This is a genomic window from Melioribacteraceae bacterium (genome assembly GCA_030584085.1).
Taxonomy (GTDB): domain Bacteria; phylum Bacteroidota; class Ignavibacteria; order Ignavibacteriales; family Melioribacteraceae; genus SURF-28.
Genome location: CP129490.1, coordinates 3,633,297 through 3,690,967, shown reverse-complemented (window position 1 = coordinate 3,690,967; position 57,671 = coordinate 3,633,297). Strand labels below are relative to the sequence as shown.

General features: G+C 35.7%; 55 protein-coding genes (2 of these 55 cut by a window edge). 18 read left to right on the top strand and 37 right to left on the bottom strand.

From position 1 onward, the window contains the following. The 3 genes in view from QY331_16605 to QY331_16595 are tightly spaced (at most 16 nt apart) and all read right to left on the bottom strand, a layout consistent with a single transcriptional unit that may run on beyond the window. Window positions 1-1,001: the 5' portion of a T9SS type A sorting domain-containing protein gene (locus tag QY331_16605; protein WKZ69585.1), read on the bottom strand. It extends 937 nt beyond the left edge of the window; only the first 1,001 of its 1,938 coding nucleotides appear in the window; its start codon is at window positions 999-1,001; its stop codon lies off the left edge, out of view. 16 nt (window positions 1,002-1,017) lie between these two features. After that, entirely contained in the window at window positions 1,018-1,422 is a 405-nt protein-coding gene (locus QY331_16600; GenBank protein WKZ69584.1) for a hypothetical protein, read from the bottom strand. A 13-nt stretch (window positions 1,423-1,435) separates the two neighbouring features. Continuing rightward, window positions 1,436-2,296 (bottom strand): T9SS type A sorting domain-containing protein, encoded by an 861-nt coding sequence (locus QY331_16595; protein WKZ69583.1) that lies wholly within the window; start codon window positions 2,294-2,296, stop codon window positions 1,436-1,438. Window positions 2,297-2,659: 363 nt separating this feature from the next. On the opposite strand from QY331_16595, the gene glgA reads away from it, so the two are divergent. From glgA to QY331_16570, 5 genes are all read left to right on the top strand, one after another. Then, a complete protein-coding gene (glgA, locus tag QY331_16590) occupies window positions 2,660-4,123 on the top strand; it encodes a glycogen synthase GlgA (GenBank protein ID WKZ69582.1) in 1,464 nt (487 codons plus the stop codon). A gap of 126 nt (window positions 4,124-4,249) precedes the next feature. Beyond that, window positions 4,250-5,329: a T9SS type A sorting domain-containing protein gene (locus QY331_16585; GenBank protein ID WKZ69581.1), complete on the top strand. Its 1,080-nt coding sequence runs from the start codon at window positions 4,250-4,252 to the stop codon at window positions 5,327-5,329. Window positions 5,330-5,563: 234 nt separating this feature from the next. Beyond that, window positions 5,564-6,655: a T9SS type A sorting domain-containing protein gene (locus QY331_16580; protein WKZ69580.1), complete on the top strand. Its 1,092-nt coding sequence runs from the start codon at window positions 5,564-5,566 to the stop codon at window positions 6,653-6,655. Window positions 6,656-6,762: 107 nt separating this feature from the next. Beyond that, entirely contained in the window at window positions 6,763-7,461 is a 699-nt protein-coding gene (locus QY331_16575; protein WKZ69579.1) for a phosphatase PAP2 family protein, read from the top strand. A gap of 49 nt (window positions 7,462-7,510) precedes the next feature. Beyond that, window positions 7,511-8,668: a metallophosphoesterase gene (locus QY331_16570; GenBank protein WKZ69578.1), complete on the top strand. Its 1,158-nt coding sequence runs from the start codon at window positions 7,511-7,513 to the stop codon at window positions 8,666-8,668. A gap of 42 nt (window positions 8,669-8,710) precedes the next feature. Here the strand turns inward: QY331_16570 and QY331_16565 are convergent, their stop codons facing one another. The 9 genes from QY331_16565 to dnaA form a co-directional block, all read right to left on the bottom strand. Continuing rightward, complete coding sequence (locus QY331_16565; protein WKZ69577.1) at window positions 8,711-11,578, bottom strand: S8 family serine peptidase; 2,868 nt, start codon at window positions 11,576-11,578, stop codon at window positions 8,711-8,713. A gap of 65 nt (window positions 11,579-11,643) precedes the next feature. Next, window positions 11,644-13,440, bottom strand: a complete 1,797-nt coding sequence (locus QY331_16560; GenBank protein ID WKZ69576.1) for a M1 family metallopeptidase — start codon at window positions 13,438-13,440, stop codon at window positions 11,644-11,646. 148 nt (window positions 13,441-13,588) lie between these two features. Beyond that, window positions 13,589-14,797: an aminotransferase class I/II-fold pyridoxal phosphate-dependent enzyme gene (locus tag QY331_16555; protein ID WKZ69575.1), complete on the bottom strand. Its 1,209-nt coding sequence runs from the start codon at window positions 14,795-14,797 to the stop codon at window positions 13,589-13,591. 65 nt (window positions 14,798-14,862) lie between these two features. Then, the gene (gene gyrA / locus QY331_16550) at window positions 14,863-17,310 is read right to left on the bottom strand and encodes a DNA gyrase subunit A (GenBank protein ID WKZ69574.1); all 2,448 of its coding nucleotides are present in this window, start codon (window positions 17,308-17,310) and stop codon (window positions 14,863-14,865) included. 30 nt (window positions 17,311-17,340) lie between these two features. Next, window positions 17,341-19,308, bottom strand: coding sequence for a DNA topoisomerase (ATP-hydrolyzing) subunit B (gyrB, locus tag QY331_16545; protein ID WKZ69573.1), 1,968 nt, complete (start codon window positions 19,306-19,308; stop codon window positions 17,341-17,343). A gap of 23 nt (window positions 19,309-19,331) precedes the next feature. Beyond that, the gene (locus QY331_16540) at window positions 19,332-19,613 is read right to left on the bottom strand and encodes a DUF721 domain-containing protein (GenBank protein WKZ69572.1); all 282 of its coding nucleotides are present in this window, start codon (window positions 19,611-19,613) and stop codon (window positions 19,332-19,334) included. Then, entirely contained in the window at window positions 19,600-20,721 is a 1,122-nt protein-coding gene (recF, locus tag QY331_16535) for a DNA replication and repair protein RecF (GenBank protein ID WKZ69571.1), read from the bottom strand. The genes QY331_16540 and recF overlap by 14 nt, the downstream gene beginning before the upstream one ends. A gap of 2 nt (window positions 20,722-20,723) precedes the next feature. Further along, window positions 20,724-21,851 (bottom strand): DNA polymerase III subunit beta, encoded by a 1,128-nt coding sequence (gene dnaN / locus QY331_16530; GenBank protein ID WKZ69570.1) that lies wholly within the window; start codon window positions 21,849-21,851, stop codon window positions 20,724-20,726. Between the two features lie 344 nt (window positions 21,852-22,195). Beyond that, the gene (gene dnaA, locus QY331_16525; GenBank protein ID WKZ69569.1) at window positions 22,196-23,623 is read right to left on the bottom strand and encodes a chromosomal replication initiator protein DnaA; all 1,428 of its coding nucleotides are present in this window, start codon (window positions 23,621-23,623) and stop codon (window positions 22,196-22,198) included. Between the two features lie 426 nt (window positions 23,624-24,049). On the opposite strand from dnaA, the gene QY331_16520 reads away from it, so the two are divergent. From QY331_16520 to QY331_16510, 3 genes are all read left to right on the top strand, one after another. After that, a complete protein-coding gene (locus QY331_16520) occupies window positions 24,050-25,024 on the top strand; it encodes an asparaginase (GenBank protein WKZ69568.1) in 975 nt (324 codons plus the stop codon). Window position 25,025: 1 nt separating this feature from the next. Then, on the top strand, window positions 25,026-25,538 hold the full coding sequence (locus tag QY331_16515; GenBank protein ID WKZ69567.1) for a hypothetical protein: 513 nt from the start codon (window positions 25,026-25,028) through the stop codon (window positions 25,536-25,538). Between the two features lie 84 nt (window positions 25,539-25,622). After that, entirely contained in the window at window positions 25,623-25,988 is a 366-nt protein-coding gene (locus QY331_16510; GenBank protein WKZ69566.1) for a VOC family protein, read from the top strand. Window positions 25,989-26,033: 45 nt separating this feature from the next. On the opposite strand, the gene QY331_16505 is transcribed toward QY331_16510, so the two are convergent. Then, the gene (locus QY331_16505) at window positions 26,034-27,482 is read right to left on the bottom strand and encodes a hypothetical protein (GenBank protein ID WKZ69565.1); all 1,449 of its coding nucleotides are present in this window, start codon (window positions 27,480-27,482) and stop codon (window positions 26,034-26,036) included. A 151-nt stretch (window positions 27,483-27,633) separates the two neighbouring features. On the opposite strand from QY331_16505, the gene QY331_16500 reads away from it, so the two are divergent. The 5 genes from QY331_16500 (at window position 27,634) to QY331_16480 (ending at window position 33,496) form a co-directional block, all read left to right on the top strand. Beyond that, a complete protein-coding gene (locus QY331_16500) occupies window positions 27,634-28,362 on the top strand; it encodes a DapH/DapD/GlmU-related protein (protein ID WKZ69564.1) in 729 nt (242 codons plus the stop codon). Window positions 28,363-28,488: 126 nt separating this feature from the next. Then, a complete protein-coding gene (locus QY331_16495; GenBank protein WKZ69563.1) occupies window positions 28,489-30,297 on the top strand; it encodes a tetratricopeptide repeat protein in 1,809 nt (602 codons plus the stop codon). 349 nt (window positions 30,298-30,646) lie between these two features. Continuing rightward, window positions 30,647-31,474 (top strand): GNAT family N-acetyltransferase, encoded by an 828-nt coding sequence (locus QY331_16490; GenBank protein WKZ69562.1) that lies wholly within the window; start codon window positions 30,647-30,649, stop codon window positions 31,472-31,474. A gap of 11 nt (window positions 31,475-31,485) precedes the next feature. Beyond that, the gene (locus QY331_16485) at window positions 31,486-32,379 is read left to right on the top strand and encodes an alpha/beta hydrolase (GenBank protein ID WKZ69561.1); all 894 of its coding nucleotides are present in this window, start codon (window positions 31,486-31,488) and stop codon (window positions 32,377-32,379) included. Window positions 32,380-32,413: 34 nt separating this feature from the next. Then, window positions 32,414-33,496, top strand: a complete 1,083-nt coding sequence (locus QY331_16480) for a class I SAM-dependent methyltransferase (protein ID WKZ69560.1) — start codon at window positions 32,414-32,416, stop codon at window positions 33,494-33,496. 269 nt (window positions 33,497-33,765) lie between these two features. On the opposite strand, the gene QY331_16475 is transcribed toward QY331_16480, so the two are convergent. The 6 genes from QY331_16475 to QY331_16450 form a co-directional block, all read right to left on the bottom strand. After that, on the bottom strand, window positions 33,766-35,679 hold the full coding sequence (locus tag QY331_16475) for an AMP-binding protein (protein WKZ69559.1): 1,914 nt from the start codon (window positions 35,677-35,679) through the stop codon (window positions 33,766-33,768). A gap of 14 nt (window positions 35,680-35,693) precedes the next feature. Then, on the bottom strand, window positions 35,694-36,512 hold the full coding sequence (locus QY331_16470; protein WKZ69558.1) for a hypothetical protein: 819 nt from the start codon (window positions 36,510-36,512) through the stop codon (window positions 35,694-35,696). Window positions 36,513-36,514: 2 nt separating this feature from the next. Beyond that, window positions 36,515-37,687 (bottom strand): DUF362 domain-containing protein, encoded by a 1,173-nt coding sequence (locus tag QY331_16465; GenBank protein ID WKZ69557.1) that lies wholly within the window; start codon window positions 37,685-37,687, stop codon window positions 36,515-36,517. A 153-nt stretch (window positions 37,688-37,840) separates the two neighbouring features. Next, window positions 37,841-38,674, bottom strand: coding sequence for a helix-turn-helix domain-containing protein (locus tag QY331_16460; GenBank protein ID WKZ69556.1), 834 nt, complete (start codon window positions 38,672-38,674; stop codon window positions 37,841-37,843). Between the two features lie 146 nt (window positions 38,675-38,820). Next, window positions 38,821-39,243 (bottom strand): cupin domain-containing protein, encoded by a 423-nt coding sequence (locus QY331_16455; GenBank protein WKZ69555.1) that lies wholly within the window; start codon window positions 39,241-39,243, stop codon window positions 38,821-38,823. A gap of 30 nt (window positions 39,244-39,273) precedes the next feature. Further along, on the bottom strand, window positions 39,274-39,747 hold the full coding sequence (locus QY331_16450; GenBank protein WKZ69554.1) for a DUF3237 family protein: 474 nt from the start codon (window positions 39,745-39,747) through the stop codon (window positions 39,274-39,276). A 165-nt stretch (window positions 39,748-39,912) separates the two neighbouring features. Between QY331_16450 and QY331_16445 the strand changes: the two genes are divergently transcribed. Further along, complete coding sequence (locus tag QY331_16445) at window positions 39,913-40,272, top strand: nuclear transport factor 2 family protein (GenBank protein WKZ69553.1); 360 nt, start codon at window positions 39,913-39,915, stop codon at window positions 40,270-40,272. Between the two features lie 10 nt (window positions 40,273-40,282). Here QY331_16445 and QY331_16440 read toward each other — a convergent pair whose 3' ends face one another. Next, a complete protein-coding gene (locus tag QY331_16440; GenBank protein ID WKZ69552.1) occupies window positions 40,283-40,729 on the bottom strand; it encodes a heme-binding domain-containing protein in 447 nt (148 codons plus the stop codon). A gap of 144 nt (window positions 40,730-40,873) precedes the next feature. On the opposite strand from QY331_16440, the gene QY331_16435 reads away from it, so the two are divergent. Next, the gene (locus tag QY331_16435; protein ID WKZ69551.1) at window positions 40,874-41,650 is read left to right on the top strand and encodes a carboxypeptidase-like regulatory domain-containing protein; all 777 of its coding nucleotides are present in this window, start codon (window positions 40,874-40,876) and stop codon (window positions 41,648-41,650) included. Here the strand turns inward: QY331_16435 and QY331_16430 are convergent, their stop codons facing one another. After that, window positions 41,651-42,160, bottom strand: coding sequence for a DUF4136 domain-containing protein (locus QY331_16430; protein WKZ69550.1), 510 nt, complete (start codon window positions 42,158-42,160; stop codon window positions 41,651-41,653). Window positions 42,161-42,326: 166 nt separating this feature from the next. Between QY331_16430 and QY331_16425 the strand changes: the two genes are divergently transcribed. After that, complete coding sequence (locus QY331_16425) at window positions 42,327-42,977, top strand: carbonic anhydrase (GenBank protein ID WKZ69549.1); 651 nt, start codon at window positions 42,327-42,329, stop codon at window positions 42,975-42,977. A 12-nt stretch (window positions 42,978-42,989) separates the two neighbouring features. On the opposite strand, the gene QY331_16420 is transcribed toward QY331_16425, so the two are convergent. The 11 genes from QY331_16420 to QY331_16370 form a co-directional block, all read right to left on the bottom strand. After that, window positions 42,990-44,120, bottom strand: coding sequence for an ABC transporter permease (locus QY331_16420; protein ID WKZ69548.1), 1,131 nt, complete (start codon window positions 44,118-44,120; stop codon window positions 42,990-42,992). A 56-nt stretch (window positions 44,121-44,176) separates the two neighbouring features. Next, a complete protein-coding gene (locus QY331_16415; GenBank protein WKZ69547.1) occupies window positions 44,177-44,551 on the bottom strand; it encodes a four helix bundle protein in 375 nt (124 codons plus the stop codon). A gap of 17 nt (window positions 44,552-44,568) precedes the next feature. Continuing rightward, the gene (locus tag QY331_16410; protein WKZ69546.1) at window positions 44,569-45,711 is read right to left on the bottom strand and encodes an ABC transporter permease; all 1,143 of its coding nucleotides are present in this window, start codon (window positions 45,709-45,711) and stop codon (window positions 44,569-44,571) included. Continuing rightward, a complete protein-coding gene (locus QY331_16405) occupies window positions 45,708-46,643 on the bottom strand; it encodes an ABC transporter ATP-binding protein (GenBank protein ID WKZ69545.1) in 936 nt (311 codons plus the stop codon). The genes QY331_16410 and QY331_16405 overlap by 4 nt, the downstream gene beginning before the upstream one ends. A gap of 24 nt (window positions 46,644-46,667) precedes the next feature. After that, on the bottom strand, window positions 46,668-46,955 hold the full coding sequence (locus QY331_16400) for a four helix bundle protein (protein WKZ71309.1): 288 nt from the start codon (window positions 46,953-46,955) through the stop codon (window positions 46,668-46,670). Further along, entirely contained in the window at window positions 46,916-47,029 is a 114-nt protein-coding gene (locus QY331_16395; protein ID WKZ69544.1) for a four helix bundle protein, read from the bottom strand. The genes QY331_16400 and QY331_16395 overlap by 40 nt, the downstream gene beginning before the upstream one ends. A gap of 47 nt (window positions 47,030-47,076) precedes the next feature. Further along, entirely contained in the window at window positions 47,077-48,390 is a 1,314-nt protein-coding gene (locus tag QY331_16390; GenBank protein ID WKZ69543.1) for a TolC family protein, read from the bottom strand. 12 nt (window positions 48,391-48,402) lie between these two features. Next, window positions 48,403-49,311, bottom strand: coding sequence for an ABC transporter ATP-binding protein (locus QY331_16385; protein WKZ69542.1), 909 nt, complete (start codon window positions 49,309-49,311; stop codon window positions 48,403-48,405). 108 nt (window positions 49,312-49,419) lie between these two features. Then, window positions 49,420-50,379: an efflux RND transporter periplasmic adaptor subunit gene (locus tag QY331_16380; protein ID WKZ69541.1), complete on the bottom strand. Its 960-nt coding sequence runs from the start codon at window positions 50,377-50,379 to the stop codon at window positions 49,420-49,422. Between the two features lies 1 nt (window position 50,380). Continuing rightward, window positions 50,381-50,992, bottom strand: coding sequence for a TetR/AcrR family transcriptional regulator (locus tag QY331_16375; GenBank protein ID WKZ69540.1), 612 nt, complete (start codon window positions 50,990-50,992; stop codon window positions 50,381-50,383). 102 nt (window positions 50,993-51,094) lie between these two features. After that, complete coding sequence (locus QY331_16370; protein ID WKZ69539.1) at window positions 51,095-51,691, bottom strand: class I SAM-dependent methyltransferase; 597 nt, start codon at window positions 51,689-51,691, stop codon at window positions 51,095-51,097. Between the two features lie 169 nt (window positions 51,692-51,860). Between QY331_16370 and QY331_16365 the strand changes: the two genes are divergently transcribed. Beyond that, on the top strand, window positions 51,861-52,286 hold the full coding sequence (locus QY331_16365) for an OsmC family protein (protein WKZ69538.1): 426 nt from the start codon (window positions 51,861-51,863) through the stop codon (window positions 52,284-52,286). Window positions 52,287-52,459: 173 nt separating this feature from the next. After that, a complete protein-coding gene (locus QY331_16360; GenBank protein WKZ69537.1) occupies window positions 52,460-52,729 on the top strand; it encodes a zf-TFIIB domain-containing protein in 270 nt (89 codons plus the stop codon). A gap of 61 nt (window positions 52,730-52,790) precedes the next feature. Here QY331_16360 and QY331_16355 read toward each other — a convergent pair whose 3' ends face one another. From QY331_16355 to QY331_16335, 5 genes are all read right to left on the bottom strand, one after another. After that, window positions 52,791-54,257 carry a M64 family metallopeptidase gene (locus tag QY331_16355; GenBank protein ID WKZ69536.1) on the bottom strand — a complete coding sequence of 489 codons (1,467 nt, stop codon included), beginning with the start codon at window positions 54,255-54,257 and terminating at the stop codon, window positions 52,791-52,793. A 59-nt stretch (window positions 54,258-54,316) separates the two neighbouring features. After that, the gene (gene rlmD, locus QY331_16350; GenBank protein ID WKZ69535.1) at window positions 54,317-55,741 is read right to left on the bottom strand and encodes a 23S rRNA (uracil(1939)-C(5))-methyltransferase RlmD; all 1,425 of its coding nucleotides are present in this window, start codon (window positions 55,739-55,741) and stop codon (window positions 54,317-54,319) included. Window position 55,742: 1 nt separating this feature from the next. Then, window positions 55,743-56,459: a methyltransferase domain-containing protein gene (locus tag QY331_16345; protein WKZ69534.1), complete on the bottom strand. Its 717-nt coding sequence runs from the start codon at window positions 56,457-56,459 to the stop codon at window positions 55,743-55,745. A gap of 51 nt (window positions 56,460-56,510) precedes the next feature. Then, window positions 56,511-57,554: a transporter substrate-binding domain-containing protein gene (locus tag QY331_16340; protein WKZ69533.1), complete on the bottom strand. Its 1,044-nt coding sequence runs from the start codon at window positions 57,552-57,554 to the stop codon at window positions 56,511-56,513. A 75-nt stretch (window positions 57,555-57,629) separates the two neighbouring features. Then, window positions 57,630-57,671: the 3' portion of a Na(+)/H(+) antiporter subunit D gene (locus QY331_16335; GenBank protein ID WKZ69532.1), read on the bottom strand. It continues 1,683 nt past the right edge of the window; only the last 42 of its 1,725 coding nucleotides appear in the window; the start codon falls outside the window, past its right edge; it ends in the stop codon at window positions 57,630-57,632.

The following is a 57,671-nucleotide window of genomic DNA, read 5'->3' as shown; positions in this document are numbered from 1 at the left end:
TTATTATAATGCAGCTGAATTTTGTAAACGCCCAAACCATTTTTATTCTCTAATATTTCAACAGTAAACGGGTGGTTAACGCCGTTTGTTGAAGGCGGATTGCTGGTTGGTGAAAAAACATTGTTATATTTTTCGTCAAATGCATCATTGTAATCACCCCAAGCGGCATCTTTAATATATCCTCCCTCAATAAAACAGCCGTATATTTCTTGTTCACCATCACCATCGCTATCAAACTTGATTTGATAGTCCATTTCATCATTCCCAAAAAACGGATCAGGATGAAGCTTTGTCACTTTTAAAGTGGTTTCGTCAAAGTGCCATTTAAAATTACCATCGGCACATTCAACGTCCATATATTCTGGTAACATTTGATCACCACCTTTTACGTGATAGCTATAAATTCCTTGAGCACCGGCTAAATCGTAATCTTTAACTATTTTTTGTCTGTTTTCTAGAATGAAATATTCTATATCTGTATTTGGAAGTTTTATTTTAACAGCCTCATCTTCATTAAAATAATCTTGAAGTTCAAAAATCTCATCGTCTTCCTTAACTATATAATCGATCCATCCAAGTTTTTCTCTTTCCCACGCACACATTCCTCTTGAACTGTTCCAGACAGGGCTGTCACCCATTAAACTCAAATTTGCGAGTCCGAATTTTATATGGCCGGTGGTTCCGAATAATTTATGTCCAAATTCATGAGCCGCTTGAAATACCGAATAATCAAGGCCATTATGTGCGCCCCGCATTTGAACACCGGAACCGTATCCAAAGCCCCCGATTATTTTCTTTTGATCAACTACAGAATAATATCCGCCGGCCGGCAACCAAATAGAGCTATACCCCGTCCACTTCGATCCAAAAATTAATGAATTGGGAAAATCTCTATAAACAATAATCACTAAATCAACAATGTCGTCTGATCCGGGGGAGGTTCGAGTCCAGGTGTCAAATGGAGTAAAACTAAAGTTCGGATTTAAATCTAGTTTTTCCAAAACCTCATAGTTAATTTCATGTAAATATGTATAGTCGGCTGTCTTGTTGTTTGTAATTCACCAACTCAGGATAAATGGTGGCGTCTAGCACTAAACGCCCTCCCGACATTTCTTCAAAATATTGTGTTAGCCCTTTCCCCGGTCCGGCAAAATCATGCGCCCACTGGGGCAATGACATTATTTTATCATCTATATTGGTTGGCCAGCCCTCCGTGGAATTCCAATCATCTCTTAATTGCACAAAAATAACCAAGGTATTAATAGTGCCTTCCGAGGGTGCGTAAACACCGCCTCTATCATCAACACTTCTATAGAGTATCGGCCCCTCATCTTCACAAATAAAATCAATTCTTTGTGAAAAAGAGGATTGTGCTATTATTAATAAAACAATGAAGCTACGGATAATGTTATGCTTTTTCATTGTTCACCTCCGGTTATTTAAGTAGAATCATCTTTTTAATATCTCTATGTTTATCTGTTTCAAGAACATAGAAATATACTCCGCTTGATAAATTTTCTGCATTGAACTCAACCCTATAAACTCCCGGGTGTTTATATTGCTCAACTAGGGTTGTTACATATTCACCCAAGAAATTGTAAATCTTAAGATTTATATAAGTACTCTCGTCAATTGAAAAAGAAATAGTTGTTGTTGGGTTAAACGGGTTTGGGTAATTTTGAAATAGCACAAACTCGTTAAGAAGTTCACCCTCATCATTAATTGATGTAACGACTCCGTATTCTTCTCCATAAATTCTTGCCCCCGTTAATGTTTGTATATAAAAATCTCCGGTTATTTTGACCACCCCATATTTATCAGAAACATACTCGGTAATAGAGAGATCTAAATATTCTACTTCTCGAACAAGCACAGTATCTCCGAATACAGAATACCACTCAGGTTTTCTAACTTTGACGGTTGTCGGACCAAACCACACAATATTTTTCCAACCTTTATATGCAAATCGAAAAGAAGTATATTCATAAAACTCATCGGGCACCTCCAAGCTGTCCAACAACAGCTCTTCATGCACTATTGAATTTTCGTTCATGTCATCCAAGTCAAGCATATAACTTGCGTAACTTCCCCAATCAATTCTTTCCCAAAGAAAAAATTTTTCGTTTTCAAACCCGACATAATCCACTTTCTTGTAATAGGTCTTTCCGTTAACAACAGTATCTTTTTCTACATAACGAACATCTACTTCGTCACTATTTCCATCCAAAGTATACTGCCAAAGATTTCCCACCCAAAGCGGGTTCCAGTCAGGATCGGTTTGAAGATAATTTTCCATGAATTTCTCCGGTACCCCGTCAATTTTAATCAGAGTCTGAGAAAATATAGCTAGACTCATTACGAAAATTATACTGATGATTTTCATTTATATTTATACCTCTATGCGATAACAAGAATATAAATTTACGTTAGAATAAATAGGAGAATTGGAAGGAAACTGTTATATGGTGTATAATCTTTTCATGATAGATAGAAATTGTACCTCTCTAAAAGTATTAATATGACAAAATATTTATTAAAGTCAATCTATTTATTTGGAATGCTCGTTATATAAGTCAAGCCCGGAAATTATTACTGAGGTTAAGTGAAGTAACAAATTTTGTATATTTGTTTGAAATGAATCAAAAGTAAATGGGTGATTATGAAAATAGCTTTCGCGGCAAGTGAAGTGGTTCCTTTTGCAAAAACCGGTGGATTAGCCGATGTCTCAGGTGCTCTGCCGGTCGAGCTTGAAAAACTTGGTCATGATGTGAAGGTTTTTATGCCGAAGTATTATTCGGTTGACGAACACAAGTTTCATTTGGAATATCAATCCTGGGCAAGTCCTATGCCCATACGTGTTGCGGGAATTGTTCACGAGGTCCATCTCCATAAAAGCTATTTACCCGATTCAAAAGTCGAAATATATTTTATTGATTGTCCGTATTTTTTTCATCGGCATAATCTTTACACAAACGATCATGATGAGGATCAACGTTTTATTTGTTTTTCGAAAAGTGTAATTGAGGCATTACAAAGATTGCATTGGTCACCGGATATAGTTCACTGCAATGATTGGCAAACCGGATTGATTCCGCTTTATATAAAAGACAATTACAGTTGGGATAAAATGTTTGCAAACACGGCAACTGTGTTTACCGTTCATAACATTGGTTATCAAGGTAAGTTTCCTCAAAAGACTTTGTTCAATGCAGAAATAAAAGAAGATTTATTTTATCATGGCGGAAGAATTGAACACGACGGTCTCGTTAATTTTCTAAAAACCGGTTTATCCTTTGCCGATGTTATAAACACAGTAAGTGAAACCTATGCAAAAGAACTAATGACGCCCGAGTATTCCGCGGGAATGCATCATTTACTCCAATACAGAGAAAAAGATTTTTACGGAATTATTAATGGAATTGACTACTCAGTCTGGAATCCCGAAACTGATACGCTGATTCCCTTCCATTATTCAAAAGATGATCTTTCAGGTAAAGAGAAAAACAAGGAGGCTTTATTAAAAAAATTTAATATGCCTTACCAGGAAGGGATTCCGCTTATCGGAATCGTTTCTCGTTTGGCGATTCAAAAAGGATTTGATTTAATAGAAAAATCTCTTGCTGAATTAATGAGCTTCAATGCACAATGGATAATACTGGGAAGCGGCGAACAAAAATATGAAAATATGTTTCAAGCTCTTCATCAACAAATGCCGAATAAAGTCGGAGTTTACGTCGGTTATAATAATGACCTTGCTCATTTAATTGAAGCCGGCGCCGATATATTTTTAATGCCTTCGCATTATGAACCTTGTGGACTCAATCAAATTTATTCTCTTAAATACGGAACCGTCCCCGTCGTCAGAAAAACCGGCGGACTTGCCGATACAGTTCAAGATTGGAATGAGTATAATACTTACGGACTTGATACCGGAAATGGATTTTCATTCGACGATTATAAACCAGCAGCGATGGTACACGCCATCCAAAGAGCCTTGGGAGATTATCACAACAAACCCATCTGGAAAAAAATCCAGCAAAACGGAATGAACAAAGATTATTCATGGAGACATTCCGCAATCCAATACGAAGAACTCTATAAGAAGGCGCGTTCAAAACGTTAACTATTTCGCGATTAACAACCTCTTTGGACCAATCAAAAAAGATATTCGGGCGTAGTATCCTTTACATTCCTTCATAAAATTACTATCATTAATAAAAGAGACATTATTAACAAATAGAGGAGATTCATGAAGAAGGTAGTAATTTCGTTCACTTTTTTGCTTTTTTCTTTAACTATTCAGTCTCAAATCGTAGTTACGCAAACCGATATAGAAAACCACTTACAAATCGGTAACGGAATTTTAAATTATTCTGATACGATCGGAATAGACGTTGATATTGGAACACCCGGTGAAAATTCTTGGGATTTTGAAAATCACCCTTTCCATCTAGAGTTTGATGTAGATGTTGTTGATCCGGGGTCTACTCCGAAGGCTGATTTATTTTCGTCTGCAACACATGCGTTAATTACCAATTATGATGTTGGACAAAATGAGGCTACATCATATACCTACCTGATCATCGAAGATGGTAACTATGGTGAAGATGGTCTTTATTTCATAGCCGGGGTGTCCAGTTCTACGTCAGAAGTTACAATTGAAAATGATCCTCCTGGTAATATTTTACAGTTTCCGGTTAATTATCAAGATTCTTGGACGACCTCCCACACAAAAATCACCACCACAGAACTAAACGGTGTTCCGATTTCAAATACAGAGGCAGAAGAAACCTCGTCAAAATTGGTGGATGGTTATGGCACAATCGTGCTGCCGGACGGAACCACCGAAGAAACCCTGAGAATAAAGATTGAGGGAGAAAGAACCGTTAATGGTGATACCGAGGAAATCCTTTCGTTTATGTTTATTACACGCTCAGGCGCAAGTTTAACAGCGGTTGCCGACGATCCAAACGGATCGGATAACGGTGTAATTCAAACAGAACAAGTAAATTGGAATTATGGTAACGGTTCACCTTCTTCTGTTGATAAAATTGAAGAGCTTGCAAATGATTTTGTATTATCACAAAACTATCCGAATCCATTCAATCCAACAACAAATATTCAATACTCTATTCCAAAAGCTTCTCATGTTTCGCTAAAAGTATATGATGTTTTGGGCAACGAGGTTGCCACATTAGTAAATGAAAAACTTTCTTCGGGTGTTTATAACAGTAAGTTTGATGCATCAACTCTATCAAGCGGAATTTATTTTTATACTTTGGAAGCCGGAAACTTTGTTACCACAAAAAAGCTCTCTTTAATTAAGTAAATCACCCCATTCGTGCGAAGTGAACATTAACGGCACTGACATTTAAACACAGTGTCACTTCGCACAGCTTGATTTATCAGTTCTGTTTAGAGCAGTACTTAATGTCGGAATTTGTGCCCAATATCATTGAGGTATTCTCAAAAGAGATAATTAGATAAAATATCCTTTACATTTTGATTGAGATTACTTAAAATTGCTCATTCACTAATAATTAATCAAAAACGGAGGGCAACCGTGAAGAAATTTACATTTCTAATGTTTCTTATAGTTCTATTTCTTTCAACTCAAGCACAAGTCACAATTACTCAAGCTGATGTAGCCTCAACTCTTACTCTTGGCAAAACCGTTAAGACATATGCCGATACATTAAATACCAATGTAAATATCGGTGCAACCGGTCAAAGCAGCTGGGATTTCAGCGGGCATCCGCACCAATTAGAATTTGATGCCGAAAGCGTTAATCCGGGCTCATCTCCGGTCTCAGGAACATTTGGCTCAGCAAATTATGTAACTTATTCTCAGCCGACATTTGCGGGAGTTACATCAAACACCTGGGTACACCTTGGTCTAAGTGGAAACGCATACTCAGATTTGGGAACCTACACAGAGGCGGCTGCGGCTGGATTTACAACTAAAACGACCATTCAAATGAATCCTGCGGAAGTAATAATGCAGTTGCCATTAACTTTTGGAGCAAGTTGGTCACACACCGGGACAAGAGATGTTGATGTTGAGATTGTCGGGATTCCTTTCCCTCAGTCTTATACAGTTGATGTTTCAGTTACCAGAACCGTTGACGCATGGGGTACATTAATTATGCCCGATGGCAGATCGGTTAATGTTCTCAGAATTAAAATAGTAACCGAGCTAACGTCGAACGCAGGTGGCGTTCCGTCTTCTTCAACTGACCTGTCTTTTACATTTATTTCTCCTGACGGAAGCTCGCTGCACGTAAACGCTGTTGATGCAAATCAAGCTGATAACGGTGTTATATCTGTTAATCAAGTAGCATGGAATTACGGTAGTGGCGCAACAAGTGTTGAACAGCTAGAAGAGCTTGCAAATGATTTTTCATTAGCACAAAATTATCCGAATCCATTCAATCCAACAACAAACATTCAATACTCTATTCCAAAAGGTTCTCATGTTTCGTTAAAGGTATATGATGTTTTGGGCAACGAGGTTGCAACTTTAGTAAACGAAGATCTTTCATCGGGTGTTTATAATAGCAAGTTCGATGCATCAACTCTATCAAGCGGAATTTATTTCTATACCTTAAAGGCGGATAATTTTACCGCAACGAAAAAATTAATGCTGGTTAAATAGTCTTCTGAATTTTTTAGAGAATCCATCTTTCTTAAAGATGGATTCTCTTAATTCGATACATCTCTCAAAAACCTTTCTTATTTTTATCCGAATAATTTGAACAAAATATGAACCTTCTGAACAAAACAAAAACTCTTATAAAAAAATACTATCCGGGTGAAATTTCTTTTTTATTTATTCTTTTCGGAATGCTTCTCTCTCTTTTTTTATTTATTCAAATTGCTGATGCTGTTCATGATAAAGAAACACTTTCGATCGATAATAAAATTTTATTAATGTTCCGAGATTCGGATGATATTGCCAAACCAATTGGCCACGAAAGGGTTCAATATGTTGTTCGTGATATTACAGCTCTCGGAAGTTCAACTCTACTAACAATTATTACATTGATCGTTGTTATTTATCTTGGATTAAAGAGAGAAATACGCTCTATCATCTATGTGCTTTCTGCGGCAATTGGCGGCGGAATACTTGTGCAAATTTTGAAAGTTCTTTTCGCTCGTCCACGCCCGGAAATAGTGGGGCAACTTGTTACTGAGATCACGATGAGTTTTCCAAGCGGACATTCCGCAATGTCTGCTGTTGTTTATCTTTCTATTGCTGTATTAATTTCACGAATTGAGTCGTCATACAAGACCCGTGTTTTTATCATTACAACCGCGCTTACAATTTCTTTTATTGTCGGGCTAAGCAGAATCTATCTCGGAGTTCATTATCCAACAGATGTGCTTGCCGGATGGATGATCGGTTTGTTTTGGGCATTGCTGTGCTGGTTTGTTGCGACAATTATAGAAAAAAGAAATTGAATTTATTGTCGGCATATTATGTTACAATAATGACACAAAAAGGAAGGTTATGAAATTGCTGAATTTTCTAATTTTTATTTCGATTGTTCTCTTGGTTTATGTTTCTGTTAACTACTATATTTTTTCGCGCGGTTTGCAAGCTATTCCAAAAGATTCTCAGTTAAGAACATACTATATAATTCTGTTTATCCTTACTGCACTTACTTTTTGGGCAGGAAGAATACTTGAAAACTTTATGCTAAACTGGTTTACCGAGACTTTGGTTTGGATCGGCTCTTTCTGGCTTGCATTTATACTTTACTATTTTCTGTTTGCAGCTCTATTTGACCTATTGCGTTTACTAAATCATTTTATCGGAATTTTCCCTTCCGTTATTGTTCAAAATTATGAAAAAGTAAAACTGTTTAGTTTGCTTGGAGTAATAATAATTGCTTCAATCACAATTGTGTATGGGCATATAAACTTTCTTAACCCCGGCATTAGAAAATTTGAAATAACTCTTCCGAAAAAAGATGCGAAAATAAATTCATTGAATATCGTAATGGCTTCCGATATTCATCTCGGGACAATCGTTGGGAAAAAACAACTTGATAAGTTTGTTGAAATGGCAAATTCACTAAACCCTGATATAATTCTATTACCCGGCGATATTTTTGATGAAGATATTGGACCAATTATTAAAAACAATTTAGGCGATGATCTCAAAAGATTAAAAGCTAAGTACGGAGTTTATGCGGCAACCGGAAACCACGAATATATCGGTGGTGTTGAAGTTGCGGTTAAATACATGCAAGATCATGGCATAGATGTTATCAGAGATACCGCTGTTTTTATAGACAACAGCTTCTATATAGTTGGTAGGGAGGACAGAGACATAACTAGGTTTGCCGAAAAAAACAGAAAAGATTTGCTTGAAATTACAAACGGGCTCGATAAAAATTATCCGACAATCCTTTTAGAGCATCAACCCCGAGAGCTTATCGAATCACAAGAAAACGGAATTGACTTACAGCTTTCGGGACACACCCATCACGGGCAGCTTTGGCCGTTAAACTATATCACATCAATGATTTATGAGATAAGTTGGGGATATAAAAAGATTGGCAATACTCATTATTATGTCTCGAGTGGTTTTGCCGGATGGGGTCCGCCGGTTAGAACGGGAAGCAACACTGAACTAGTAAATATTTTAGTGCGCTTTGAATAGATAAAAACCTTCGGGATTTTAACAATCCCGAAGGTTAATAAATTATCGGAGAATCATCATTTTTTTTGTTTCTACAAAATTGCCCGAAGTCAATTTATAAAAGTAAACACCGCTGCTTAATTCGTTAGCATTAAAATCTATTTCGTAAGCTCCGCTTGAAAGCTCTTCGTTTAAAAGAGTTGTTATCTGTCTACCAAGTATATCATAAACTATTAATGTTGTGTTTGACGTTTCACGTTTCACGTTTGACGGTAATGAAAATTTGATTTTTGTCGTGGGGTTGAATGGATTCGGATAATTTTGCGATAGCGAAAATTCTAAAGGCAATTCCTCTTCCAGCTTTTCAACCGATGTTGGGATTAAACCGTAAGCAATACGACTATTTTTAATCGCTGTTCTTATTTCCTCCAGTGAATAGCCGCCTGCTATTGCAAAGGCAACGTTAACTCTTTCTCCTGATTGCAATGTATAAGGTCCACCAGAAACCGAGAAAGCAATATCGCCCGGTCCAAACTCAATTATAGTTGTTGCGCTTGCAATTGCCAGCCACTTCTCATCTTTGTCAAAGCCGTTAATAATATTTATACCACCGAAATTTCCTTCGTTTGACATAGCTCTATAGCCGTATTTTCCATCTGAAATTAAGGCGACACCAATGTGATCGTTAACTTTTCCGCTAGTCGGGTCTTGATCTAATGCATAACCAAAGTGATCTTCGAAATCCCATGCTGTATAATCATCGTCGAAGTCGTGTAAATCCAGATCGAGAAATAATCCTGCGTGAAATGTTCTAATTGTAGTATCTGAATTGTTTGTAAACCTGTATCGCAGAATTATAAACTTACTATATTCTTCCTGTGAAAAGCTGTAAGTAAAAAGTTCTGTTTGTATTCCTAAATTATCAGGAGCTGCGTTGTCATCGTTAAAGGTTGTGAATCCTTCATAATCCGCATGTTCACCCGGAATTGTAATACTGAATGGAATTACAGAATTAAAATCCCGACTCTTGTTTTGAAGATAAGTTGTATGAGCTGCGTCCATTACCATTTCGGGTGAACTTCCGTAAATTAAGGCTCCTTCAAACAATAGATTTGAACCGTTGTTAAATATTAGTCCGTCACCTTCCGTCGGCTGTTGACCGTAATCATTAAATCCAATATTTCCTTCACTCGCAATTGTTAATGAAATATCATTGCCTGCTTGGGTTAGATACGTTGTGTTAAATTTTGTTCTGATTAATTGGAAATCATTATAATCGCTACCATTGCTGTATTTTATAATAAGTTCGACATCTTGGTTGACCGGAATATTTTCTGAGACAAGAAAAGTAAATGGCGCGGTGAAGTTATTAGTTTCACCCAGCATTTCAAGTCCTGTTATGGTATAGGTGCCATGATTAACTAAAACAAAATCGCTTCTGCTTTCAAGTGTAACTTGAATATTAATAGCGGCATTAAGATAATTCTTAAATTTTAATCCAAGAGAAAAAGCTTCACCCGGTTCAGTTATTCCATTTCCGTTTGAAAGATCGGTATAAACAAATTCTTCGGCTCTTATCGAAATTGAGTTTGTGTTGCTAAGTGCTTTGAAAGCATTTATTCTTCCTGTTCCAAGATAATATTGATATGCCGGATTTAGATCATCTATATTGTCTGTGTTTACTCTTATTTGTTCCGCTATTTGAAGAGGAGTATAATTTGGAAACCTATGAATTAATAATCCGGCCAATCCAGCTGCTATCGGCGACGCAAGAGAAGTCCCGCTGGCATTTGCAGTATAAGTATCATTCTGCCAAGTTGAATACATTCCAAGTCCGGATGATCCTCCGGTTGCCGGGGCAACAACATCCACTGTTGAGCCATAATTCGAAGCCGAATATCTAATGTCGTTTGGATCCGTACCGCCAACAGAAAGAACGCCATCGTATGCGGAAGGATAGGACGGTTCTATTTTATTATCATTGTCTGAAGAAGAAACAATAAGGGAGCCAAGTGACGTAGCATATGTAATTGCATCCTGTAATGCTTGTGAATATGGACTTCCGCCCCAGCTACAATTTATTACATGCGCACCGTTGTTTGCCGCGTAAATAATCCCTTCTCGTCCATAAGCAATTATTCCGTTCCCTATACTTTCTTGCGATGTCTTTACCGGCATAATTTTGCAATTATAACCGATAGCCGCAATTCCAACTCCATTGTTTGTTACTGCGCTTGCAAAGCCTGCGACAAAGGTTCCATGTGTTGGTGCATCTTCCATCGGGTTGTTATCCGGCGTTCCGTTATTTCCGCCGAAGTCCCAACCTCGCACATCATCAATATAACCGTTATTATCATCATCTATTTCATTATCGGGAATTTCACCTGCATTAGTCCAAATACGTGCAGCGAGATCAGGATGATCCCAATCTACTCCTGTGTCATTAATTGCAATTACAATCTCTTGACTGCCTGTGCTTATATCCCAAGCTTGTGGTGCGGAAATTTTATTTAAATACCATTGTGTTCCGTCTAAAAATTTTGGATCGTTTGGTTCAAAACTGATTTCATAAACATACCACGGTTCGGCCCACTCAACTTCTGAAGAATTTGACAATTTTTTTGCGAGAGCTAAAGGATCGTATGGCGAAGAATACTCGATTATAAAAGTTCTGTTTAAATCAGAGTAATTTACGGCTTCTTCTTTAAGGTTAGCAGAAATTTTCTTCACTTCCACGGCGCTAATATTTTCAAGGTGTTTGATGCTCTTAGCGGGAAGCATAGAGTTTTTAAAAAACGTACTCTCACTGCTTTCTTTATATTTAACGATTATTTTATTAGCGAGATAAAGAACATCACCCTTTTGAATAACTTGATCTTGTGCGAAGATACATCCTATTACAAAAAGAAGAATTGCAATATATTTTTTCATGAATTCATCCGCTTAAATTTATAATGTGATATCACAAAAATGCTCTAATTATGCAAGAGTAAAAACTATTCACTTCTGAAAATTTCTCTTGTATTATATTCTATGTCGGGAATCAATTCGTCTCCCAACTCAACTTCAACTATTTCTTTTTCGGAATTAATTTCGACTGTAGCTATTTCATCACCGTTTTGCCAAACACGGGGAGAAACTTTTATTGTTTCATCGGAATTATCCTCATAATAAACTTTTAAAACTATTGAGAGCGGAAGTCCTCCGCTGTTTTTTACTTTAACATATTTATTGTCTTTTTCATTTACCAATTCTACTAAATCTAAATCCGGAGTAAGAAACTCAAAATACCATGCTTTCCAAAACCAAGTTAAATCTTCACCGGTTACTCTATTAAATGTAAAAAAGAAATCATACGGCGTTGGATGTTTTTCTTTCCATTCGTTCATGAAGGTTTGCATAGCGTTTAAAAACAACTCTTCTCCCAACAAATCTTGCAAAGCAGTTAATGAAGCTCCTGATCTAGTGTATGAAGCAACCCTATAATGTGAGCCTTTTAATAAGAACGATGGTGTCATTGGAGGAACTTCTACAATTTGTTCAAGCTGCCGCTGTTGTGTGGCATATCTTCTTCTTGCCGGTTCTTCATCACCAAGTCTTTTTTGTAGTTCTATAGGTGAAAACACCGCCCATCCTTCATCCATAAAGGCGTATCTTCTTTCATTAATTCCCATATAAAACGGCAAATATGTGTGAGCAAGTTCGTGAAGCGTTAAACCTACAGTTGCGGCATGTGTTCCGGCTTCTCCGTCGTTTATCATCATTGGAAACTCCATTCCGCCGCTTCCATTAAAAACTGATACGGCGGGATATGGAAACATAATTCCGGGCATTTCGAGAGAGTGGAATTTTACTCCCTCTCTTAAAATGTTTGTAACCTCCCGAAAATTTTTTGATTCCTTTTTATATCCAGCATCAACAAATATCTGTCTGTCTTTTATTTTAACTGTCGATGCATCCCACAAATAATTTTTACCAAGCGCAAATGCAAAATCCGGTGACGATTCTGCTTTATACTTCCAAGTGGAGAAATCTTCTTTTGTTACATCTTTATGCAAATCTTCTTCACTAACTATATTTACTATCTCTTCAGTATTTTTCGCTTTGTTATATCTTTCTAAATATTTTTCATTCAAAACGTCTTCGGGATTTTCGAGTATTCCGGTCGCCCAAACGAGATAATTTTTAGGCGCTGTAATTTCAACATCAAAACTTGCAACACCGCTGTACATTTCTGCTGTTCCGGAATATGTTATTTCATCCCATCCATGAATATCATCATATACGGCTATTTTAGGATACCAATACGCAATAAACATTGAAGTGTCCGAATAAGCGCCTGTTCTAATTGGTCTTATTGTGGGAATGGTGAAACTCCAATTAGTTTGAATTAACAACTCATCTCTGGGATTGAGCGGTTCTTCTAATTTAATTTTCATGTTTGTTGTTGATCTATTAATGCTTGCGCTTGTATCCGAAACGTCCAAGTCTTTTTCATTAACGGATAAAGATTTTATTGTTACTCCGTCATTAACAGCTTCTTTATTAAGCGGCCAATCTCTTATAGTTCCCTCTTTAAAAATATCCGGATATAAATGCATTACAATTTCTTTTAATGTATCCGGGCTATTGTTAACATATTTAACAGCTAGTTCTCCATTCAAAAGTTTTGTTTCAGGATCAACCGTTGTTTTTATTTTATACTTAGAATAATTGACCCAATAATTTTCTCCTGGCGACCCGTCAAATGATCTTGTGTTTTTTTCATACGCTTTTTGAATCGGCTGTGACATATAGAGCTTTTCAGATTGGGCGAAAAGCAGAGAGGATATAAGGAAAAAGAGAAATATTTTTTTCATAATTCCCGTTTAATTTTGTTTTTAAATAAAGGAAACCCCAAAGCGAAAATATAAAGAAAATCGTTTTGGGGTGTCGTTATTTTTATAAAGCCGGTTCGGCTGTTTTGATTTTTATTTTTTCAAAAGCTTGCTCTAAGTCTTCAATAATATCGTTCACGTTTTCAATACCGACCGATAGTCTTACTAATCCATCGGTTATTCCGGCTGCTTCACGCGCTTCTTTTCCCATTGAAAAGTGTGTCATACTTGCCGGATGTTGAATTAAGGATTCTACACCACCAAGACTTACCGCAAGCTGACAAAATTTAACATTATTCATTGCTGTTTCGCCTGCTTCCAGACCACCTTTTAATTCAAAGGTTATCATTCCTCCCGGAAGTTTATGTTGTTTTAAACCTATTTCATATTGTGGATGCGATTTAAGTCCGGGATATCTAACCCACTTAACTTTTGGGTGAGCTTCTAGAAACTCAGCAATCTTCATTGCGTTTTCTGTATGACGCTCCATTCTAATGGAAAGAGTTTTTAGACCACGATGAACTAGAAAAGAATTAAACGGATCTATTACGCCGCCAAGTTGATTCAATATTTTTCTAAAGTGAAGATATGTTTCTTCGTCTTTAACTATAATAATACCCCCAACAACGTCTGCGTGTCCGTTTAAAAATTTTGTTAAACTATGAACCACAACATCCGCTCCAAGAGTTAATGGTTTCTGTAATGCCGGACTCATGAACGTATTATCAACTACGACTTTTGCGCCATTTGCATGTGCAATTTTTGATACTTCTTCAATGTCAGAAATTTCCAAAGTTGGGTTGCCGGGGGTTTCAAGGTAAACAACTTTTGTATTTGGCTTAATCGAGTTTTTAATTTGTTCAAGATCAGCGCCTGAAACATACGTTGTTGTTATATCAAATCGACTTAAAACAGTGCTTAATAAAGTAACGGTTGGGCCGTAAACAGATTTTGAACATACCACGTGATCGCCAGCTCTTAACAAAGCCGCTAACGTTGTATGAATTGCCGCCATGCCGCTTGCGCAGCCAAGCGCTTTGTGTCCCTCTTCAAGATCGGCAATTGCGTCTTCCATTGCTTCTATTGTGGGATTTGACATTCGTGTGTAGATATACCCCTTTTCTTCTCCCTTAAACAAAGAGGCTCCGTGTGAAGTTGTCTCAAACTTGAATGTTGATGTTTGATAAATTGGAGGAACTACCGGTCCGTATTCATATTCTTTAATTCCTGAGTGGACACATTTAGATTCAAAGTGGGATTTTTTGTGTGACATTTTTTACCTGTAAGATTGTTTTAAAACGAAAAAGGCTGATTAATATAACCAGCCTTATCTATATTTTATTTTAGTTGTTCCTGCTCTTCTTCCTCGCTTACAACTCTAGCGATATCGGCAATATGATCTCCTTCGTTAAGTTTAATGAGTCGAACTCCCTGTGTGTTTCTTCCCATTACTCTAATGCTGCTTACCCCTTGTCTAATTACCATTCCTTTCACAGTCATTATCATAAGCTCGTCGTTATCGTTGACTTGCATTAAGGAAATCATCTGGCCTGTTTTATCGCCGGTTTTTACGGTAATAATTCCTTTACCGCCGCGTTTAGTTATTCTATAATCGTTGAGATCCGATCGCTTGCCATATCCCTTGTCTGTGGCGACAAGCAATGTGGTTGCGTGTTTTACAGCAACTCCTCCGATTACCTTATCATCTTTTCCCAACCTGATACCTCTTACACCGGTTGCAGTTCTTCCCATATCTCGAACATCATTTTCGTTAAAACGAATTGCCATTCCGTTGTGTGTACCAATAATTATATCTTGTGAACCATCTGTTACACGAACCTCAATTAATCTATCTCCCTTTGTGAGGTTAATTGCTTGAATACCGCCTCTTCTAACATTTGAATATGCACTGAGAGCGGTTTTCTTAACTGTTCCTTTTTCTGTGTACATCATTAAGAATTTATCGTCAGTAAATTCTTTTACCGAAATGAATGCCGTTATTAAATCATCCTTGTCTTTTTCTATAACATTTAACAACGATCTGCCTCTTGCGGCTCTACCGCCTTCAGGTATTTCGTGTACCTTTAGCCAATAACATTTACCTTTGTCGGTAAAGAACATAATGTAATGATGAGTTGAGGCAATAAACATATGTTCGATAAAGTCTTCATCTTTTGTCCCGGCACCTGTTACACCTTTTCCACCGCGGGACTGTTTTCTATAACCGCTTACCGGGAATCTTTTAATGAATCCTCCGTGGGATATAGTTACGACTACATCTTCTTCGGCGATAATATCTTCAATATCAAATTCTTTGAAATCGTGAACTATCTCTGTTCTTCTTTCGTCGCCGAATTTTTCTTTTACCTCAAGAAGTTCTTCTTTAATAATATTTTTCCGTTTCTTTTCGTCAGTTAAAATAGCTTTTAATCTTTCTATGAGTTTTATTGTTTCTTTATATTCATCTTCTATTTTCTTTCTTTCAAGGCCTGTTAACCGTTGCAATCTCATATCAAGAATAGCTTTTGCTTGAATAGCAGAAAGCTTAAACTTCTTCATCAAGTTTGCTTGTGCGGTGTTAACATCACGCGATTTTTTAATTGTTTCGATAACTTCATCAATGTTATCTAAAGCAATTATATATCCTTCCAGAATGTGTGCGCGTTTTTCTGCAGCTTCTAAATCGAATTTTGTTCTCTTTATAAGAACGTCCATTCTGTGGTCAAGAAAGTGCTGCATCATTTCTTGAAGGGTGAGAACTTTTGGTTGTCCGTTAACCAATGCAAGCATAATTACACCGAATGTTACCTGCATTTGTGTGTGCTTAAATAATTGGTTAAGAATAACAGCGGGTTGACCCGTTCTTTTTAGTTCTATTACTATCCTTAGTCCGTCTCTATCTGATTCATCTCGAATTGTTGAGATATCGTTTATTTTTCCTTCTCTAACCAAATCCGCAATTTTTTCGATTAAATTTGCTTTGTTAACCTGATACGGTATTTCTGTTATAATAATATTTTCGCGGTCATTTTTTTGAATTTCTATGTTGGCTTTTGCGCGAACAATTATACGCCCTCTTCCTGTTAAATAAGCTTCACGAACTCCTTCGTAACCATAAATAATCCCACCGGTTGGAAAGTCTGGTGCTTTAACAAATTTTACTAAGTCTTCGGTTTTGCAATTCGGTTTATCAATTAAATAAATCAACCCATCCACAACTTCCGCTAGATTATGAGGAGGGATATTTGTTGCCATTCCAACAGCAATTCCGCTTGAACCGTTTACTAACAAATTAGGAAGATAGGAAGGAAGTACCGTAGGTTCTTGAAGGGATTCATCGAAGTTCGGTACAAAATCGACTGTGTTTTTATCAAGATCGCGAAGCATTGTTTCTGCAATTTTAGCCATGCGCGCTTCCGTATAACGCATTGCCGCCGCAGAGTCACCGTCTACGGATCCAAAGTTGCCTTGTCCGTCTACCAATGGATAACGAAGTGAAAAATCCTGCACCATTCTAACCATTGTATCATAAACTGCGCTATCACCATGTGGGTGATATTTACCGAGAACTTCACCAACTATTCTAGCAGATTTTTTATATGGTTTATTGAATGCTACTCCAAGTTCTTGCATTCCGAACAAAACTCTTCTATGAACCGGCTTCAAACCATCCCGAACATCTGGCAAAGCGCGTGCAACAATAACCGACATCGCATAATCGATGTAAGATGATTTCATTTCTTCTTCTAGTGCAACCGGTGTAATTTTTTCAAACATTGTAGCCATTTATAAATTCTCTCTTAATTAACATTTAAATTATATATCCAGATTTGCATACTTCGCATGTTTCTCAATCCACGCTCTACGAGGTTCTACTTGATCTCCCATCAACGTCTCAAATATTTTATTTGTTTCAACTCCCTCAAGCGTTACTTGTAACAATGTTCTTGTTTCCGGATTCATTGTTGTTTCCCAAAGTTGTTCGGGATTCATCTCGCCTAAACCTTTGTAACGAGAAAGTGTAACTCCTTTTGGAGTTCCATCATCCGATAATTCAACCTCTTCAGGATTTTCTTTCTCTTTTCCGTTTGTTTTGAATCTTTTTAAAATTCTATCTCTTTCTGCATCGTCAAACGCGTAATGTTCTTCTTTTCCTTTTTTAATTTTATAAAGCGGTGGTTGAGCAATATAAACTCTTCCTGTTGCTATTAATTCTTTCATATGTCTATAAATGAATGTGAGAAGAAGCGTTCTAATATGGCTTCCGTCAACGTCGGCGTCGGTCATAATAATAACTTTGCCATAACGTGATTTTTCAGGGTCGAAATCAGGTCCTACTCCTGCACCAATTGCCGAAATCATTGCTCGAATTTCTGTGTTTTCCAAAATTTTATTAATCTTGGCTTTTTCCACGTTTAAAATTTTTCCTTTTATGGGAAGTATGGCTTGAAATCTTCTATCTCGACCTTGTTTTGCCGATCCGCCCGCGGAATCTCCCTCAACTATGTAAATTTCGCAATGTTCAGGATCGGTTATCGAACAGTCTGCAAGTTTACCGGGAAGATTCATTCCATCAAGCGCGTTTTTTCTTCTTACAAGGTCACGTGCTTTTCTAGCAGCTTCTCTTGCTTCTGCGGCACGCTTACATTTATCAATTATTTTTTTTCCAATGGATGGATTTTCTTCTAAGAACTCAGCCAACTTTTCACCAACCAATGTTTCGACAGCAGACTTAACTTCGCTGTTACCTAGCTTAGTTTTTGTTTGACCTTCAAACTGAGGCTCCATAACTTTAACCGATAATACCGCCGTTAAACCTTCTCTAAAATCATCGCCCGTTAAGGAAATTTTACTGTTTTCTTTTATAAGATTGTTTTTATATGCATAATTATTAAATGTTCTTGTCAATGCTGTTTTGAATCCAACAAGATGTGTTCCACCTTCTATTGTATTAATGTTATTAACATATGTGTGAAGATTTTCAGAATAGGCGTCGCTATATTCAAAAGCTATTTCAACAGGAACACCGTCTTTTTCACCTTCTATATAAATAGGTTTGTGAAACGGAGTTCTTGTTTCATCAAGATATTTTACAAATTCGACTATACCGCCTTTAAATCTGAATTTTTCCTCGAGATTTTCATTTTCATCTTTTATTGTAATCGTTACGGTTTTGTTTAAGTAGGCGAGCTCTCTCATTCTTTCGGCAAGGGTTTCGAAGTTGAATTTGGTTACTTTAAAAATTTCTTGGTCGGGTTTAAAAGTAACCGTTGTCCCGGTTTCATTCTTTTTTGTTTTGCCGATTTTTTTTACCGGAGCTTTTGGAATTCCTCTTTCATATTCTTGAAAATAAATTTCGCCATCTCGTTTAACTTCTACTTTACACCACTCTGACAAAGCGTTTACTACAGAAACGCCAACGCCATGCAGTCCGCCGGAAACTTTATAGGAATCTTTATCAAATTTTCCTCCGGCGTGAAGAACTGTCATTACAACCTCCAAAGCAGACCTTTTTTCAACAGGGTGAATGTCGATTGGGATGCCTCGTCCTTTATCTTCAACGGTTACACTACCGTCTTTGTTAATGGTAACATTAATTGTATCGTTATAGCCACCAAGAGCTTCATCAATACTATTATCAACCACTTCGTTAACTAAGTGATGAAGTCCTCTCGCACTAACATCTCCGATATACATTGCCGGTCTTTTTCTTACTGCTTCCAGACCTTTTAATATATTTATATTTTTAGCGGTGTAGTTCTTTAAATCATTACCGTTTGCCACTGATTCACCTATTCATTAATTGCCTAAATAAATTTTATGTTTTTAATTACTTTATCACCTAAAAACTTATTGATCTTAGCTATCATTGCTTCTTTGTGAAGATTTAATTCGCTTCTCCAAACAGAATTTTCAGCATGAATAAAAAGAATATTTCCTTCAAACTTTTTTGCTACCGCCACATTTTTTAATTCGGGAAATACTTTATGAAATTCATCAACAATTGTATAACCCTCAACCGCGGTTCTAAATTTTTCAAAAGTTTTTTCTTTATTTAATATATCTGAGAAGCTTTTATAGTTGTTCATAACTTATTGTGCCGTTATCAACTTTTATAACTAAATCGCCATTACCGTTATATAATTTTTCCAATCGTCCGAAGTCAGTCATAGTGATAAATGCTTGACCTATTTCATTTAAGTAATCACTAATTTTTTGCGCGCGATAAGTGTCTAATTCGCCAAAGACATCATCCATCAGAAAGATGGGTGTAATGCCTTGTTTTTCTTTTATATAAAAAAACTCACCGAATCTTAACGCTATTTGAAATGTTTTATGCTGTCCCTGCGATCCGTATTTCCTTAATTCCATTCCGTTTATAGTAAAAAGAAAATCATCTCTGTGCGGACCTATTAGATTTGCAGCTCTTCGTATTTCGTTTTCTTGTTCTTGTTTTAATAGTTCGCTGAATCTTTCGGAAATATTTTCCAAACTTATATTGTTATCAAAAAACAGATATTCAATGCCAGGTGTTTCTTTACTGCCCATTATTTTAGAATATGACTCTTTTAAGAAATATTCATATTCATTGCAGAAGTTTATTCTATGTTTAATTAATTCACTTCCGTTTTTAACAAGAGATTCCGACCAAGCTTCCAGCTGCATTAATAAAGAGTGATCGTAACGCTCTCTAATTTCAGATAAAAGTTGAGAACGCTGTTTAAGTGTTTTATTATAATCTAAAAGAATTCTTAGATACGTTTCGCTCGATTGAGAGATAACTGAGTCAATAAATTTTCTTCTTTCGCCCGGACTCCCCATTGTAATTGCATGATCCAATTGAACCAACGTAACCACTGGAAACTTACCTATTAAGTCAGATGCTCTAGTAACAGATTTTTCATCTAGAAGTGTGTTTTTCCGGTTAGTTTCTTTTGAGAAGAGAAGTTGAACTTTGTTTTCAACCTTTTCTTTGAACCGCCCTTTAATCTCGAAATTATCTTTATTAAAAGAAACTACTTCTTTATCTAAGGCTTGGTTTAGGTTTTTGGTTGTGCATAAATAATAAATAGATTCCAAAATTGTTGTTTTTCCTTGTCCGTTGCCGCCTACTATATAATTCAATCTGTCAGAAAATTTAAGAACTGTGTTCGTATGTAACCTAAAGTTTACCAGCTCAAGATGTTTCAAAACCATTATTAATTATTTAACCTAACCGGCATTAATAACATCATTAATTCTTCGTTCTCTTTTTTCTTATCCGGTACAACTATAACCGCTTTAGTTGGCGAATGAAGTTTGAAAATAATTTCTTCTTCATCATCCAAATGATTTAGAATATCGTTTACATACGCGGAATTAAAACCTATTTCTATCGAGTCGCCTGAATATTTGCATTCAATATTTTCGTTACCGGATGCCCCTAAATCCAAATCTTCTGCGGATATTTCTAAGTTATTATTTGAAATAGAAAACTTAACTCTTCTTGTGTTGGATGTTGAGAATAACATCATTCTTTTGATTGCATTGTGTAATTCTTTTGTTTTGAGTTTAAGTTCAAACTCGTTTTCTAATGGAATCACACTTTGATAATCAGGGTATTTTTGCCCGATTAATCTTGTAATTAATTCCATATCATTTAAAGTAAACGACATATGAGTTTTACTCATAAAAATTTTCACATCCTTAGAATCAAGTACTTTCAAGAGAACTGAAACAGCTCTTTCCGGAACAATGTACTGTTCCACTTTATCATATTTAATTTTCTTATTGAGAAGGTTTGAGAGTCTATGACCATCGGTTGCAACTACTTTTAATCCATTTTCTTCAAAATCAAAAAGAGTTCCCATCATAGCCGGACGCATTTCTTCTTTGCTCATTGCAAAAGATGTTTTTTCAAAAGCGTACCGTAAATCATCGCCTTTCAATGTTATTTGTGAAACATCCTCTCCGCCGTTTGCCGGGAAAACAGGAATATCCGGAAACTCTTTTGGATCAATATAACTTAGAGTGTATTTTCCGTTATCTGTCTTTAAATTAATTTTCCCTTTATCTCCTGTAGTAAATACAATTGTTGTTTCTTTTAATGATCTAACAACATCATAAAGAAGTTTAGCAGGCACAACAGCTTCAAAATTTTCTTCAGCAACAACATTTAGAGAGGACTTTAATGATATCTCTAAATCTGTTGCGTGAATTGTTAATTTACCTTCTTTTATTTCTAACAAAAAATTCTCTAAGATAGGCATCGGAGTTCTTGTCGGAACTGCAGGGATAATCTTGGTAAGTAGTTTTTCTAGCTCTTTGCTGTTGACCTTAAATTCCATTTTTCCGCTCCAAATTAAAACCCAAATATATCAAAATAGACGCTATAATTCAATTTAAGAATGCTTATCAACAATTACCCAGACACTATATTTATTAATGTTTTATAGATATATAAAGTAATAATAAATACAAGGATGTGAATTTGTTAATAACTGGTGAATGCTTTGTTTTTAAGCTGAATAGTGGCTAAGTAAATTCTAAATAATGTGGATAAAATATTTATATCAAAAAGGTAATTCACAACCCAAAAATAAGTCATATTTATTAACAAGTTAATACCAATACACTAACAACTTATCAACATAAAAAACGAGAAAAATTTTTTGAAAAATACAGGTTGAGTTTAAATGCTCATCTCAATTTTGTTTTTTAATTCATCAATAGATTGTTTTAATTGTTTGTCAACTAAAAGCAATTGCTCTATTGTATTATGAGCGTGAATTACTGTAGAGTGGTCTCTTCCGCCGAAATGCAAACCTATTGTTTTAAGAGAAGATTTTGTGAGAATTTTTGAGAGATACATTGCAACTTGTCTGGCGATAACGACTTCTTTTTTTCTATTTTTCTCACGGACTCTATTTTCATCAACACCAAAATGTTTACATACGTTATTGGTGATAAACTCAATTGAAATGTTTACTTGACGTTTGGTAGAAATTTCTTTTACTGTTTTTTTGGTCAGTTCGAAATCTATTTCTTTTCCATTTAAAGAGGAATTTGCAAGCAGTTTTATTAAACAACCCTCTAGTTCTCTAATATTTGAGGTGATGTTGTGAGCAATGTATTCTAATATTTCATTCGGTAAGTTAATTCCAAAACTGTTGCTTTTGTTTTTAAGAATAGCAATACGAGTTTCAAAATCCGGAGGTTGAACGTCGGTAGTTAATCCCCAAGAAAAACGAGAGATTAGTCTTTCGTTTAATCCTTTTAGTTCTTTTGGTGGTTTGTCGCTGGATAGAATTATTTGTTTGCCTGACTGATGAAGCGTATTAAAAATATGAAAGAATAAATCTTGAGTTTTTTCTTTTCCTATTAGAAACTGAATATCATCAATTATTAAGCAATCCATAGATTTATAACGGTTGGAAAATTCATTAACGCTATTTGATTGAATTGCTTCAACAAACTCAACAGTAAATAAATCTGAAGAAAGATATATAACTTTTTTATTGGGATAATATTCTAAAATTTTATTTCCAATGGCCTGAATCAAGTGAGTTTTACCTAAACCGACACCTCCATAAATAAAAAGAGGATTAAAAGAAGTCTCGCCGGGGTTTTCGCCTACCGCGTAGGCAGCAGCTCTCGCAAGTTGATTGCCCTCGCCTTTTATAAAATTTTCAAAGCGATATCTTGGATTTAGATATGTTTCAATGTGTTCGTCATTCGCTTCTTCGTTAGAGACGGCCTTCTCAACAAGAACCTTTTCTTTTTTTTCACTATTAATTATGGTATTATACTCATCTTCGTTCTTTTTATCGTCTAAAACAGAATAAATTAATTTCCCATTTGAACCTAAAACCTCAACTATTGTTTTCGAGATTAATGTATTGTAATGCTCGTCTATCCACTCAATAAAAAAACCGTTTGGTACTTGAACGCGAAGAGTGTTTTCCGATAGGTCAATGGGTTTTATAGGAAGAAACCATGTGTTGTAAGTAATATGAGGAACGTTTTCTTTAATTATAGATAAGCACTCTTTCCATGCAACGGTGCAATCGGTATAGATGTTGATGTTTTTTAGGCTGGGTTTAAAATTAAGTTTATCCACAATTATTAAATCGAAAAAGAAATTGAAAAATTAGAACAATTATTTAAATATTTATAACAAACATACGTTTATCAACAAGATGTTAACATTAATTAAATCAGGTAAGTCATTAGATTTTAACGACTTGTAAAGCGGGTTTTTAGAATTACCCACAAAACCAAAATTTAACAGAGAACAAAGGTTAATAAAGTTTATGCGTGAAACGTTTCACAGAAACAAGTTGTCAACAAGTTATCAACAAGCCCGCAGCGCATCTTTCGCGAGTCAATAATATGACTTTGATAGCTTATGCGCAAATTAATTCTTAGATGTTTTGATAAGTTGTTAATTGTAAATAAAATAAAATTTTTATATGAAGAAAATTCTTTAGCTTATCATAAATTTGCATAACACAAAATAACTTTTTGAACGAGGAATAAAAATAGAATGAAAAATATTTTAATCGTATTTGTTGGTGGAACGTTCTCAATGAAGATAGATGAAGAAACCGGAGGAGCCATTCCGTTTTTTCATGGCGATCAATTGCTCGAAATGATTCCGGAGGCAAAAGAGCTTGCGCAAATTTCTATATATGATTTTGGGATGTATCCCGGCCCCCATATGACGCCGGAATTGATGTTAGAGCTTTCCAAAGAAGTGCGAGAAAGAATTATTCAAGAAAATATAGACGGTGTTATTATAACTCACGGAACAGACACGTTAGAAGAGACGGCATATCTTCTTGATTTAACAATAAAAACGGACAAACCGATTGTTGTAATTGGCGCAATGAAGACCTCTTCCGAAGCTGATTGGGACGGACCAAAAAATTTACTTGATGCAATGAGGATAATTAATTCACCAAACAGTTATGGAATGGGAGTGCTTGTATGTCTTAATGGTGAAATAAATGCTGCAAGCGAAGTAACAAAAACACACACAGAAGATATTGAAACTTTTCATAGTTTGGATTTTGGGGCACTTGGATTTATAGATAGAGGAAGAGTAATTTTTAACAGAACACCAAGAAAATTGGAAACAATAGAAACAGAAAAAATAAACTCAAACGTTGATCTTATAAAAGTTCATGCCGGCATGGGGGAAAAGTTTTTTAAGTTTTCAGCAGATTCAGGTGTTGACGGAATAGTCATCGAGGCAATGGGAGTGGGTAATGTTCCGCCAACAACATTTGAGGGAATTAAATACGCAGTTGAAAAAGGAATCCCGGTGGTTTTAACCTCACGATGTCCCTCCGGTGAAACGCTCGATATTTATAGTTATCCAGGCGCAGGAAAATGGTTAAAAAAATTAGGAGTAATTTTCACCGATTATTTGAACGGACAGAAAGCAAGAATAAAATTGATGCTTTGTCTTGGTTTAACTAAAGACATAAATAAACTTCGAGAATTAATAGAAGAGTAAATTGGAAAACATAAAACCATGGATAGGCTCAATTGCTCTGTTGCCAATATCTATTTGGCTTACAATAAATGCCGGCGATTTTATATTTATTTTAGATCACTTTAATCTGCTTATTCACGAAGGTGGACACGGAATATTCAGTTTATTTGGAAGCTTCGTTTATACTCTTGGCGGAACACTAATGCAAATTATACTACCGCTGCTTTTTGTTTATTTTTTTATGTCTCACCGAAAAAATTTTGGTACACAAATTTCATTTGTTTGGCTGGGACAAAATTTAATGAACATCAGCGTTTATGTTGCCGACGCACAAGAAAGAAACCTTCCTCTTCTCGGAGGAAACAAAGTTTATCATGATTGGTATTTTCTTTTGGGAAGAGTAGGTCTATTAGAATACGATAATCATATAGCGATAGGATTTTATTTTCTGGGAATTGTTTTTTTCATTTTAGCCTTATTGATTCCGCTATTAATAAAGGAATACAAAGAAGCAAATATTGAGTTAAATCTCTAAAAAACTGTGGCAAATCAAAAGAGAAATTCCTAAACTTAGATCGCTAGTCTGCTAATAAGAACACATCAACAAATAGGGGGAATTATGAATCCGGTCGGTTGGTTTGAAATACCTGCATCAGAGATAAATGAATCGAAATCATTTTACGATTTTATTTTTGATATCGAGATTCAAATTAATGATTTCGATGGACTTATAATGGGTTGGTTTCCGTTTGATCACGAAAAACCCGGTTGTTCCGGGGCGTTGGTTCAAAACGAAGGATATACACCGTCTCACGAAGGAACGATGGTTTACTTTTCGGTTGAGGATATTGAAACCACTCTCGAAAAAGTAAAAGAGAAAGGCGGAAAAGTTATAACCGAAAAAATGAGTATCGGCGAATATGGATTCGTCGGACATTTTGAAGATATTGCAGGTAATAGAGTAGGACTTCACTCAATGAAATAAATTTTATTTGTAGAGACACAGCAAGGCTGTGTCTCTACGGTAAACTTAATTCTTCTCTAAAATTATTTGTTTGTTATAAGGATCAATCGTAAAAACAAAACTGTTTATAAAATCGGGACCAATATCACCAGCCGCAGCTAAACCGCAGGCTAAATTACCCAAAACAAAATTGGATTCAAGTCCGCCGGAAACTGTGTAAGTAAAGTCACCGACTTTAATTTCCGCATCAAGTTTTGTAACGGGGTAATCTTCGCCTTTCCATTTTACAAAACCCTCATAAGTAGAAATTCCCAATCTTCTTGTAGCAAGAGAGTTAAAGTTTACATCACGCGAACCGGTTTCTAACATCATCTCTATTTTCTTTCCGTTCACTTCGCAAGGAATGAACATCCATCCTTTTCTTACTTTATATGGTACTTTGGTGTGATTCTCTTCGGGCAAATTGCTTATATAATCTTCTAAAGATTCTCTGTTATGAATTAAGACAACCTCTTCTTTTGAATTAATGGTGATAGCGGAATTAAATAATAAAGGAGAAAAGACGCCATCTGCTAAAGTCAAGCCGCCCTCAAAATACTCTACAAGGAAATCATCAACACGAGGAATTTTTAAATTAATCAGTTTTCCAATTACATCAGCCGGCTCACTCATATAATTATATTGAATTCCCTTTTCGATGTCATAAATTTGATTCCCTTCCAAACTATCACCCAGCGATTTATTATGTATGCTGAAACCGTATCCGTTTGTACCGGTATCAAAACCCATTTTTAGAGTTATACCGTTTTCAGTAACAAATTGCATTCCGGGCTGGGCCCCGCACTGCTCGTACTTAACTGCGAATGATGAATCTAAACTGTAATGAATGTTTCTGTCTTGCAAGAAGGAAAGCCGATTGAAATCCTTTTCCATTTTGTAGATCGATTCATTCCGCAGCATTGTTAAGTATTTCAATGCTGTTTTATAATCTCGATCATAAGAATGATAATAAATTGCTAGTAGAGGAAGATATTTAAGAGGTGTTATTTCTCTAATTTCGCTTAGAGTTTTTTCAGCATTTTCAAAATCACCGTTATCTAATTTAACGATCCAGTCTAATAATTTTAATTCACTAATAGTAGGAAACTCTTCCAATTTTGTGTTTAATCGTTTTCTTGCACTATATTCACCGATCATAACGTCGACATGTAATTTCAATAAATCAGCATAAAACTCACCGTTATTGTTTTTTAACTTGTCAATTACATCATAAACTTTAATGTTGCCGTAATTGACGAGTATAGTACCATAAAAATATTTTAAATAATTGTTTTTCGGATATACCTTCATCAACGAATCAATCTTGGTAATTGCAAAACGAATATCACCCATGTTTAATGCAGATTCGGTTTCTGCATCTAGCTGAAGTTCTTCAGTATTCGATTTTTCATAACAAGAAGTTGCAAGTAAATTAAAAGAGAGCAAAAATAAAGCAGCAATGATTCTTAAATACATTTTCAAATCCCCCCGGATTATTATTAAAGCAAGATTAGTCTTTTGACGAAAAGGACAACGTGTTTGTTTTTGAAGATTCCCAAATTCTTTATACATAAGTGAAATCTTTTTGGTTATTTTTAAAATGAATAATGAAATGAGAGAATAGAAAATGAATAAGTACCGCGGCATGTCTCCTGAAGAATCAATCAAAGCTGTAACAATAGAAATTATCGAACGTGCAATTAAGCTCGGTAAGAAACAGAACCGTGAAATTTTCATTAGTAAAACATCCGGCGGAAAAGGAACAAGTGTTTTCGAATTAAATCCTAAAACAAAAGAAGGAAAAGAAAATCTAGAGAAATTTTTAACTCCGGTTAGGAGACATTATACGTTTAGCGGTCTCGGTTCCCCTGAAGAAAAAAACGCAATCAATTGGCGCGTGCTTAATCTACCGTTTAGAAGAAGATTACTTTTGCAGTTTCAAGTCGCGGCAACATTTTTTATGAAAGGAATTCCGTTCAAAAATAAATTTTACCGATGGATGGGTGCACATATCGGTAAAGGCGCTGAAATTATGCAGCTTGTTTGGCTCGATCATTTTAGACCCGAATTAATTTACATTGGTGAAAATACAGTTCTCGGAGCATTTACAAGATTAACCGTTCATGCTTACGAGGGCGCCGGAAAATTTAGATATGGATTAATTACAATCGGTAAAAATTGTATGATTGGCGCCGGAACCGGAATGGGTCCAATAGATATTGAGGACAACTCACGCACACTTCCCGGGGCAACTCTCTCACCATATCTTTCAAAGATTAAATCCGGTTCTGTAGTTGGTTGGGATCCACCGAATGTGAAAGAACCGAAAGAAGAACAAGATCAAATTATACCATAAGCTTTTTTTACTCAATCTTAGCAGAACAAAAAGCTTAATTCCCATAAACGAACAAATCAAAAGACAAAACGTCTCAATAAATACTGAAAAATTTGTAAATTAAAAGGAATAATTACTGTGAGTGCAATGAGTGATGCAATTCAAATAAAAAACACTCTATGCTTAGCCGTGTTGCCGTTCGATAATTTGACTGGTGACATTGAGAAGGATTATTTTTCGCGCGGTTTTGTAGAAGATCTAATCACAGACCTATCCCGGTTTCCATCACTGCAAATTATTTCATCACACACATCGCTCTCGGAAAAACTTATTCCTGATAAAACTTCTGCCGAAAAATATAATGTCAATTATTTTTTAAAGGGAAATTTAAGACAAATCTCCGGGACGATTCGCATCAACACTCAACTCTTCGATCCGGTCAATCAAGCCGTGTTATGGGCGGAAAGATATGATGCTCCGGTCGAAAATGTTTTTGAAATACACGACAGTATAATAGAAAAAGTTGTAAGCGCACTTTCAATTTTAATTGATGAAAAAAGATTAGCAGAGATTCGCAAGAAAGAAATAACACAACTTGAAGCATATGATTGTTGGCTTCGCGGTTATGAATATTTGAGAAGAGGCTCTCTCAAGGATGATGAGAAAGCTCGGGAGTTTTTTAATCGAGCGCTTGAAATAGACCCGCACTATGCAAGAGCGTATGCCGGACTTTCGCTTTCGTATTTTAATGAGTGGACTTGTCAATTTTGGGATCGCTGGCAAGATACTTTGACTTCGGCTTATAACTATGCAGAGAAAGCGAATCAATATGGTTCAAACGATCATTTGGTGCAGATGATTTTGGGAAGAGTATTACTTTACAGAAGAGATTTTGATGCAGCAGAAAAATTCATCAATAAAGCACTCGATCTTAATCCTAACGATGCCGATGCTTTAGTTCAATTAGCTAACAGCAAAGCCCTTTTAGGTGAGACAAAAACCGCAGTTGAACTGTTTAATAAAGCGGTTAGATTAAATCCGTTTCATCCTCAATGGTATAATTTGTACGGAGCAATTTGTCATTTTGCTGCCGAAGATTATGGCACGTCAATAAAGTTAGCCGAACAAATTCCACCGATTATGTGGGTTGATTTGCCTGCATATCTTTCCGCAGCAAATACTTACGAAGGCAATTCTGAAAAAGCGTCATACTATATAAAGCTATACTTAAAAAACTTTGTTGAAAAAATCACATATGGAAGAGAACCTTTGCCCGGAGAAGCTTTTGATTGGGTGGTGGCGGTTAATCCTTACAAATATGAAAAAGACATTCAACGATTAATGAATGGATTAGAAAAAGCCGGACTCGCTCAAAACGAGAAAGGAACTAATTATTCGTTGATTGAAAAAAGAATTAACAATGAAAGCAGGCAAAACGTATTTAAGAGATCGGAAAGCTTTTGGGTTATCTCGTTTAATAATCTTACGGTACAATTACCAGAGATGAAAGGGTTCCTCGATATTGTAAAACTTATAGATAATCCAGAAAAGGAAATTCACTGTTCTGATTTAATGGGAAGTATTACAAGCACTGATCGTGGAGTTGAAGCAATCGATGAAAAAGCAAAAAGAAAGTATTACGCAAAAATAAACGAACTTCAGGATGAGCTACGTGAAGCTGAAGAAATGAACGATATCGGAAGAGCCGACTTGATCACCAACGAGTTGAATCAAATATTAGATCATCTTTCCCAGTCAACAGGCCTGAAAGGAAGAGCACGCAAACTAGCCGATCCTTCGGATAGGGCAAGAGCTGCAGTTACGCTTAGAATAAAAAGCGCAATTCAAAAAATTGAAAACGTACACCCTTCGCTTGCAAAACATTTCCAAAATAATATTAAAACTGGAACGTTTTGTGTCTACTCACCGGAGAATTCCGTTCAGTGGGAGTTGTAAAATTAATAGTTTGTTGTGAACAAACCATCAGTTTAGGGATCTATTCAGAACAGAAGAATAAAGGGTAAAAATGGAACGCAGATAACACAGAAAAAACAGATAAACACAGATTTTTATCTGTGTGAATCCATAGTTTCAGTGTGATCAGTGTTCCATTAACACTTTAGTTGAAGCATTGCTTTTTCAGAGAAGAGACCGCTGGATGAGTTCTTGCAAATTAGAGGGATATGCAATGCTCCCTTAATCTGACTGTATATTAATCCACCCAAAATATTTCCTTACACCCCGCTTTACAATGTAAGCCGACATCTTACGCCTTATAGGTAGAAACAAAAATATTGAGGAAGAGATGGAAGCGGTTTCATTAGAAAGAGAATTTATAAAACAACTTGAAAATCAAGAAGCGCAATATTGGAGCGATTACTATATATGTTGCAAATCTCCAATACAGGAAAAACTTGGTGTCTCAATGAATATAATCAACGGAGCATTTTGTTTTGCTATTGCCAAAACCGACCGGCTTGCATTTAATCGCGTGTTGGGTATTGGACTTGAGTACGAAATAACCGACCAGCAATTAAAAGAAATTATAAATTTTTATAAACAAGTCGGGACAAACAGATTTATGATTCAAGTCAGTCCTGCCGCTTTTCCCGAAAATAATGAAGAGCTATTGCTGCGCAATGGGTTCATTCGGTATAATCAATGGGCAAAATCATATAAAAAATTGGTAAACGAAATTGAGATTCCCAAAGCCAAGCTAAACCTAGAAAATTTAGAACTTTCAAACATAGAAGAATTTGAAAACGTTATAAAGCTCGCGTTTGAGTTCGAATATGATTCTCATTTATTGATAAGCAGAACTTACAAGAAGCCGGGATGGAAACATTACCTTGCAAGAGAAAATGGTAAAGCGATTGCGGCTGCTTCTATGTTTTTCTGCGGTAAAGTTGCATCGCTTGCAATAGGCGGAACCATTCCCGAAGCCCGTGGCAAAGGGGCTCAAAGTTTATTGATTGCACAACGGCTAAACGATGCTTACAGAACCGGTTGTGAATATGTAGTCGTTGAGACTTCGGAAGATTTGCCGGATAAACCTTCACAGTCTTACAGAAACATAATTAAAGCCGGATTCGAAACGGCTTATTTGAGACCAAACTATGTTTATAATTTTTAATTGGAGGAACGATGAACACGATTCAACAAATAGCGAAATACTTTTTCAAATTAATAATTCTTGGAAGCCTATTCTTTATGAAAGTAGAATCGGCAGAAATTAAAACAGATATATTCGAAGAGAAAATCGAAATAGTTAACGGACTTAAAGTTAACTACAGGATTGCCGGAAATGGTCTCGCCTTGTTGTTTCTTCACGGGTATACGCTAAGCGGAAAGCTGTGGGATCCGTTCATAGAAAAACTTTCGCAAAACTTTACTGTAATAATCCCGGATTTACCTGGCCACGGAAAATCCGACGAAGTAAAAGGCAAATATACTTTTGAAAAGTTTGCCGAAGTGATGATCGGTTTATTAGATCAACTTGATGTTAGCGAAGTTAATGTGGTAGGACACAGCGGTGGAGGAATGACGATATTGAATATGGTTAAACAAAAACCGGGACTCGTTAAAACAATGACCTTGATTGGCTGCGCTCATAAATTCACGAAAGAAGGAATAGAATTTACAAAGCATGACACTTTTGAAAATTTAAGCGAGGAATTGAAAGTTTTTTATAGAGAAATTCATCCAAACGGAGATACACAAACCAAAAAATTATTTGACCAAATGTTTCCACTACTATTGGCATATAATAATTTCGATATCTACTCAAAGGAATTAGAAGAATCAGAAACCAGATCTTTAATCATAATGGGAGATAAAGATTATTACTTCAAACCCGAATACGCTGTTGAAATGTTCAACGCTCTTCCAAATTCACAACTGTGGATAGTTCCAAATCAAGGGCATCTTCCTTTTAGAGAAGACTGGGGTGGCTCCGAAGCAGTAGAAAGAATTTTTGTTGATGAAATAGAAAAAATTATTAACAGTAACAAACCATCAGTCAATCTTGGATTGAATTAAAAAACAAGTATTATAAATTAAAGGAGAATTTACAATGTGTTTAGTTCATCAAATAGATACACAAAAAAAAGAAAACTTTGCGGAAAAATTACTCGGTACTTTGAATCAAGGTGCGTTGAGTGTAATGATTTCAATCGGACACCGTACTGGACTTTTTGATGTAATGAGCGAACTTCCGCCGTCAACATCCGAAGAGATAGCAAGAGCCGCTGGATTAAGCGAAAGATATGTCCGAGAATGGCTCGGCGCAATCTTAACCGGATTTGTCGTGGAATATGATTCCGATACACAAAGATATCGTCTCCCGCAAGAGCACGCCTCTTTCTTAACAAGAAAAGCTGCTGCTGATAATATTGGTGTCTTTGCGCAGTATATTCCGCTGCTTGGAACAATAGAAGATAAAGTAATCAACTGTTTCAAAAACGGTGGAGGTGTTCCTTATTCGGAATATGATCGGTTTCAAGATGTTATGTCGGAAGACAGCAATCAATCGGTTGTCTCATCTTTGCTTGATGTTATTCTTCCGGCAATACCCGGAATCGTCGATAGACTTGAAGAAGGAATAGAAGTAATCGACTTAGGCTGCGGAAGAGGCAACGCGATTAATTTGATGGCAAAGACTTTCCCAAAAAGTAAATTTCTCGGTTATGACTTAAGTGAAGAAGCAATTGACTATGCAAAAAGACAAGCTGAAAAACAGGCATTAACAAACGTTACTTTTGAAGTAAGAGATCTAACCGATTACAACATTACGGCTCAGAATAATAAATTTGATTTTGTAACAACGTTCGATGCTGTTCACGATCAAGCAAGACCGGATAATCTTTTGGCAGGAATTTATAAATCACTTAAAGAAGACGGTATTTATTTAATGCAGGATATTTCAGCTTCAAGCGAACCGCATAAAAATATTGATCATCCGATGGGAACACTGCTATACACTGTTTCGACAATGCACTGCATGACCGTTTCACTTGCACAAGGCGGACTTGGTCTCGGTACAATGTGGGGAAGAGAAAAAGCTATGGAAATGCTCAAGGAAGTTGGATTCACAAATATCGAGATAAAGAACTTCGAGCACGATTTTCAAAATGATTATTACATAATTAGAAAATAATATCACAACTCCCGTCTCTACTATTGGCAGGAATAAGTTCCGGATAGAATATGAGGCGGGATGTTAATATAAAACGATGATGAAATTAAATGAAATGAAAACAAATTCTGAAAATAAGGCTTTAGTCTACTGCATATTAAGCGTTGCCTTAAGTTTAGTACCATTGCTGTTTTTATACTTAACAGAAGTTCACGGCAAAAACTTATTTACGATAGTTATTAAATCCTTGTTTACTATACTCTGAAAATAATTTTACGTAATCTAAATCCTTATTCATCAAACCGTTCAACAATTTTCATGTTTTGATGGTTGTAAACATCTTTTCCTTCAGGTGTATATAAATATTCAATTCTGTTTTGATAGAACTCTGTAATCTTTCCCCGCACCATTTTTAATGTGCTGTTCATAAATTGATTTTGTTCAGTGAAACCTTCGCCGAGTAAAGCAAAAGTTGTTGGCAACCATCGTTCTGGGAATTCATTTTCGTACTCACCGCCGGACTTAAACTTGTCAATATCTTTTTGAACTATTTCTATCGCTTTTGTTTGTCCTTCTTTCGTTTGAATAGATAATGAGTATTTTTTCAATTCATTTTTTATTGCTTCTTTATTCGGGACAATCAAAGCGATGGTGTATGGATTTTGATTGTTGTGCAACATTACTTGTTCAATAAAATTTGATTTTTCCACAAGCGCTTCTTCAATTCCTTCTGGAGAATATTTTTCGCCGTCGCTTGCAATCAATAAACTTTTAAATCGACCTAGTACATATAAATATCCGTCAGCATCAAGATATCCCATATCGCCGGTGTAAAGCCAACCATCTTTTATTGTTTCGTTGGTTGCTTTCTCGTTTTTCCAATATCCCTTCATTACATTTTCACCTTTGCAGACGATCTCGCCTTTTTGTCCGGCGGGAACTTCTATTCCGTCTTCGTTGCAAATTTTTACTTCGAGATTCACGACAATCTTACCGGAAGAACCGAGTTTGTGTTGAGCGGGAACGTTTGCTGAAATAATAGGCGCGGCTTCTGTCAATCCATATCCTTGAAACATCGGCATTCCGATCGCATAAAAGAATTTTTGTAATTCAATATCAAGCAAAGCACCGCCGCCGATAAAAAATTCTAATCTTCCACCGAACCCTTGTCTAATTTTACTAAAGAGAATTTTATCGTAAAGTGAAATCAAAGGTTTCTTTAATTTTTTGAATCCTCTTCCCTTGTCGCAGCCGAGTCCGTTATAATCATAAGCGGTTTCGAGGGCTTTGTTAAAAAGCTTTTCAACTTTTTCTCCTTTTGCTCTAATTCCCGCCTCAATATTTTTCTTAAAGTTTTTGGCAAGAGCCGGAACGCTTAACAGAAACGTTGGTTTAATTTCTTTTATGTTTTGAGGAATGTTGCGTAAAGTTTCAATAGGTGTGCTGCCGACTTGTATTGAGGCCATCGAAGCACCATTTTTCATAAGAGTGTATATTCCGGCGGTATGCGCAAACGAATGATCCCAAGGAAGAATTAAGAGCGAAATATAAGATTCGGGAATTGGTAAAAGAGCGGTCGCTTGTTCAATATTTGCTGTATAGTTGCGATGAGTCAAAATAATTCCTTTCGGATCGGCAGTTGTGCCGGAGGTATAACAAATATTTGCGCTGTCATTTTCTTTTATTGATTGCCAAGTTTGATTGAAGAACTCCTCGTTATTTTGTAAATAGTCTTCCCCAATTTTGAATACTTCATCTTTTGTGATTTCATCATCGTGCAAATCCGAAACATTATCTAACACAATAATCTTTTCTAAAATCGGCAAATCATTTTTGATGCGACGAATTTTTTGCAAGTGGTTTTTTGATACAACAACAAACTTGGATTCCGAATGAGCGATACGAAATTTAAGATCATTCGGCTCATCAATTTTAACAGAGATAGGAACATTAACTCCACCACAATACAAAATTGCAAGTTCACTCATTACCCAATCATTTCTTCCTTCCGAAATTAAAGTTGCGCGGTCTCCTTTCTGCAAACCGAGCTTCATAAGTCCGGCAGCAAACTTATAAACAAGTGATTTCATCTCACCATATGTCAGAGGGTCATACTTGTCGGTTTTCTTTTCCCACATCAATGGATTGTTTGAATATTTTTTTACACTTTCTTCGAATAAGTTTGGGAGAGTTCGTTCAATCACGTCAGCCTCTTAAGCTATTTTAATATTTTGTCTATTGCGGGTTGATCCAAGTTTGTTTCGAGTAAAACATACTCTGTCTGTGAAATTGTTTCAATAATTTTGAAGTGCTTATATGTTGATATAAATCTGCCTGCAGCTTCCTCCGAACCAAAGTCAATTAAAGCAGTATTTATAAAACCGTCATCAGATTTAATAGGAAGCAAAACAATTTTATAATTATTTGTATCAGCGAAATATTTTTCCCATCTTGGAAAACCGTTTTGTAAACCAAGCTTACCTTTTATCAACTTAATCTGATTCTGAAAAGACTCAAACCTAGGTTGTTGAAAATATTCCGGGACAATAAAGTTTTGTAAACCGATTTTAGTCAGAAAGTTTTCTAATAAACTTAGAGAATAGTTTTGCGCTTCGGTATCACCGGATTGATTTGAAATGGAGAAATAAAATCTCCCAACCGTAGCTTGTATTTGGTGCGAAGTAATACAAATATGTTTAACGAGAGTATCGGTTCTTGCACAATTAAATTTATTGATGGAAAAAATTCCGAATGCTTCTTCTAATCCTGTCATACCATAAACTTCAACCCGATATATGTTATCGTCATAATTTATCTCTTGAAGTAAAGTTCTATCAAGCCCGTATTCGAGATAAAGATCTGCACCGCCGTTTATTAATCCCCAAAGTTCTTCTCCAATATAAAATTCAGTCCTTGTGATCTCTCCACCATCTACATCTTCTTGATAAAGCCGAGGAAACTCATTTTGTTGTGCACCTAATGACAAGCCAAGAATAAATACAAGGAATATGAGAGTATATTTTTTTTTGTTATTCATAATTAAGTCAGATCTATTTTGTTGAAGTCAATTTTATTGTTATCAGCCACGCCAAGGTTTAAGTTTTCAGCCATCTTCAAAAAAGCAGAACCGCGGGGTGATTCTTCTTCCTGCAATCCTTCTTCGATTCGTTTTTTAGTAACTATGTTTAATCCAACTCTATCAACAGCAACGGGATCTGTTCCGATTAGTATGGTATTATAATTTGTAAAGAATTGCGGAACGGCAGAGGGTCCTCCGTTAAAACAACCCTTAATTCCGTCGACAATATTTAAAACAACTTTATCTCGCAACGGAGGAAAAGCACAAACTTCCGCAACTGTTTCCGACCAAAGTTTTTCGTGAAGTCGTCCGGTGTTTGTAATTGCACCATAAGATAAGTTCTTCATACAAAGCGTAACCGAGGTTCCGGCATTTTTGAGTATTGGTATGTTTATAATTTTATCACACATCTCTGTAACAATTTTTGTGAAGTAAGAATACTTGCCGGTGTTTACCATATAAGGTAAAGTTTCCGGACGGTATTCCGCTTCAACATCTGCCCAGTAATACCAATCTTTGTCAATCATTCTTAGTGAATACAGCTCTTCGTTTTCATCATACATTGTTCCGTTTTCACCTTTGCGTTCGGTTCCAATAATTTTAATTCCCGGAAAAATCTCTTCGGTTATTCCCGACTCAAAAATTTGTTCTTCACGCCTATCCCATATAATTAAATTGCTTCTCGGAATACCCGCCTCTTCAAGTTGGTTAACTATTGCGAGTGTAACTTCGACCGAAGTTGATAATGTTGGTCCTGCAACGGGATTGACTTTCAATCCAATTTTGTCATTTTTGTTTACAAATTGCAGCCAAGCTTCTTTAATAGATACTGCTCCCGTAAGAGTTAACATTCCTTCCGCAATCATTTTGTAAATAGCATCATATACAATCTTGTTTTCAACAACGGGATTGGAGTGATTTACTTGTACAACTTTTCCGGGATACTTGCCCGGCATTGAGTTTTCATTGCGGGGATGTTTTAATGCATCTTCAATATTTGTTTTGGGCTTGTCTTCTTCTTGTAAAGTCTTTGCAATTTTTTCATTCGTGAGTATTGGAGATAACGCAAATCCGGCACCTGTTAAAGACGAAATTTTGAAAAAGCTTCGTCTGGAAAGTTTGTTCGATTTCATTTTCGATTCCTTATTTGTAGTAGAAGGAAAAGTTGAGACGTGTAATTTAGTTATTAGTTCAATAATTTATTAGTCAACAAACAAGGCTTGGGGTCTGATTAAAAACGATTTTTACTTTTGTGTCGGTTGGTTATTGGCGATGTGAAATAATTATTATTTGGATATTTCAGAAGAGTTGGGGTTTATAATAAACTCATCGAGTTCATTTATGAATACTTTCGGAGCTTCACCGGTGAATTTTTTGAAATCTCGAATGAAATGAGCTTGATCAGAATAACCGCAAATGTATGCAAGATAACTGAGCTCAACCTCTTTACCTTCTTTTATTATTCGATTTACTTTGTTAAGTCTTGCTAATCGCATATAACTTTTGGGGGACATTCCGACTTTCTGTTTGAACTCCCGCTCTAATTGACGTTTGCTAATGAATACTTTACTTGCCAACTCGTCAACTGTTATTAAACCATCGGATTTTCGAATTAAGTCTGCAGCCTTGTTTAGGTAATACAAATTAATTTTACTTCTGCTAAAATTTTTTCTAAAAAACTGTTCGGTTAAAAAAATTAGTTTTTTGATATCATTGATTTCTCTTAACACTTTACAGTGATCGCGAAACTTGTGCATTGACAAGCTTTCTAAATCGGTATAGTTTTCGCTGAATTCCGATACCGGAATTCCGAATAGCTGATAAAATCCTTCCGGTTTGAACCGCACTCCAAACACATTAACGGCTCCCTTAAAATTCACTTCATAAGGAAGAGAGTATAACCCAATTAATAAAAAATCCGGCGAGGAGGTAAACGTTGATGAATCCAATAATTCACAATGTAAATCCGAAAGATGAATAATTAACTCTACATATCCGTTAGGCACAACTCTTTGCGAAAAAAGTTTGACAGATTTTGTATTAAAGGATCCACCCCAAAAATATTCAATATATGGGGAAAGATCAGGTGAAGGGCGATATTCTTGAATGGTAACACTCACGCAGTTATAGAATTAAGCAGATTTCTTAGATTGACCAATCGGTTCTCAATTAAAATTATTTCTATGTATAATAGACGGGGATTGATGAAAAAAGTTCTTTTGTCTTAATATGTTTTTCAAACAATCCCCCGGCTTCTTCTGACAGTTTAAGCAGTCATTTGAGCAGTATCTACTATGTTTGATTCAGTCGGAAGCCAAGTATTATCGAATGTAGCAACGATATTACTTGCCCCTCCAAAAAATCCAAGAACTTTGACTTTGTCTTCGCCGACATTTTTTAAGTTATGCGAGAGCATTTCAGGAACTAATGCCATACTGTGCTTTGAAACGATATTACATTCATTTCCAACCGTAACTTCTGCAGTTCCCTCCAAGATTAATAAGGTCTCCTCGGCGCTGTCAGTGTGGCTCCCGAGCTCTTCGCCCGGATTAAGTTCGAAATAAACCGCGGCACTTTGCTTGGCACCGTGAACACCGAGCAGCGGGAATGTAGCTTTACATCTTTGTCTTGGGTTATTGACAGAAGTAAATTCATTTAGTGATAAGTTGTTAAGATCTATTTTTAACATTGTTTTGCTCCTTAGTTATTATGGTAATAATTAATTCGTGTAACACTTCATTGAAACATTTCCTTGAACCATATCAACAATACCCACCGCCCAAATTTGTTTTTGATTGAGCCAATTATATTCCTGTGAATTTGTTAAAAAACTTAAATTCAGATTTAACTTAGCGGTTCCGTCGGGATTTGGATTTGAAACTCCGGACTCTTGAATGTGAATCATCACACCATCATCTGTTAAAATCGACGCTTGAATATTCAATTCAAACTTGCCGTCGCTTCTAACATAAAGGTAATCAACGCCTTTGATGTCTCCGTTAATTTTTTCGCCAAAGACCTTTCCTTCAAAGGCAATATTAAATCTAGTTCCTTGCGGAGGCAAAACAACGTTGCCTGAAATTAAATCTTCCCAGCTTACACCAAATTCGGTTATTTCTGTAAGACTTATTTCTTCGTCAAATAGATGTTTTACCGCAGAATTTATATCGAGTGATTTAGTGATTGTTTCCATTTATGTAACTCCTATTTTTTTGAATGAAAAATCATAGGACAAAATTATAATCGAAAAGAAAGGATTGATTGAAAAAATGCGACATATTAATAAAGTTTTTAAGGATTGCAGATTTTTTTGTATCATTAATTTTAAAGAACCTATTACTTAAATAGAGGTTAATAAATGAACGATTCACCAAAAGAAATATTAAAACAGTGGGTTAAGCACTTCAACAATGCTGATGTTGAATTACTTATAAGTTTATATGCCGATGATGCCGTAAATCATCAAGTGGCAAATGAACCAGTAAAAGGTAAGGCGGCAATTAAGGAAATGTTCGAAAACGAATTTGCTCAAGCAAAGATGACTTGCATTGTTGAGAATATATTTGAAGATGGTGAGTGGGCAATATTGGAATGGAAAGATCCGCTCGGTTTAAAAGGCTGCGGATTCTTTCATATCGTTAACGGAAAAATAATTTTTCAAAGAGGTTACTGGGATAAACTTTCTTTTTTAAAGATGCATAATTTACCGATAGAGTAAAATAAAATTGTTATTCTTTCAAATTATCTTCTCTGTTGAAAGTAGCTTTCAATCCTGCAATAAATTTCTGTTTTTGATCATTATCTAACTTTGCTTCAGGATGAAGCGGAAGATAAATCGGTAATGGCATTTTATCTCTTTCAACTTCTTCGTATGCTTCGACTGCATTTTTCATACCCTCGGCTATTGAAACGTTAAAGTGTCTTCTTCCTTTTTCAACATCACTTTGAATTAACCAAGAAGCCGGTGCAATGTTGCTGTACCAAGGCCATTTTGTTTCGTTGCTGTGGCAATCGGCACATGCATTATAAAAGGTTTCTTTTGTTTGTGGACTGTCCCACTCAACAATATATGTAACTGGCGGATTATCGTGATCTCTTCCATATGGATAAAATTGTATAAGCACAATAAGTGCGAGCAGTACAATTAATATTTTAAACCAAAGTTTTGATTTCATAATTCCCTCCAAGCAGACATAAATAATTTTTGTTAAAAGATATTTATAAAAAAAATAAATTAACACTCTTTTCTTTGTTCTGTAAAAAGAAGAAGGTATTTTAATAACTCATGAATTTTTTGTTTGAAAATCCTAGGGGTTAAAATGTTTGCAAGAGTAGTTTTTCTTACTTTGTTTGTTGTTGCGTTTATTGGATGCAGCGAAGAATCAAGCACAGAAGTCAGCAAGTCATCTATCTTTGGAAGAGTAACTTTCCTTGACGGAAGTTCTGCGGGAAATGCTCAGATAAGACTTATTGTTACAGAGAGCAATCAAAATAAATTTACCAATACCGATCAGAATGGGAATTATAGATTTGACGATCTTGCTGGTGGTAATTATGAAATTGGCTTCACAAGCTTGTCATACGACATAAACTCGTATCGTTCTGAAGAAATTTCACTTTCCGGCAATAATGTTGAACACAATTTTAATATCACTTACAACATGCTTGATGAACTTAAGGTTTTGGTTGTAAACGACAGTTTGTTTTTTATTCAATTTCAACCTGAAGGAGCAAGAATAGGAAACAACACAACGGCAGTAAGTAAATTGTTAGGATATTATAGACCAAACGCCGAAACTAATATTACCCTTGAATGCGATGTTTATGAAGTTCCGAATGATGTCGTCTGGGAAGAATCAACATGGCTTACACCGAAATATGTTAGAGAAAATTTTGTGCACTCCATGAGTTTGACAGAGACAGCCAGCAATTTTAATTACAGTGTTGAAATTAGCGGTGAAAATATAGCAAGGATTGTGTCTAATCCTTCAAATGGTTTTGTGTTTATAAAAAAATCCAACGATGATAAAATTTTAAAAGTACCATGTGTGGATTTCAATAACAATGATTTTGGATTTAGAATACAATACAACTAGTTAATTTCTTATTCCCATCATTTCTTTTGGCGGATAAAGCGATAATATTTTACGAACGCTTTCTTTAATTTTCTCTTCGAGATTTTCCGAAGTTAAAACGTTTTTACTCCAACCGCGCCAAACAATCTGGTTGGTATTAATATCTACAAAATCTATAATCAACATTCCCTCTTCAGCTGAGTCAAAATAATCGTTCCAATCCTTGAGACTCTCAACGTTTTCATAAACATTATCGTTCAATGCAGTATGCCAAGTTATGCCAAAATCAGCGCGGTGTTCGTTTTTTCCGACACCACTTTTTGTCAACTCGCTTTCTATTGCTTCTCTAACTAAGTTAAACGTAAGTGACGGCATGGCGACGCCGTTGGGTCTTTGGGGAAGTGTCTTGATGATTTTATATGAAGTATACTCTGTAAAATTGAAAGCGCTATCATAATCTGAATTTACAGTTATTGTCGAACACGAAGTAAAGAGTAAAATGATAAACAAAAACAGAATCGATCGAGACATAAGTTTCCTTTTAATTAAGAATTTGCTTTCATAAGTTAAGACCTCTTGTTGAGAATAACCATGCTGATAAAAAATTTTGACTTGTGTCGATTAACGGATTATATTCTCAGTATCCTTTCTCAGCCATAAGCTTTGACAACTAATAATAATTTATATAGGAGTTTACATGAATCGACTTACATACTTTTGCATATTTCTACTTTTCTCTTCTTTTGTCATTGCCCAAAATACTCTAACACCCGATCAATCATTAGAAGAACTTAAAGCGGGTAATAAAAGATTTATAAGCGGAGAATTTTCAACTAAAAATTACATGGCCGAAGTAGAGGAGACAGCCCACGGGCAAAACCCCTATGCTGTAATTGTAACTTGTTCGGATTCTCGTCTTCCGGCTGAAATAATTTTTGATGAGTCAATCGGAAAACTATTTGTAATCCGATTGGCAGGAAATGTGGTTGACAGCGCTGCGCTTGGAAGTATTGAATACGCCGTTAAATATCTTAACTCGAGTTATATATTAATGTTAGGACACACTCATTGCGGCGCTGTTCATGCTGTAGTTGGAGGAGGAAGTTATTCTCCATCAATAACTGCTCTCGCAAAAAAGATTGTACCAGCATTTGAAAATGTTAAATTAAAAAATGTTGACGAAGAAGATTTATTAGAAGAAACAATAGAAGAAAATGTTCATTTGCAATTAAAAGTCATTTCATCACTGAGCGAAATAGTATCTACCCGTGTTGCTGAAGGCACGGTTAAAATTGGCGGCGGTGTTTATGACATATCTACCGGCAAGATTCATTTTTTGGAAGATTAGACTTTCTAAAAATTAATCTATCCGTTTTTGGAAACGCATTACGCTTAAACTTAAGATCAATACACCAAGCCCGAGCATTGCCAAAAGTTGTATCCAAAGATCGGCAAAGCCGATTCCTTTTAATATAATTCCGCGGATGATAGTCATAAAATATCTAAGCGGAATTATATATGTAATTGCTTGAATAATTTCAGGCATATTTTCAATTGGGAATGCAAAACCGGAAAGAAAGACCATCGGCATCATTATCAAAAAGATTGCGAGCATCATCGCCTGCTGTTGCGTCTTTGAGATTGTTGATACGAACAATCCGAGTCCGAGTGTTGATAAAATAAAAACAAAAGAAGAAATTAAAAGAAAAATTGCGCTCCCCTTTACCGCAATCCCAAATATTATATTCATTGCAGTAATTACTAATATGACTGCAGCAAATCCCAATAGTGTAAATGGAATAAGCTTACCGATTATCATTTGTATTGGCTTAATTGGTGTTACAATTAACTGCTCAAGTGTCCCGATTTCTTTTTCTTTAACTATTGCTAACGATGTTAAAATTAATGTTATGATCATTAACAACAGCGCAACTATTCCCGGCACCATAAAATTTCTAGTCTTTAATTCTGGGTTGTACCAAACACGAGTTTCCGACTGAACTGAGCCAACAGGAATAAGTTGTAGTCCGAGTTTATTTCGTATGTCGGTTACAATTTCTTTGGAATATCTTTGAGTTATGCCTTGTAAATATCCGGCAGCAATCGAAGCTGTGTTGCCATCCGATCCGTCAAAAATTGCTTGAACTTGCACGGTCTCTATTCGATTGATTTTTTCTTCGAATCCTCGGGGTATTACCAAGCCCATTATTACTTCTGCGTTATCGATGTGTTTAGTTAATTGATCATAGTTATCAACATAATAATCAGATGAGTAATACCCGGTCGATTCAAAACTTTCAACATACTTTCTGCTTGCTTCGGTTTTATCCATATCATACACTGCAGTATGAACAACATTTACATCAAAGTTTGCCGCGTAACCGAGGAAGATTAGTTGAATAATAGGTGCAACTAAAATCATCGCAAACATCTTCGGATCACGTTTGAATTGTAAAAACTCTTTTTGTATGAAGTAAATTATAGTTTTCATTTTTTTGCGTATGCTTAATCTCCGAGCTCGTTTGCTAAGAAGTTAGAAGAAAGGAGCTAGGAGATAGAATTTTCATTATTCTTTTTTATTGAGTTTGTATAACCATTAATTAATTTGCCGATTTCATTTGTTGGATCAATCAAATCATCAATTTTGCAGTACTTTAAATCCCTTGCTAAGATTAAGTAATATTTTAATTCTTCAAGGGAACCTTCAGCCACATTGAAAAATCTAAGTTTATCTTTGGGTGTTTTCTTTTTGTAGCCCTCAGCAATGTTAGCTGGAATTGAAATTGCTGAACGCCTCATTTGAGAAGTTAAAGAATATAATTCTTCTTTGGGAAATAACTTTGTTAGTTTATATATGTTGAGAACTAATTTATGAGATTTTTGCCAAACGATTAATTCAGTAAAACTTTTTGATTTGTTCATTTTATAACTCCTTGTTTCTAGCTCCTAGCTTCTTTTTTCTTTGAAATTATATTTCCTAACGCTAAAAAGAACACGGTAAAAATTCCGAGATAAATCCATTGCAGCCAAAAAGCTTCAAGACCAACTCCTCGCAGCATAATTGCACGAAGTGTTGTTAAGTAAAACTTAGCAGGAGTTATGTTCGTCAACCATTGTATAATTTCGGGCATACTTTCAATAGGGAAAATGAATCCGGATAAAATTAACGACGGCAGCATAGAAGCAAACGTTGCCGCAGTAAATGCTACTTGCTGAGAATCCGAAACGGTTGATATAAATATTCCCAAACTTGTGCTGGCAATTATAAAAATGAGTGTGCTGAAGAACATCAAAAAGTAATCACCTTTAACAATCACATCGAACAAAATATATCCGGCAATTAAAATGAAGACAGCATCAATTAATGCGATAATAATATAAGGCAGAACCTTGCCGAGCATTACCTCCAAAGTGTTGAGTGACGAAACATTTATCTGTTCAATTGTGCCTCTCTCTTTTTCACGAACAAGCGAAAGGGCAACACTAACAACAGAAGTAATAATTAAAATCATCGCAATTAAACCGGGAATTAAAAACACGGTTGTCTCTAGTTCAGGGTTGAACCAAAATATCGGCTGTAAATCGATTGGAGTAAAAGGATTGATTCCCAGTTTAGCAAACATCTCCCTCTGAAATTCTGAGTTATATTTTAATGTTGCTGCATCAACATAATTTTTAATAATAGTTGCAGTATTGCCATCAACTCCGTCGATTAAAAACTGTACTTTTGCTTCTTCCTTTGCGCGGTACATCTTTTCTGAAAAGTCCGAGGGAATTACCATCACAACTTGAGCACGTTTTTCATCAAGCGCCGACGTCGCTTTTGCTTCTTCGTTAAAATATTCAACAAGATCAAAGTACTCTGAGCTTGTCAACGATTGAATAAACTCACGACTCTCTTTAGATTTATCTAAATCTTGAACAGCAAGGTTGATGTTTTTTACGTCAAAATTGACGGCATAACCAAAAAGAACAAGCAGAAAAACCGGAAGTGAGAATAGAATAATCAAAAACCTCGTATCGCGACTGATTTGTTTTACTTCTTTTTTCGCAACTGCTTTTATTCTTGCCGGACTGATCATCTGTTGTACTCTTTGTCTAATAGATGAATAAAAACATCTTCAAGCGTTGGTACGATTTTATCTATTCGTTTTATTGCGATTGAATGTTTGTCTGTTAATGTTGTCTTAATTTGTTCTTCACTATTGAAGTCGTCATTTACAATTATATGAATGTTATTACCGAAGATTGATGTTTCATCCACATAATTTTCATTTTGAAGAATATCGAGTGCATCAACAACACGTTCGCATTCAATTTCATAAATTTTATTTTTGATGTAATTGGTTTTTAGTTCGCTTGCATTTCCTTCCGCAATAATTTTTCCAGCATTAATTAATGTTATGTTGTTGCAGTATTCGGCTTCTTCCAAATAGTGAGTCGTCACAAAAACCGTAGTCCCGTTTGCAGAGAGATCGTTGATGAGATCCCAAAAATTTCTTCTTGAAATCGGATCGACGCCGCTTGTCGGTTCATCCAAAAAGACAATTTCCGGTTCGTGAATAACTGCAGCACCGAGCGCAAGTCGCTGTTTTATGCCGCCTGGAAGCGAACTTGTTAAGAGTTTTTCTTTCCCTTTTAAGTTAGCTATTTGCAAAACCCAATCTTTTCTTTCTTTAAATTTCTTACCTTCCAAACCATAAACACCACCGAAGAAATTTATGTTTTCTTCAACGGACAGATCATTATAAAGTGAAAACTTCTGCGACATATATCCGATTACTTGTTTTACTTTGTCCGGCTCACTCATCACACTGTATCCACCGACAATTGCATCGCCCGAGGTTGGAGAAAGTATTCCGCATAACATTCTAATTGCCGTAGATTTACCCGCTCCATTAGCACCTAAAAACCCAAACACTTCTCCCTCTTTCACGTTAAAGGAAATATTATCGACGGCGGTGAAGTTGCCGAAGCGTTTTGTCAGATTATTTACTTGTATGCTGTTTTTCATTTTGATCTTTTAAGAAGTCAGAAGTTAGGAGACAGAAGACAGAATTTTTTTCATATACGAATCCAATAGTTTTCCGACTTCTTCCGTTAACGGTTCAATGTTATTTTCATTAATGTAATTCAAGTCTTTTGCCAGAATCAAAAAGTATTTAACTTCTTCAAGTGAACCATGGGATACATTTAAGAATTTTGATTTATCCAATTCGCCTCGTCTCCTATATCCCTCGACAATATTAGCGGGAATGGAAATAGCAGCACGACGAATTTGAGATGTTAAACCAATGTTTCTTCTTTTGGAAATTGTTTTGTTGATTTATAAATCTCTAAAACTAATTTATGCGCTTTTTGCCAAACAATGAGCTCGGTAAATCTTTTTGATTTTGCCATTTGGTCCTCCTTGTTTTTATTCTTACTTCTTGCTTCTGACTCCTCAATTAATAAATGTTGCGACCCACCGATTTTTCAAGTTTCGTTTTCGCTAACTCTAAGTCAACCAACGCATTAGTTAGATTTGTTTGGGCGTTTAATAACGCAACCTCGGCATCAATTAGATCCGTGCTGGTTGCAAGCTGCTGGTTGTATTTGTCTTTTGTTATTCTGTAATTCTCTTCTGCTTGTTCAACTGATTTCTTCGATACATTTACTTTTTCAAATTCACTGAGCGCTGTTAAGTAATCTTTATAAACCTCAAGCTCGATGTTCTCTTTAATAATTTGATAAGCTGTTTCCGCTTGAATCAACTGCTGTTTGGCTTGAGTTGTTTTTGCGGATGTTTCACCCCAATCTAAAATATTCCAGTTAAGTCCGACTCCCGCTGCCCAAGTATCTTCAAATCTATCTTCAAGCGGCATAATTCTTTGATTTGGTCTGCTGTAATAATAATCACCGAAAAGAAAGACAGACGGAAACCACCCTGCTTGAGCCGCATCAATATTTTCTTCACCGGCTTTAATTTTAAACTCCAGTGATTTTATTTCTTCTCGTGATTGCATTGCTTCGTTTAAAAAATCATCAAATTTTGTAGTTACAGAAATTGCCTGCGGATCTTCCGCCTCGACTTGCGTGTTCGAGTTTAAAGGTAAACTGACAGACTTATTAAACGCAGTTTTAGCAAGAGCAACCGCATTTTGTGCTTCAATTCTTTTTAACTCTGTGTTTGAATACTGAACTTCCAGTTTCAGCAAATCGTTTCTTGTTACAAGTCCGTTTTCTAAAAAGTTTTTTGTATCAATCAAATGTTTCTCTAAAGATTTCAAATTTTCTTCAACAAGCTGCGAGACCTTTTGAGCTTTATAGTAACTCCAAAATGCTTGATGAATTCTAAATGCTTCTTCGTTTATCTCTTTTGTATGTTCAAATTCTGCTGCTTTCATATTGTATTCAGCGGCACTTTTTAGTGAAGACAATCTGAATCCCGTAAACAACGGTTGCTGTAATGATAGCTTTAGTTGGTAGTTATCTAAAATTGTCTCTTGAATTGTAATTGGTGTTTGTGAAAAAGAAACTGTAACTGCAAACGATTTTACATCACTTAATCGTGTATAAGATGCTCCAAAGCTTAACCGCGGTAACATTTGTGAACCGACTTCGGATACTTTCGCTTCGCTGCTTTTTAATGCTGCCTGAGATATTTTTATCTGCTTGCTGTTCTGCAAACCGAGTTGAAGACTTTCTTCCAATGTAAGTACTCTTTCTTGTGCGCTTATAACTCCGAATACAATCAAAAGCGTTGTAAGTAATTTTTTCATTTTTATTACCTGTTAACTTGCTTCTTTTATTAAATGTATAAAAACATTTTCGAGCGATGGTGTAACAACTCGTTTATCGTTAATGGTTATTTCGTTTTGATTAAGTATTTTTTCGATTTCGGGATAATCTTTTGATTCGTCATCAACAACTAAGTTTATTCTGTCGCCGAACATCTGCGATTCGTATTTATCTTTTAAAATTTCATATGCTTCGCGTGAAGGTGTGCAGACAATCTCAACGACTTGTTTTTTAATTGACTTTTTAATTTCAGCCGGTTTATCGATTGCAATAATTTTTCCTTTATTCATCATCGCAACGCGATTGCAGCGCTCGGCTTCATCTAAATATGGAGTTGTCATAAAAATTGTAATGCCCTCTTTGATTAAGTTGGAAAGGATTTTCCAAAAATCACGACGCGAAACCGGATCAACTCCGGTTGTCGGTTCATCTAAAAATAAAATTTGCGGTTTGTGAATTAACGAACAAGCAAGCGCAAGTTTCTGTTTCATTCCGCCGGAGAGATTATCAGCTAGCCGATCTCTAAAATTTGTAAGTCTGGTAAACTCAAGCAGCCCATCTCTTCTTGATTTATAATTTTTAACGTTATGAATATCCGCGAAGAATTCTATGTTTTCGTCGACCGTTAAATCACCGTACAAACTGAAGCGCTGTGATAAATAGCCAATCTGATTTTGAATCGCTTGTTTATCTTTCGCAATGTCTTTGTCAATTAAAGTTGCTGTGCCGTTATCGGGATTTAATAGTCCGCACAAAATTCTAATTGTTGTAGTTTTACCCGCACCATCCGGCCCAACTAATCCGAACATTTCGCCCTTTGTTACTTCGAAGGAGATATCTTTGACGGCTTCAATTTCACCGTAAGATTTTTTCAAATTTTTTATTTTGATTATCGAATTCATTTTAATCTCTTGAACAATGGAACGCTGATGACACAGATGCGACTGATTTTCGCAGATTTTTATCTGTGTTGATCGGCTTTTTCTGTGTCATTTGTGTTCCATTATGTTTCAAAAATAAATCACCGCCTCTACCGGCATACCGGATTTTAGTTCGTATTCTGGATTGGGAGCTTTTAATTTTACCGCAAAGACCAGCTTTGTTCGTTCTTCTTTTGTCTGAATATTTTTGGGTGTAAACTCTGCTTCTGGTGAAATGTAAGTTACTTTCCCTTCGTATGCTTTGTCTTCATAAGAATCGGAGAATATTTCAGCTTTTTGACCAAGCTTAACTTTTCCTAAGTCAGTTTCTTGAATGTAAACAACAACCTCGACTTCACTTTGATTAGAAACTCTTACTAATGAAGATTGCGGATTTACAGTTTCGCCCATTTCAACAAAATTTCTAACTATTTGTCCGTTTATAGGCGACAAAACATAACAATCGTTCACTCGTTTTTGTAATAGTTTAACATTTGCTTCGGCTGCATTAAAAGCTGCTTTTGCTTGATCTAACTCTTCCGGTCTGGCAAGATTTTCAATTTTTCTGAGATTTTGCTTTGCTGAATTTAGTTGAGCTTCTGAAATTGTTAATCTTGTTTTTGCGTCTTCGTAATGCTTTTTTGTAACTGATTGATTTTCGAAGAGATTTTCGATCCGTTCAAAATCGGTTTTAGCGGATTGATAGCTTGCTTCGGCTTGATTTAAGGCTTCGGCGGCTTGACTTTTATCCTCGCTTCTCGCTCCTTTGTTTAGCAAATCATATTTTGATTTTGCCAAGTCTCTCTGTGCTTCTGCTTGATTTAGCTGTAAAATGTATGTTTCGGGATCAATAATAATAAGAGTGTCTCCAACACGAACCCGGTTTCCTTCAGCTTGATAAATTCTCTCAACAGTTCCAGCAAGTTGGGAACTAAGTGTGATGTTGGTAGTTTCTACAGTTCCCGACAATTCAATTTTTTCTTTATCTCCGTTATCCTCGCAACCAATCAATAGAGTGATAACCGAAGCTATAACAAGTAATTTTTTCATATCAACTGCCCGATTTGTATTGTTTAAATAATTTTTTGCCTTTTTTTGTGAGTATTCCGGAAAAGACTATTTCGAGTGTCATTTCGGCTGCAGAATTTAAGGAAATATTGTTATGAAGAATAAATTCCGGATTTACTACGCCATGAACAGAAGAAATAATGATTCCCATTATCAAGGAGGTTGGAACATCGATAACCAAATTCTCTTCTTTTCCCTGTTCAACTAGCATTGTCATGTTTTTCTGCATCATTTTTATGCGAAATTCTTCAATTTCTCGCCAAACATCGGGGGCATAATATTGCAAATCATTTAGCCACTTATTGCTAATTGTTGCTGCGCGATTTGAAAAAATTTTGCTGATTTTATATAATTTAACGACCGCATCTCCCCCGCCATTTACAACTCCTTCAATTTGAGTACTCAAATCATTACGAATACGGATAAATACAGCACGCACAAGCTCATCTTTGCTTGAAAAATGCTTGTAAATAGTCTTTTTGCTGATGCGTAATTCTTTGGCGATGTCATCCATCGTGGTTTTGTGGAAACCATAGTGCATAAAATGAGTTTCGCAAAACTCGAGGATCTTTAGATTTTCTGATAATTCTTTCATTGGAAACCAAATTAGTTTTAGTGGTTTCCAATATACAATAAGAAAACTAATGTGTCAAGAAAAAGTTTCTAAAGTTTCCTGGGTGTTGGTTGTGGTGCAAAATTAGCTCTTTTTACCAACAAAACGAATCACATCAGCTTCTCCGGAATGCATTGGGCTTTCAAAAAGCTCAATTTTTTCTTTTGAGAATGAAATTATCTCCAAATCCGAAAAATCAGAGAAAATTTCTTCTAATGAGTGAAGCAAATCGGGGTTTTTTGGTCCACCTGAAGTATTTAAAAGTTGTTCTTTGGAATATGATTCAAGAATTACCACCCCACCATTCCTAAGCGTAGAGTTTACCTTTGTGTGGATCTTCTCCCTCAGATCAGGATCAAGGTGTAGAAATATAAGTCCAACAGCATCATAGTAATTTTCGTTTGGTGCATATTCAGAAAGATCTGAAAGAATGTAATTTATTTTGACATTATTGTCATCGGCTAATTTTTGTGCCTTTTTTCTGCCTTCTTCGCTCCAATCGACAGCATCGACTTCCCAACCAAGTTTTGCCGCATAAACAGCATTACGCCCCTCGCCCTCTCCAAGTAGAAGCAGCTTCCCCGGATTAAGTTTGTCTATTTCTTGTTTGAAAAATGTATTCGGTTCTTTGCCATAAGCGTATTCCTCTTTTGCAAATCGTTCATCCCATAAATGTTTCATTCTACCCCTTTTTATAATCGGTTAATCAGTCTGCAAAAATAAAGGAAATAATGTTTTAGTGAAATTAATTTGTTTATTGAGTAAATATCTTCTGAAGAAAGTTATCAATTCTTTATATTTGTACAATATTTTAAAGGACAAAAGATCATTTAATAAAAAAGGAGGCAATATGCCTGTAAGAAAAGCAGCAGCTGTATGGAACGGTAAATTACGAGATGGTAACGGAACAATGAAAATGGAAAGCGGAGCTTACGAAGGACAGTATTCGTTTTCATCCCGCTTCGAAGAAGGAACAGGAACAAATCCGGAAGAATTAATAGCCGCAGCACATGCAGGCTGTTTCTCGATGGCTTTTTCGGCGTCATTAGAAAAAGAAGGCTTCGATCCGAAGTCGGTTAGTACAGAGGCAAAAGTTAATTTAGTAAAAGGTGATGCGGGATTCAGCATTACTGAAATTACACTAAACTGTAAAGCTGAAATTCCAAATATAGATGAAGCTAAATTTCAAGAAGTTGCCGAGGGTGCTAAAAAGGGTTGCCCGGTTTCAAGAGCTCTTGCCGGAGTTGACATTAAATTGAATGCTCAATTAGTTTAAATAATTGTATTATGTAATTATCAAAAGGATTGACCGACTCGGTTAATCCTTTTTTTATTTCTATTAATATCAAAAGTAATTTAGAGTTTACCAGCCGTACTTAATTCGGAACTTTTTGGTTATCGAAATAGTTAATATTGCTCAAATTAAACCCAATCAAGAAAGGAATCACAATGAAATGCCCGGTTTGCAAAGATGTAAATTTGGCTATCGCAGATAGACAAGGTGTTGAGATTGATTATTGTCCTGAATGTCGCGGCGTTTGGCTTGACCGAGGGGAGTTGAATAAAATCATCGAGAAAAGTATTGCCGAAGATATTACTCCTCCTCAAACACAATACGGTCAGCACAATTATAGAGATGACCGATATATCGACAATTATAAATATTCCAACAAAAGAAAGCGCAAAGGACTCTTGGGTGAACTTTTTGATTTTGATTAAATGAAAACGGCAGAGATTAATTTTTTCTCTGCCGCTTTATCTGCTTTCCCAATCTATTTAATTATTCCGCGTAATGCAGAATCACATTTTTAATTGCTTCTTTACAAACATCGCAAAAAGGTTTTACTCCCTTTGAAAACATAATACAATCAAGCATTGGTCTATAAAAACCATATTGCATGTAACCGGCTCCTTCAAATGCACCAACTTTTCCGTAATACTCATTAGCTCGTAAGTGAGCAACAACTTTCTCTGTATTCGCTTTATCCTTCAGATCATAATTCTTTTCAGCCGCTTCAATTTCTTCTTTTGCTGCTTTATTCTTTTTCAATTCCGTAATTTCATTGTTCAATTTGTTTCTTTCTTTTTGCCATTCGTAACCTATCAGATCAAACTCCTCTTTATTCCATGATGTTGGTATTGGTGTATCATCTTCAACAAGATCTTTCCACTTCAGATTATCTTTATCCAAAAGCGCCGTGATGTTTGGTTCGGCAGGCTCTCTATCCGGTTTATAAAAATCTGAGTAAGCTACATCAGATGTGTAGTATTCGTCCGCAAGTCCTGTAAAAGAATGACCGAATTCGTGAAGAAAAATATAATCTCGGAATTGTGTGTCGGAAGTAAACGTACAATAGAAATTATAAATACCTCCTCCGCCGTATCTTTTATGATTTGCCATTATAAAAATTGCATCAAATGGAACAATCGAGGCAACATCATAAACAGTGTGAACAGATTCGGTTAACAAGTATCTTTCAGAACCCATTGAATTAAACGTAGAGTTAAGAGTCGTCTCTTTATAAATTTCTGCACGAGGTTCGTCAACGCCGCTATCTTCGGATGGATTTAATACACCGTAAATATTAAAATAATCGTTCATCGAGGTGTATGGTTCAAGCGAAAAGAATACTTCGGTAAAATGGTTGATGTCTTTTTCAAATTTATCAACTTCTTCTTTTGTGTAGCCGTCACCAAGAATTACAACATCAACTTTTGAATGAGGTTCGCCGCCGATATGTGATTTAATAATTTTATAATTAGAGAAATCAACTTGTAAATCACTAAAAGAATCTTCCTTGGGATCGATATTTAAACTGAATACATTTTTAAAACTATTATCGTCTTGTCTTTTCTCAATTGAAAAATTGACCGGCACTTTAGGAAACGGAATTAATGCGACTTCTTCAAAGCTTTTTACTTTTCCCTCAATTGCATCTTGACTTGTTTGATATTCTTTAAAATAACTATCATATCCTTTTGAATAGATAACCTCGTTGGTATTTGGATCATAAAGTTTAAGATAGTAAGCGCCGTTGTTGAAACTGTCAATTAAATTTTTTCTACTACCCGCCCATGTTCCGTATTTAAATTTCTCAACCAATGAAATACTTTCCGTTTCGGCATTACCTTTATGAATGTAATCAATTCTTAAGGTTGAATCCTCGAAATACTTTTCGAAGATCTCGAAATTTTGAGCGTTGATCATCGTTAAAAAACTTATAAAAAGGGTAATAATGATTTTCATTTTATCCTCACCTATATTTTATTTTTTGAAAGACACCAATAAGAACGGAATTAGCCAATTTAAACTTTTACAAGTAGAGCAACATTTTCGATATGGAATGTATGTGGAAACATATCCACCGGTCGGATTTTTATTAATTTGTATCCAGATTCAACAAGCATTTTGATATCACGAGCTTGAGTTGCCGGATTGCAACTTACATAAACTATTTTCTTAGGCGAGAGTTCAATAACATCGTTAATTGTTTTGGGATTCATGCCGGCACGCGGCGGATCTGTAATTACAACATCAGGTTTCGGCAGCAATTTTTCCTCTATTATCGTCAGAAAAGACTTGTTCAAGTCAGCTAACTCAAAATGAACATTTGTTATTTTATTTAATTCGGTGTTTGAAGCGGCATCTTTAACAGCAGCCTCAACACTTTCAAAAGCATAGACTTGCTTTACGTGAGGCGAGACAAAGATTGAAATTGTACCAGCTCCGGAATACAAATCGTATACAATTTCATCTCCCGAAAACTCTGCAAAAGCAAGAGCCGTTTCATAAAGATTTTCAGCCTGAATAGAGTTTGTTTGGAAAAACGAATTTGGACTAATTCTGAACAAAAATTGACCGATTTTATCAAAAATTACACCGTTTCCGTGAAAAATTCGCTCAAAATCACCAACGGCAATTTGAGCTTTTTTCTCGTTAATATTATTTACAATAGTTGTGATTTTCGGTTCAATTTTAAGCAGTTCTTCGGCATATTTTGTGAACAACTGTTCATCTAATTTGGAAGTCACCAAATTAACCATCAAGTCGTTTGTGTGATGAGATTGCTTGATAACAAGGTTTCTTAAATAGCCTTCGTGAGTCTTTGTTGAGTAAATTGATGTGCCGGTTGACTTAAAAAAGTCCCTAGTGAAATTTAGAATTTTTGTGCTGTCTTCAGACTGAAGATAACACTCGTTAATATCCAATACTTTGTCGAACATGCGAGGAATGTGTAATCCTAATGCAAAATTCTGATCTTTGATTTCATCTCTATTGTTGATTTCTTCCGGAAACAACCATCGTTTATCGGCAAATGAAAATTCCATTTTATTGCGATAATAGAATACTTTCTGGGAAGGAACGATTGTTAACATTTCGAAATCTTTTAATCCACCGATTCGTTCAAAAACATCTTTGACTTGCTCAGCTTTATATTTTAACTGGATCTCATATTTTAAATCTTGCTGTTTGCAACCACCACAGATTCCAAAATAATTGCAACGTGCTCTGGTTCTTTCTTCGGAAGGTTCTATAACTTCAATTACTTTTGATTCGGCGTATGATTTTTTAATTCTTCGAAGCTCAACTTTTACTTTGTCCCCGGGATATGAGCCATCGGCAAAAATCACATATTTTTTTTCTGAATCATCACGATGGATTTTTGCTATACCCTTACCTTCAAAGGCGTACCCGGTTATTTCTAATTCTAAAATGTCACCTTTTTTCATGCTAACGATCGTTCATAATTGCTTTTAAAATGGAAAAACCAATGAATCTATCGGCACCTTGTTTAAGATAAGCTTTGGATTGATGGCTGATTTGGTTAATCAACTTTTTGTAATAACTTTTTTCATTATCGGATAACTCTTTAAGCGACTTACTCAACATCTCGAGATTTGTTGAATAGTATTCGTTCAATTTTGGAGAATGATCGATAGTTTCCTGCACGTCCCATCCACGTTGAAAATAGTAGTTTTTAATGTCTTCGGTATAAAGTGGATCCAAATCAGAATCGCTGAACATATCATTCACAAATTGCGGAACTAACTTCTCAAGCTTTACAATTTCACCAACTATTAATATCCCATCTTTTTTAATAATTCTTTTGATTTCCTTTATAATTCTATTTCGCTTGCTTCCCGAGATGGACGCTTGAGCATAAACTAGGTCGAATGTATTCTCGTTAAAATCAGTAATCTCAAAATCCATCATCTTAGGATTTATAGATTCTATTTGATCAAGTGCTAATCTTGAATTCAACAGCGAGTCATAATCCTCAACTATCAATTCAATTTTTGAAGCCCCGTTATTAAGAAAAAGTTTTACAGCAAGCTCGCTGCCGGTACCAATGACAAGAATAGTTTTATCGATAAGATCAACGTTTTCTAATACATAGTTAAGTTGAGAGTTGCCCCCGGGTAGATGTAATTGTTCTTTAGTTTTCATTTCACAAAGATATGAAATGTTTGTGAGAGAGTTTTATCTAGCTACAAAAGATTACTCGCCAAAATACTTGTACTGTAAATCTTCCCAGGATGGATTACTGATTATGTCGATAATTCTTCGATTCAAAGGCTCTCTTAATTTGCTTCCTTCGTGAAGCGCAAAACCATAATATACTTGTTCAAGTTCGTTTGGCAGCACCTTAACTTTTCCCGGAAGTCCATTTTTCTTAATTAGATATTTCATTATCGGGGCATCATACACAAAGGCGTCAAGATTACCGGTTGCGATAGCTTCTAAACCTTTTGAGACGTCACTATACGATAAATAATTGATTCTTTTATCAACAAGAAAACTTTCTGCAGTCGAGCTTGGAATAGTCCCAACGGTTGTGCTATAAAGGTCGCTCAATCCTTTAATTTTCGTTTCAAGCTTACCTACAGTTAATGCGGAAGCTATAGCCGCCGTAATGCTGGAAATAATTATAATTGCCGTAAACATCCAAATTAGAGAGATAACTCTCCCACCTATGGATTTAGGTGCTTTGTCACCGTATCCTACTGTTGTCATAGTAACAGCAGCAAACCAAAAACTTGACCACAATCCCTTCGACTTTCCATCGCCGAATTGTTCCGGATTTTTCTTTCGTTCAAAAAACCAGGTTAGCAGTCCGACAAGAAACAGAATAATAATAAGAACACCAACCGTACTTATAAACTCAACAGAAAGCAAATTTTTTGCCAAGCTTAAAAAACCGGATTCCTCCTTTACAGCAACGGCAATGCTCAATCCGGTAACCAGATAGGGAAGAGTAAAATCCATTTTTTCTTCGCGAGCTGCTGTAATTGTTAAAGGCGAAACAGCTATATCGACCTCTTCATTTTCAACCGCTGCTACTAATCCCTCAAGATCATATTCTTTTACTTCATATTCGTATTGTAATTCTGTAGAAATTTTTTGCCATAGATCGAATGATAAACCCTCCCAAGCTCCGTTTTGCTTAATTACAAAAGGTTCGGCTACTTTTGTCCCCACAATAATTTTTTCTTGTGCAAAGAGTGATGAAAACAGAATTATGGATATTAAAATATTTCGCATGAGGTTCCTTTTTATGTTATAATAAAAAGATGCCAGTAAAAAGCATTAGATAAACTAAATGATATTTGTGTTCGATTAAATAATAATACTAAAAAGAAAAAACACAGCAAAGCTGAG

What these genes read in the sequence shown, in the direction of transcription:
- QY331_16480 (WKZ69560.1), top strand. Translation starts at nt 32,414, where the DNA reads ATGTGTTTAGTTCATCAAATAGATACACAAAAAAAAGAAAACTTTGCG.
- QY331_16555 (WKZ69575.1), bottom strand. Translation starts at nt 14,797, where the DNA reads ATGTCACACAAAAAATCCCACTTTGAATCTAAATGTGTCCACTCAGGA.
- QY331_16375 (WKZ69540.1), bottom strand. Translation starts at nt 50,992, where the DNA reads ATGAAAGAATTATCAGAAAATCTAAAGATCCTCGAGTTTTGCGAAACT.
- QY331_16500 (WKZ69564.1), top strand. Translation starts at nt 27,634, where the DNA reads ATGAATAAGTACCGCGGCATGTCTCCTGAAGAATCAATCAAAGCTGTA.
- QY331_16520 (WKZ69568.1), top strand. Translation starts at nt 24,050, where the DNA reads ATGAAAAATATTTTAATCGTATTTGTTGGTGGAACGTTCTCAATGAAG.
- QY331_16435 (WKZ69551.1), top strand. Translation starts at nt 40,874, where the DNA reads ATGTTTGCAAGAGTAGTTTTTCTTACTTTGTTTGTTGTTGCGTTTATT.
- QY331_16420 (WKZ69548.1), bottom strand. Translation starts at nt 44,120, where the DNA reads ATGAAAACTATAATTTACTTCATACAAAAAGAGTTTTTACAATTCAAA.
- QY331_16365 (WKZ69538.1), top strand. Translation starts at nt 51,861, where the DNA reads ATGCCTGTAAGAAAAGCAGCAGCTGTATGGAACGGTAAATTACGAGAT.
- QY331_16565 (WKZ69577.1), bottom strand. Translation starts at nt 11,578, where the DNA reads ATGAAAAAATATATTGCAATTCTTCTTTTTGTAATAGGATGTATCTTC.
- gyrA (WKZ69574.1), bottom strand. Translation starts at nt 17,310, where the DNA reads ATGGCTACAATGTTTGAAAAAATTACACCGGTTGCACTAGAAGAAGAA.
- QY331_16495 (WKZ69563.1), top strand. Translation starts at nt 28,489, where the DNA reads ATGAGTGATGCAATTCAAATAAAAAACACTCTATGCTTAGCCGTGTTG.
- QY331_16345 (WKZ69534.1), bottom strand. Translation starts at nt 56,459, where the DNA reads ATGAAAACTAAAGAACAATTACATCTACCCGGGGGCAACTCTCAACTT.
- QY331_16465 (WKZ69557.1), bottom strand. Translation starts at nt 37,687, where the DNA reads ATGAAATCGAACAAACTTTCCAGACGAAGCTTTTTCAAAATTTCGTCT.
- glgA (WKZ69582.1), top strand. Translation starts at nt 2,660, where the DNA reads ATGAAAATAGCTTTCGCGGCAAGTGAAGTGGTTCCTTTTGCAAAAACC.
- QY331_16595 (WKZ69583.1), bottom strand. Translation starts at nt 2,296, where the DNA reads ATGGAAAATTATCTTCAAACCGATCCTGACTGGAACCCGCTTTGGGTG.
- QY331_16380 (WKZ69541.1), bottom strand. Translation starts at nt 50,379, where the DNA reads ATGAAAAAATTACTTGTTATAGCTTCGGTTATCACTCTATTGATTGGT.
- QY331_16585 (WKZ69581.1), top strand. Translation starts at nt 4,250, where the DNA reads ATGAAGAAGGTAGTAATTTCGTTCACTTTTTTGCTTTTTTCTTTAACT.
- QY331_16510 (WKZ69566.1), top strand. Translation starts at nt 25,623, where the DNA reads ATGAATCCGGTCGGTTGGTTTGAAATACCTGCATCAGAGATAAATGAA.
- QY331_16430 (WKZ69550.1), bottom strand. Translation starts at nt 42,160, where the DNA reads ATGTCTCGATCGATTCTGTTTTTGTTTATCATTTTACTCTTTACTTCG.
- QY331_16455 (WKZ69555.1), bottom strand. Translation starts at nt 39,243, where the DNA reads ATGTTAAAAATAGATCTTAACAACTTATCACTAAATGAATTTACTTCT.
- QY331_16570 (WKZ69578.1), top strand. Translation starts at nt 7,511, where the DNA reads ATGAAATTGCTGAATTTTCTAATTTTTATTTCGATTGTTCTCTTGGTT.
- QY331_16470 (WKZ69558.1), bottom strand. Translation starts at nt 36,512, where the DNA reads ATGAATAACAAAAAAAAATATACTCTCATATTCCTTGTATTTATTCTT.
- QY331_16390 (WKZ69543.1), bottom strand. Translation starts at nt 48,390, where the DNA reads ATGAAAAAATTACTTACAACGCTTTTGATTGTATTCGGAGTTATAAGC.
- QY331_16395 (WKZ69544.1), bottom strand. Translation starts at nt 47,029, where the DNA reads ATGGCAAAATCAAAAAGATTTACCGAGCTCATTGTTTGGCAAAAAGCG.
- QY331_16575 (WKZ69579.1), top strand. Translation starts at nt 6,763, where the DNA reads ATGAACCTTCTGAACAAAACAAAAACTCTTATAAAAAAATACTATCCG.
- QY331_16385 (WKZ69542.1), bottom strand. Translation starts at nt 49,311, where the DNA reads ATGAATTCGATAATCAAAATAAAAAATTTGAAAAAATCTTACGGTGAA.
- QY331_16540 (WKZ69572.1), bottom strand. Translation starts at nt 19,613, where the DNA reads ATGAACAACTATAAAAGCTTCTCAGATATATTAAATAAAGAAAAAACT.
- QY331_16425 (WKZ69549.1), top strand. Translation starts at nt 42,327, where the DNA reads ATGAATCGACTTACATACTTTTGCATATTTCTACTTTTCTCTTCTTTT.
- QY331_16505 (WKZ69565.1), bottom strand. Translation starts at nt 27,482, where the DNA reads ATGTATTTAAGAATCATTGCTGCTTTATTTTTGCTCTCTTTTAATTTA.
- QY331_16490 (WKZ69562.1), top strand. Translation starts at nt 30,647, where the DNA reads ATGGAAGCGGTTTCATTAGAAAGAGAATTTATAAAACAACTTGAAAAT.
- QY331_16360 (WKZ69537.1), top strand. Translation starts at nt 52,460, where the DNA reads ATGAAATGCCCGGTTTGCAAAGATGTAAATTTGGCTATCGCAGATAGA.
- QY331_16415 (WKZ69547.1), bottom strand. Translation starts at nt 44,551, where the DNA reads ATGAACAAATCAAAAAGTTTTACTGAATTAATCGTTTGGCAAAAATCT.
- QY331_16445 (WKZ69553.1), top strand. Translation starts at nt 39,913, where the DNA reads ATGAACGATTCACCAAAAGAAATATTAAAACAGTGGGTTAAGCACTTC.
- QY331_16370 (WKZ69539.1), bottom strand. Translation starts at nt 51,691, where the DNA reads ATGAAACATTTATGGGATGAACGATTTGCAAAAGAGGAATACGCTTAT.
- QY331_16485 (WKZ69561.1), top strand. Translation starts at nt 31,486, where the DNA reads ATGAACACGATTCAACAAATAGCGAAATACTTTTTCAAATTAATAATT.
- QY331_16600 (WKZ69584.1), bottom strand. Translation starts at nt 1,422, where the DNA reads ATGAAAAAGCATAACATTATCCGTAGCTTCATTGTTTTATTAATAATA.
- QY331_16405 (WKZ69545.1), bottom strand. Translation starts at nt 46,643, where the DNA reads ATGAAAAACAGCATACAAGTAAATAATCTGACAAAACGCTTCGGCAAC.
- dnaN (WKZ69570.1), bottom strand. Translation starts at nt 21,851, where the DNA reads ATGGAATTTAAGGTCAACAGCAAAGAGCTAGAAAAACTACTTACCAAG.
- QY331_16355 (WKZ69536.1), bottom strand. Translation starts at nt 54,257, where the DNA reads ATGAAAATCATTATTACCCTTTTTATAAGTTTTTTAACGATGATCAAC.
- QY331_16440 (WKZ69552.1), bottom strand. Translation starts at nt 40,729, where the DNA reads ATGAAATCAAAACTTTGGTTTAAAATATTAATTGTACTGCTCGCACTT.
- QY331_16450 (WKZ69554.1), bottom strand. Translation starts at nt 39,747, where the DNA reads ATGGAAACAATCACTAAATCACTCGATATAAATTCTGCGGTAAAACAT.
- QY331_16560 (WKZ69576.1), bottom strand. Translation starts at nt 13,440, where the DNA reads ATGTCACAGCCGATTCAAAAAGCGTATGAAAAAAACACAAGATCATTT.
- QY331_16410 (WKZ69546.1), bottom strand. Translation starts at nt 45,711, where the DNA reads ATGATCAGTCCGGCAAGAATAAAAGCAGTTGCGAAAAAAGAAGTAAAA.
- rlmD (WKZ69535.1), bottom strand. Translation starts at nt 55,741, where the DNA reads ATGAAAAAAGGTGACATTTTAGAATTAGAAATAACCGGGTACGCCTTT.
- QY331_16340 (WKZ69533.1), bottom strand. Translation starts at nt 57,554, where the DNA reads ATGCGAAATATTTTAATATCCATAATTCTGTTTTCATCACTCTTTGCA.
- recF (WKZ69571.1), bottom strand. Translation starts at nt 20,721, where the DNA reads ATGGTTTTGAAACATCTTGAGCTGGTAAACTTTAGGTTACATACGAAC.